At 70.7% G+C, this 55,724-nt stretch carries 56 protein-coding genes, 1 tRNA gene and 7 pseudogenes (1 of these 64 running past the window's edge); 31 read left to right on the top strand and 33 right to left on the bottom strand.

From position 1 onward, the window contains the following. Window positions 1-602, bottom strand: partial view of an energy-coupling factor ABC transporter permease gene (locus T398_RS17650; protein ID WP_496448362.1) — the 5' portion only. Its footprint begins 115 nt before the window's first position; only the first 602 of its 717 coding nucleotides appear in the window; the start codon lies at window positions 600-602; the stop codon falls past the left edge of the window. Window positions 603-830: 228 nt separating this feature from the next. Between T398_RS17650 and bcp the strand changes: the two genes are divergently transcribed. Together bcp and T398_RS17640 are read left to right on the top strand one after the other, a co-directional pair. Further along, window positions 831-1,307, top strand: coding sequence for a thioredoxin-dependent thiol peroxidase (gene bcp / locus T398_RS17645; protein WP_496448291.1), 477 nt, complete (start codon window positions 831-833; stop codon window positions 1,305-1,307). A 113-nt stretch (window positions 1,308-1,420) separates the two neighbouring features. Beyond that, window positions 1,421-1,504, top strand: a tRNA-Leu gene (locus tag T398_RS17640). 4 nt (window positions 1,505-1,508) lie between these two features. On the opposite strand, the gene T398_RS17635 is transcribed toward T398_RS17640, so the two are convergent. Beyond that, entirely contained in the window at window positions 1,509-1,925 is a 417-nt protein-coding gene (locus T398_RS17635) for an ASCH domain-containing protein (RefSeq protein WP_496448290.1), read from the bottom strand. Window positions 1,926-1,998: 73 nt separating this feature from the next. Between T398_RS17635 and T398_RS17630 the strand changes: the two genes are divergently transcribed. Continuing rightward, complete coding sequence (locus T398_RS17630) at window positions 1,999-2,544, top strand: GNAT family N-acetyltransferase (RefSeq protein WP_496448289.1); 546 nt, start codon at window positions 1,999-2,001, stop codon at window positions 2,542-2,544. 4 nt (window positions 2,545-2,548) lie between these two features. On the opposite strand, the gene T398_RS17625 is transcribed toward T398_RS17630, so the two are convergent. Then, window positions 2,549-3,367, bottom strand: a complete 819-nt coding sequence (locus T398_RS17625; protein WP_496448287.1) for an MOSC domain-containing protein — start codon at window positions 3,365-3,367, stop codon at window positions 2,549-2,551. An 86-nt stretch (window positions 3,368-3,453) separates the two neighbouring features. On the opposite strand from T398_RS17625, the gene T398_RS17620 reads away from it, so the two are divergent. From T398_RS17620 to hutH, 6 genes are read left to right on the top strand one after another with little or no spacing between them, the layout of a single operon-like run. Further along, window positions 3,454-4,305: a MurR/RpiR family transcriptional regulator gene (locus tag T398_RS17620; RefSeq protein ID WP_496448286.1), complete on the top strand. Its 852-nt coding sequence runs from the start codon at window positions 3,454-3,456 to the stop codon at window positions 4,303-4,305. Window positions 4,306-4,316: 11 nt separating this feature from the next. Next, window positions 4,317-5,966: a urocanate hydratase gene (hutU, locus tag T398_RS17615; RefSeq protein ID WP_496448285.1), complete on the top strand. Its 1,650-nt coding sequence runs from the start codon at window positions 4,317-4,319 to the stop codon at window positions 5,964-5,966. 10 nt (window positions 5,967-5,976) lie between these two features. Beyond that, window positions 5,977-7,191 (top strand): allantoate amidohydrolase, encoded by a 1,215-nt coding sequence (locus T398_RS17610; protein ID WP_496448284.1) that lies wholly within the window; start codon window positions 5,977-5,979, stop codon window positions 7,189-7,191. Beyond that, window positions 7,188-8,546, top strand: a complete 1,359-nt coding sequence (locus T398_RS17605) for a formimidoylglutamate deiminase (RefSeq protein WP_496448282.1) — start codon at window positions 7,188-7,190, stop codon at window positions 8,544-8,546. The genes T398_RS17610 and T398_RS17605 overlap by 4 nt, the downstream gene beginning before the upstream one ends. Further along, window positions 8,543-9,721 carry an imidazolonepropionase gene (hutI, locus tag T398_RS17600; RefSeq protein ID WP_496448280.1) on the top strand — a complete coding sequence of 393 codons (1,179 nt, stop codon included), beginning with the start codon at window positions 8,543-8,545 and terminating at the stop codon, window positions 9,719-9,721. Before T398_RS17605 ends, hutI begins: the two co-directional genes overlap by 4 nt. After that, a complete protein-coding gene (hutH, locus tag T398_RS17595; RefSeq protein WP_496448278.1) occupies window positions 9,709-11,247 on the top strand; it encodes a histidine ammonia-lyase in 1,539 nt (512 codons plus the stop codon). The genes hutI and hutH overlap by 13 nt, the downstream gene beginning before the upstream one ends. Window positions 11,248-11,345: 98 nt before the next feature. On the opposite strand, the gene rdgB is transcribed toward hutH, so the two are convergent. The 8 genes from rdgB to clpS form a co-directional block, all read right to left on the bottom strand. Then, window positions 11,346-11,960, bottom strand: a complete 615-nt coding sequence (rdgB, locus tag T398_RS17590) for an RdgB/HAM1 family non-canonical purine NTP pyrophosphatase (protein ID WP_496448277.1) — start codon at window positions 11,958-11,960, stop codon at window positions 11,346-11,348. Between the two features lie 49 nt (window positions 11,961-12,009). Further along, window positions 12,010-12,735: a ribonuclease PH gene (gene rph, locus T398_RS17585; protein ID WP_496448276.1), complete on the bottom strand. Its 726-nt coding sequence runs from the start codon at window positions 12,733-12,735 to the stop codon at window positions 12,010-12,012. A gap of 89 nt (window positions 12,736-12,824) precedes the next feature. Next, window positions 12,825-13,571, bottom strand: coding sequence for an MBL fold metallo-hydrolase (locus T398_RS17580; RefSeq protein WP_496448275.1), 747 nt, complete (start codon window positions 13,569-13,571; stop codon window positions 12,825-12,827). 168 nt (window positions 13,572-13,739) lie between these two features. Next, entirely contained in the window at window positions 13,740-14,705 is a 966-nt protein-coding gene (locus tag T398_RS17575; protein ID WP_496448273.1) for a PLP-dependent cysteine synthase family protein, read from the bottom strand. Window positions 14,706-14,717: 12 nt separating this feature from the next. Continuing rightward, window positions 14,718-15,056, bottom strand: a complete 339-nt coding sequence (locus T398_RS17570) for a MoaD/ThiS family protein (protein ID WP_496448272.1) — start codon at window positions 15,054-15,056, stop codon at window positions 14,718-14,720. A 70-nt stretch (window positions 15,057-15,126) separates the two neighbouring features. Then, the gene (locus T398_RS17565; protein WP_496448270.1) at window positions 15,127-15,615 is read right to left on the bottom strand and encodes a M67 family metallopeptidase; all 489 of its coding nucleotides are present in this window, start codon (window positions 15,613-15,615) and stop codon (window positions 15,127-15,129) included. A 55-nt stretch (window positions 15,616-15,670) separates the two neighbouring features. Further along, complete coding sequence (locus tag T398_RS17560) at window positions 15,671-16,165, bottom strand: DUF2017 domain-containing protein (RefSeq protein WP_018812891.1); 495 nt, start codon at window positions 16,163-16,165, stop codon at window positions 15,671-15,673. Between the two features lie 2 nt (window positions 16,166-16,167). Continuing rightward, window positions 16,168-16,458, bottom strand: a complete 291-nt coding sequence (gene clpS / locus T398_RS17555) for an ATP-dependent Clp protease adapter ClpS (protein WP_018218759.1) — start codon at window positions 16,456-16,458, stop codon at window positions 16,168-16,170. A 167-nt stretch (window positions 16,459-16,625) separates the two neighbouring features. Between clpS and T398_RS17550 the strand changes: the two genes are divergently transcribed. The 3 genes from T398_RS17550 to T398_RS17540 are packed head-to-tail and all read left to right on the top strand — an operon-like array spanning window position 16,626 to window position 19,788. Then, window positions 16,626-17,912 carry a nicotinate phosphoribosyltransferase gene (locus T398_RS17550; RefSeq protein ID WP_496448268.1) on the top strand — a complete coding sequence of 429 codons (1,287 nt, stop codon included), beginning with the start codon at window positions 16,626-16,628 and terminating at the stop codon, window positions 17,910-17,912. An 11-nt stretch (window positions 17,913-17,923) separates the two neighbouring features. Beyond that, window positions 17,924-18,505 (top strand): nicotinamidase, encoded by a 582-nt coding sequence (locus tag T398_RS17545; RefSeq protein WP_496448266.1) that lies wholly within the window; start codon window positions 17,924-17,926, stop codon window positions 18,503-18,505. A 41-nt stretch (window positions 18,506-18,546) separates the two neighbouring features. Continuing rightward, complete coding sequence (locus T398_RS17540) at window positions 18,547-19,788, top strand: MFS transporter (RefSeq protein ID WP_496448264.1); 1,242 nt, start codon at window positions 18,547-18,549, stop codon at window positions 19,786-19,788. A 166-nt stretch (window positions 19,789-19,954) separates the two neighbouring features. Here T398_RS17540 and ctaD read toward each other — a convergent pair whose 3' ends face one another. The 6 genes from ctaD to T398_RS17510 all read right to left on the bottom strand — a co-directional run bounded on the left by ctaD (window position 19,955) and on the right by T398_RS17510 (window position 27,280). Then, the gene (ctaD, locus tag T398_RS17535) at window positions 19,955-21,715 is read right to left on the bottom strand and encodes an aa3-type cytochrome oxidase subunit I (RefSeq protein WP_496448262.1); all 1,761 of its coding nucleotides are present in this window, start codon (window positions 21,713-21,715) and stop codon (window positions 19,955-19,957) included. A gap of 175 nt (window positions 21,716-21,890) precedes the next feature. Beyond that, a complete protein-coding gene (locus T398_RS17530) occupies window positions 21,891-23,000 on the bottom strand; it encodes an FAD-dependent monooxygenase (protein ID WP_496448260.1) in 1,110 nt (369 codons plus the stop codon). 264 nt (window positions 23,001-23,264) lie between these two features. Further along, complete coding sequence (locus T398_RS17525; RefSeq protein WP_496448258.1) at window positions 23,265-25,061, bottom strand: glycoside hydrolase family 15 protein; 1,797 nt, start codon at window positions 25,059-25,061, stop codon at window positions 23,265-23,267. A gap of 452 nt (window positions 25,062-25,513) precedes the next feature. Continuing rightward, window positions 25,514-25,795 carry an adhesin gene (locus tag T398_RS17520; protein ID WP_496448257.1) on the bottom strand — a complete coding sequence of 94 codons (282 nt, stop codon included), beginning with the start codon at window positions 25,793-25,795 and terminating at the stop codon, window positions 25,514-25,516. 283 nt (window positions 25,796-26,078) lie between these two features. Beyond that, window positions 26,079-26,510 carry a nitroreductase family deazaflavin-dependent oxidoreductase gene (locus T398_RS17515; protein WP_496448255.1) on the bottom strand — a complete coding sequence of 144 codons (432 nt, stop codon included), beginning with the start codon at window positions 26,508-26,510 and terminating at the stop codon, window positions 26,079-26,081. Window positions 26,511-26,686: 176 nt separating this feature from the next. Further along, entirely contained in the window at window positions 26,687-27,280 is a 594-nt protein-coding gene (locus T398_RS17510; protein WP_496448253.1) for a pentapeptide repeat-containing protein, read from the bottom strand. A 152-nt stretch (window positions 27,281-27,432) separates the two neighbouring features. Between T398_RS17510 and T398_RS17505 the strand changes: the two genes are divergently transcribed. Further along, on the top strand, window positions 27,433-28,077 hold the full coding sequence (locus T398_RS17505) for an NAD(P)-dependent oxidoreductase (protein WP_496448252.1): 645 nt from the start codon (window positions 27,433-27,435) through the stop codon (window positions 28,075-28,077). Here T398_RS17505 and T398_RS17500 read toward each other — a convergent pair. Further along, complete coding sequence (locus tag T398_RS17500; protein WP_496448250.1) at window positions 28,071-28,730, bottom strand: DUF6642 family protein; 660 nt, start codon at window positions 28,728-28,730, stop codon at window positions 28,071-28,073. The two genes, T398_RS17505 and T398_RS17500, sit on opposite strands and share 7 nt — an antisense overlap. A 201-nt stretch (window positions 28,731-28,931) precedes the next feature. Then, window positions 28,932-30,539 (bottom strand): DHA2 family efflux MFS transporter permease subunit, encoded by a 1,608-nt coding sequence (locus tag T398_RS17495; protein WP_496448249.1) that lies wholly within the window; start codon window positions 30,537-30,539, stop codon window positions 28,932-28,934. A 340-nt stretch (window positions 30,540-30,879) separates the two neighbouring features. Between T398_RS17495 and T398_RS17490 the strand changes: the two genes are divergently transcribed. Both T398_RS17490 and T398_RS17485 read left to right on the top strand, forming a co-directional pair. Then, window positions 30,880-31,473: a dihydrofolate reductase family protein gene (locus tag T398_RS17490; protein WP_496448248.1), complete on the top strand. Its 594-nt coding sequence runs from the start codon at window positions 30,880-30,882 to the stop codon at window positions 31,471-31,473. Between the two features lie 177 nt (window positions 31,474-31,650). Beyond that, the gene (locus T398_RS17485) at window positions 31,651-31,974 is read left to right on the top strand and encodes a GYD domain-containing protein (protein WP_496448246.1); all 324 of its coding nucleotides are present in this window, start codon (window positions 31,651-31,653) and stop codon (window positions 31,972-31,974) included. On the opposite strand, the pseudogene T398_RS17480 reads toward T398_RS17485, so the two are convergent. The 6 genes and pseudogenes from T398_RS17480 to T398_RS17455 form a co-directional block, all read right to left on the bottom strand. Continuing rightward, window positions 31,965-32,222 (bottom strand): annotated as a pseudogene (locus T398_RS17480) (YunG family protein); the annotation flags it as partial. The gene T398_RS17485 and the pseudogene T398_RS17480 sit on opposite strands and share 10 nt — an antisense overlap. A gap of 35 nt (window positions 32,223-32,257) precedes the next feature. Continuing rightward, window positions 32,258-33,580 (bottom strand): hypothetical protein, encoded by a 1,323-nt coding sequence (locus T398_RS17475; protein ID WP_496448245.1) that lies wholly within the window; start codon window positions 33,578-33,580, stop codon window positions 32,258-32,260. A gap of 82 nt (window positions 33,581-33,662) precedes the next feature. Continuing rightward, window positions 33,663-34,811 carry a hypothetical protein gene (locus T398_RS17470; protein WP_496448360.1) on the bottom strand — a complete coding sequence of 383 codons (1,149 nt, stop codon included), beginning with the start codon at window positions 34,809-34,811 and terminating at the stop codon, window positions 33,663-33,665. Window positions 34,812-34,955: 144 nt separating this feature from the next. Further along, window positions 34,956-35,258, bottom strand: a complete 303-nt coding sequence (locus tag T398_RS17465; protein WP_496448244.1) for a putative quinol monooxygenase — start codon at window positions 35,256-35,258, stop codon at window positions 34,956-34,958. Between the two features lie 433 nt (window positions 35,259-35,691). Continuing rightward, window positions 35,692-37,035, bottom strand: coding sequence for a class I SAM-dependent methyltransferase (locus T398_RS17460; protein ID WP_496448243.1), 1,344 nt, complete (start codon window positions 37,033-37,035; stop codon window positions 35,692-35,694). Beyond that, a complete protein-coding gene (locus T398_RS17455) occupies window positions 37,032-38,414 on the bottom strand; it encodes an FAD-binding oxidoreductase (RefSeq protein WP_496448241.1) in 1,383 nt (460 codons plus the stop codon). The genes T398_RS17460 and T398_RS17455 overlap by 4 nt, the downstream gene beginning before the upstream one ends. A 102-nt stretch (window positions 38,415-38,516) precedes the next feature. On the opposite strand from T398_RS17455, the gene T398_RS17450 reads away from it, so the two are divergent. Both T398_RS17450 and T398_RS17445 read left to right on the top strand, forming a co-directional pair. Further along, window positions 38,517-38,801 (top strand): DUF427 domain-containing protein, encoded by a 285-nt coding sequence (locus T398_RS17450; protein WP_496448240.1) that lies wholly within the window; start codon window positions 38,517-38,519, stop codon window positions 38,799-38,801. A gap of 58 nt (window positions 38,802-38,859) precedes the next feature. Continuing rightward, a complete protein-coding gene (locus tag T398_RS17445) occupies window positions 38,860-39,594 on the top strand; it encodes an RICIN domain-containing protein (protein WP_496448238.1) in 735 nt (244 codons plus the stop codon). 4 nt (window positions 39,595-39,598) lie between these two features. On the opposite strand, the gene T398_RS17440 is transcribed toward T398_RS17445, so the two are convergent. Together T398_RS17440 and T398_RS17435 are read right to left on the bottom strand one after the other, a co-directional pair. Further along, window positions 39,599-40,066 carry a hypothetical protein gene (locus T398_RS17440; protein WP_496448236.1) on the bottom strand — a complete coding sequence of 156 codons (468 nt, stop codon included), beginning with the start codon at window positions 40,064-40,066 and terminating at the stop codon, window positions 39,599-39,601. A 54-nt stretch (window positions 40,067-40,120) separates the two neighbouring features. Continuing rightward, a complete protein-coding gene (locus T398_RS17435; protein WP_496448235.1) occupies window positions 40,121-40,729 on the bottom strand; it encodes a TetR/AcrR family transcriptional regulator in 609 nt (202 codons plus the stop codon). Window positions 40,730-40,881: 152 nt separating this feature from the next. On the opposite strand from T398_RS17435, the gene T398_RS17430 reads away from it, so the two are divergent. The 5 genes from T398_RS17430 to nshR all read left to right on the top strand — a co-directional run bounded on the left by T398_RS17430 (window position 40,882) and on the right by nshR (window position 45,099). After that, window positions 40,882-41,337, top strand: coding sequence for a GNAT family N-acetyltransferase (locus tag T398_RS17430; RefSeq protein ID WP_496448233.1), 456 nt, complete (start codon window positions 40,882-40,884; stop codon window positions 41,335-41,337). A gap of 20 nt (window positions 41,338-41,357) precedes the next feature. Further along, the gene (gene mgrA, locus T398_RS17425) at window positions 41,358-42,353 is read left to right on the top strand and encodes an L-glyceraldehyde 3-phosphate reductase (RefSeq protein ID WP_496448359.1); all 996 of its coding nucleotides are present in this window, start codon (window positions 41,358-41,360) and stop codon (window positions 42,351-42,353) included. An 87-nt stretch (window positions 42,354-42,440) separates the two neighbouring features. Further along, on the top strand, window positions 42,441-43,583 hold the full coding sequence (locus T398_RS17420; protein ID WP_496448357.1) for an epoxide hydrolase family protein: 1,143 nt from the start codon (window positions 42,441-42,443) through the stop codon (window positions 43,581-43,583). A gap of 198 nt (window positions 43,584-43,781) precedes the next feature. Next, a complete protein-coding gene (locus T398_RS17415; protein ID WP_496448355.1) occupies window positions 43,782-44,186 on the top strand; it encodes an NUDIX hydrolase in 405 nt (134 codons plus the stop codon). A 10-nt stretch (window positions 44,187-44,196) separates the two neighbouring features. Further along, window positions 44,197-45,099, top strand: coding sequence for an NshR/TsnR family 23S rRNA methyltransferase (gene nshR / locus T398_RS17410; protein WP_496448231.1), 903 nt, complete (start codon window positions 44,197-44,199; stop codon window positions 45,097-45,099). A 41-nt stretch (window positions 45,100-45,140) separates the two neighbouring features. Here the strand turns inward: nshR and T398_RS17405 are convergent, their stop codons facing one another. After that, window positions 45,141-46,667, bottom strand: coding sequence for a multicopper oxidase family protein (locus tag T398_RS17405; RefSeq protein ID WP_496448229.1), 1,527 nt, complete (start codon window positions 46,665-46,667; stop codon window positions 45,141-45,143). A 177-nt stretch (window positions 46,668-46,844) separates the two neighbouring features. Continuing rightward, complete coding sequence (locus tag T398_RS17400; protein WP_496448228.1) at window positions 46,845-47,027, bottom strand: hypothetical protein; 183 nt, start codon at window positions 47,025-47,027, stop codon at window positions 46,845-46,847. On the opposite strand from T398_RS17400, the gene T398_RS17395 reads away from it, so the two are divergent. The 4 genes and pseudogenes from T398_RS17395 (at window position 47,014) to T398_RS17380 (ending at window position 50,445) form a co-directional block, all read left to right on the top strand. After that, window positions 47,014-47,814 (top strand): F510_1955 family glycosylhydrolase, encoded by an 801-nt coding sequence (locus T398_RS17395; RefSeq protein ID WP_496448226.1) that lies wholly within the window; start codon window positions 47,014-47,016, stop codon window positions 47,812-47,814. The two genes, T398_RS17400 and T398_RS17395, sit on opposite strands and share 14 nt — an antisense overlap. Before the next feature lie 25 nt (window positions 47,815-47,839). Next, window positions 47,840-48,533: pseudogene (locus tag T398_RS17390) on the top strand (response regulator). Next, window positions 48,530-49,639, top strand: a complete 1,110-nt coding sequence (locus T398_RS17385) for a HAMP domain-containing sensor histidine kinase (RefSeq protein ID WP_496448225.1) — start codon at window positions 48,530-48,532, stop codon at window positions 49,637-49,639. The pseudogene T398_RS17390 and the gene T398_RS17385 overlap by 4 nt, the downstream one beginning before the upstream one ends. A gap of 170 nt (window positions 49,640-49,809) precedes the next feature. After that, window positions 49,810-50,445, top strand: a complete 636-nt coding sequence (locus T398_RS17380) for a hypothetical protein (RefSeq protein ID WP_496448223.1) — start codon at window positions 49,810-49,812, stop codon at window positions 50,443-50,445. A 40-nt stretch (window positions 50,446-50,485) separates the two neighbouring features. On the opposite strand, the gene T398_RS17375 is transcribed toward T398_RS17380, so the two are convergent. Genes T398_RS17375 through T398_RS17365 form a run of 3 tightly spaced genes read right to left on the bottom strand, consistent with a single transcriptional unit; the run spans window position 50,486 to window position 52,242 of the window. Then, window positions 50,486-51,268 carry a hypothetical protein gene (locus T398_RS17375; RefSeq protein WP_496448221.1) on the bottom strand — a complete coding sequence of 261 codons (783 nt, stop codon included), beginning with the start codon at window positions 51,266-51,268 and terminating at the stop codon, window positions 50,486-50,488. Beyond that, window positions 51,261-51,611 (bottom strand): hypothetical protein, encoded by a 351-nt coding sequence (locus tag T398_RS17370; protein ID WP_496448220.1) that lies wholly within the window; start codon window positions 51,609-51,611, stop codon window positions 51,261-51,263. The genes T398_RS17375 and T398_RS17370 overlap by 8 nt, the downstream gene beginning before the upstream one ends. A 16-nt stretch (window positions 51,612-51,627) precedes the next feature. Then, on the bottom strand, window positions 51,628-52,242 hold the full coding sequence (locus T398_RS17365; RefSeq protein ID WP_496448218.1) for a hypothetical protein: 615 nt from the start codon (window positions 52,240-52,242) through the stop codon (window positions 51,628-51,630). A gap of 268 nt (window positions 52,243-52,510) precedes the next feature. On the opposite strand from T398_RS17365, the pseudogene T398_RS17360 reads away from it, so the two are divergent. From T398_RS17360 to T398_RS17350, 3 genes and pseudogenes are all read left to right on the top strand, one after another. After that, window positions 52,511-53,160, top strand: a pseudogene (locus T398_RS17360) (C2 family cysteine protease); the annotation flags it as partial. A gap of 80 nt (window positions 53,161-53,240) precedes the next feature. Continuing rightward, window positions 53,241-54,068: pseudogene (locus T398_RS17355) on the top strand (SMI1/KNR4 family protein); the annotation flags it as partial. Window positions 54,069-54,091: 23 nt separating this feature from the next. After that, window positions 54,092-54,754 carry a hypothetical protein gene (locus T398_RS17350; protein WP_496448217.1) on the top strand — a complete coding sequence of 221 codons (663 nt, stop codon included), beginning with the start codon at window positions 54,092-54,094 and terminating at the stop codon, window positions 54,752-54,754. Here T398_RS17350 and T398_RS17345 read toward each other — a convergent pair. Beyond that, window positions 54,724-55,125: pseudogene (locus tag T398_RS17345) on the bottom strand (hypothetical protein). The gene T398_RS17350 and the pseudogene T398_RS17345 sit on opposite strands and share 31 nt — an antisense overlap. On the opposite strand from T398_RS17345, the pseudogene T398_RS17340 reads away from it, so the two are divergent. Then, a pseudogene (locus tag T398_RS17340) lies at window positions 55,126-55,465 on the top strand (transposase); the annotation flags it as partial. It lies immediately after the preceding pseudogene. Then, a pseudogene (locus tag T398_RS17335) lies at window positions 55,466-55,724 on the top strand (hypothetical protein); the annotation flags it as partial.

Below are 55,724 nucleotides of genomic sequence, written 5' to 3'. Positions count from 1 at the left end.
ATCAGGCCCTCGCCGATGCCGATCAGCAGGTGCGTGACGGTGATCGTGCCGGCCAGGCCGGCGATGTTGTCGCCGAGATCGACGGCGCCACCGAGTTGGTACTGGAGGACGAAGCCCAGCGCCGCTGCCACGACGCTGACCAGCGCCGAGACGAACGCCGTCACGGCGAGCCCGGCCGGCGTGCGCGGCAGCACCCGCAGCAGCGCGACGATCAGCAGGTACGCGGCGGCGGTGCCGATGATCGCCAGGTTGGTGATGTTGAGGCCGAGCATCGCCACGCCGCCGTCGCCGAAGACCAGCGCCTGCACGGTCAGCACGACGGCCACGCAGAGCGCGCCGACCCACGGCCCCACCAGCAGCGCTGCGAGCGCACCACCGAGCAGGTGGCCGCTGATTCCGGCGGTGAAGATCGGGAAGTTGATCATCTGCACGGCGAAGATGAAGGCGGCGACCAGGCCGGCCATCGGCGCCAGCCGATCGTCCAGGTGTTGCCGGCCGCGCTGGACGCAGAGCGCCATCGCCGCCAGTGCGATCACCGCGAAGATCGCGGCGACGGGACCATTGATGATCCCGTTGGAGATGTGCATCGCCAGGTTCTCCACGCGACCTCCCCACGTGTCCGGCGGGTCTGTCCACGCCACCACATCAGGCTATTAGGAGAACTAAGCTATTGCCAATCCTTGGCAACAAGAGATGACGTCGGTCACGTCGCCGCCGCTGCCAGGGGGAACGAGGTCGCCGACCGACGCGCTCCGCGCCGGAGCGCCGAGCGCCACGCCACCGAGTCACCGAAGCGAACCGGGAGCTGGTGCGGCGGTAGGGTCGCAGCCATGACCGCGCCTGCCCGCCTCTCCCCCGGCGACACCGCCCCCGACTTCACCCTCCCCACCGATCGCGGCGACCAGCTCGCGCTGGCCGACCTCCGCGGCCGCAAGGTGCTGCTCTACGCCTACCCGGCCGCGATGACCCCCGGCTGCACCAAGCAGGCCTGCGACTTCCGTGACACCCTCGCCTCGCTCCAGGCCGCCGGCTACGAGGTCGTCGGCATCTCCCCGGACAAGCCGGAGAAGCTGGCAAAGTTCCGCGAGCGGGACGCCATCACGTTCCCGCTCGTCTCCGACACCGACCGGACGGTGCTCGCCGCGTACGGGGCGTACGGCGAGAAGCAGTCGTACGGCAGGACGGTCACCGGAGTCATCCGCTCGACGTTCGTCATCGACGCAGACGGGCGCATTGAACAGGCGTTCTACAACGTCCGGGCGACCGGCCACGTCGCCAAGCTCCGTCGCGATCTCGGCCTGGACTGACGACGGCCACCGGGCCGCGCCCCCACGTCCCTGGCTGGTCGTCGCCGGCGCGCCGAGCTGACCACCGGGCGGGGCGCGGGCCCGCCACCGGAGGCTCTAGACTCTTCCCGCAAGCGGGAGTGGCGTAATTGGCAGCCGCGCAGGTCTTAGGAGCCTGTGTCCGAGAGGACGTGGGGGTTCGAGTCCCCCCTCCCGCACCGCTCAGAGGGTCTCCACCAGCCGGAACCGCTCCAGCACGGCCAGCGTGTCGTCGTCCACGGTGAAGTCCGGATCGCCGATCCACCCGCGGTAGTCCGGCCCGTGCCAGTATTTCTCGTGCCCCGCTCGCCAGGCGGCGACCGAGTCGTCCCCCTCGCCCTCGTCCCGGGCGTGGTCCAGGTCGACGTCGCCGAGCCGGCTGACCCGCACCTCGGTCAGTTCGATCACGGCCACCCGGCGACCCGCAGAATCGATCACCGCCGCCCGGGTACCCGCGACCGGCAACTCTTCCCCTTCGATCTCGTAGTCCTGGCGCAGGCCGGTCGTGGTGGTCTTGGTCCCCGCGAGCACCAGGGCGACCAGTTGGTCCCGCAACGGACCGGGGAAGGCGAACTCGAACGGTGGCAGGTCTGCGGTCATGCGGGGACCCTACCGAGGTGCGACGTGTCGGGCTCCTCACTTTCTCGGGCGGCGGTCCGCTCGGCCGGTCAGGATGAGCGGCGTGGCCCTCCGGTTCGTGCTCGACCCCGACCTGACACCCGAGCTACGCGCGGAGATCGTCGCGCTCTGGATTGACGTCACCAACGCCGGTGGCGCGGTGGGCTTTGTCGCGCCGGTCACCGCCGCCGAGGTGCGGACCATCGCCGACCCGACCCTCGCGGCGATCGCCGACGGGCCGGACCGGCTGCTCCTCGGCTATGCCGGCGACCGGCTCGCCGCGATGGCGATCTTCACCGACAACCGGTTTCACCTGAAGACCCACTATCGGGTCCTGACCCGGGTCATGGTCCACCCGGACTTTCAGGGTGCGGGCTACGGCCTGGAGCTGATGCGGGCGGCGGAGCGGATCGGCCGCCGGTGGGGGCTCGCCGCGCTCCAGATCACCGTCCGGGACGGGTTGGGGTTGGACCGTTTCTACCGGCACCTCGGCTACCGCGAGGTGGGGCGGTTGCCGGGCGCGCTGCGGGTGGCGGCGGGGGATGACCGGGACGAGCTCCAGATGTGGCTCGACCTGAGCACCGACCGCTCCGGGTGCTGACCGGTCAGTCGGCGGGCACCACCTCGTCGCCGATGGCGACCCGGCCGGTCTCAACGGGCACCAGGTGCAGCCCGAAGCGGAGCTTCTGCCGCACGTTGCGGTAGCGGCCGAGGGTAGCCAGCGGCTCCTTCCCCCGGACCCCGGTCTCCTGGTCGGTGGTGGTGACCACGCAGCGACCCGCCGGGCCAGCGCCGCGGAAGGTGACACCGCCGATGCGCACCGGGCGGCCGGCCCAACCGTCCTCCGCCCAGGCCGGCGCTCCGGTGACCACGAGGTTCGGGCGGAAGCGGGTCATCGGTACCGGCGGCTCGCCGGCCTCGGCCAGCCACCCGTTGAGCGCGTCGAGCGAGGCGGTGCTGGCCAGCAGGATCGGGGCCTCGTCGGCGAAGCTGACCTGGTCACCTGGGTCATGCTCGCGATCGGCGGCGGGGATGTGGCGGACCGGCCGGGCCAGCCACACCAGGCGGGCCGGGCGGCCGAGGAAGGCGCTGACCCAGGCGTCCGCAGCGGGGCCGGCGGCGTGCGCCCACACGTCCAGCTTGCGGCTGCGGAAGGTGCGGACGGCGATCGGGGCGCCGTCCACCGGTTCCGCGACGTCGAGGTCGGGGTGGCCGGCGGCGCGCAGGGTGAGACCGCCGGCTCGGGCCACCGCGCGCAGCGCGACGAGGCTGCTGACCTCGCGTTGGGTGATGCCGATGCCCGCCGCGTCGACGAGCATCCAGCGCCGGTCGCCGGCCAGGCCCCAGGGCAGCACCGGGGCAGCATCGTGGTCCCGCCGCCGACACCCTTTGACGGGGTAGGTGTGCACAGCGCTCAGCCGCATCGGCTCACCTTGCCACTCGTACCCCGCCCAGCGCCCGCCGCAGCGGCCCGGTTGCCGATGAAAATTTCTATGCATAAGGTCGAAACATGAATGACGGATCCGTCGTGCCCCCGGGTGACCGGGTGCTGGACCTGTTCCGCGGGGTTCGGCTCACCCCGACGCAGCGACGGATCGCGCACTGCCTCGTCCAGCAGGGCCCGGCGGTGGCGTACCTGTCAGCGGCGGAGGTCGCCGAGTTGGCCGGGGTGAGTCAACCCTCGGTGACCCGCTTCGCGATGGCCCTCGGCCACGACGGCTACCCCGCCCTGCGCCGCCACCTCCGGGAGCTGACCGCGACACCCCGCGGCGAACGGCCGAACTCGGACAACGAACTCCAGCAGGCGGTACGCGCCGAGATCGAGAACCTGGACCGGCTCGCCGACCAGTTCGCCGACCGGGACCAGGTCGCCGCCGCCGGCCGGCTCCTCGCCGCCAGCCACCCGCTGCCGGTGCTCGGCCTCCGCGCCGCCGCGCCGCTGGCCGCCTACTTCGCCTACTTCGCCGCCAAGGTGCTCCCGGACGTACGGGTCCTCGACGACGGCGGCAGCCTGCTCACCGACCGGATCGAGCAGGCCGCCGAGGCCGGCGCGACCGCCCTGCTCGCCCTGGTCCTGCCCCGCTACCCCCGAGAGGCCCTCGACGCCCTGCGGGAGGCCCGGACGGCGGGCCTGACCGTCGTCGCCATCACCGACTCGCCGGTCAGCCCGGCCCGCGAGCACGCCGACGTGGTGCTACCCGCCGCCGTCGGCGCACAGCTCGTGTTCGACCTACACACCGCACCGATGACCCTGGCCATGGTGCTACTCCAGGCGATCTGCGACGCCGCACCCGTACAAACCCAACGGCGGTTGGAGGCGTTCGAAGCCTCCGCCGCCCGTCGACAGTTGTTCCTCGGTTAGGAGGTTCCTCTATGACCCAGCCGATCCGCGCCGCGCGCGGCACCACCCTCACCGCCCGGGGCTGGCCCCAGGAAGCCGCACAGCGGATGCTGATGAACAACCTGGACCCGGAGGTGGCCGAACGCCCCGAAGACCTGGTCGTCTACGGCGGGACCGGGAAGGCCGCGCGGGACTGGCCGTCGTACCGCGCCCTGTTGAACACCCTCACCGAACTGCGCGACGACGAGACGATGCTGGTGCAGTCCGGCCGGCCGGTCGCGGTGATGCAGACCCACGAGTGGGCACCGCGGGTGCTGCTGGCCAACTCCAACCTGGTCGGCGACTGGGCGACCTGGCCGGAGTTCCGCCGGCTGGAGCAGCTCGGCCTGACCATGTACGGGCAGATGACCGCCGGGTCGTGGATCTACATCGGCACCCAGGGCATCCTCCAGGGCACCTACGAGACGTTCGCCGCCGTCGCCGCGAAGCGGTTCGGCGGGTCACTGGCCGGCACGCTGACGCTGACCGCCGGCTGCGGCGGGATGGGTGGGGCCCAGCCGCTCGCCGTGACCATGAACGACGGCGCCTGCCTGATCGTGGACGTCGACCGCTCCCGCCTCGAACGCCGGGTACGCGAGCGCTACCTGGACGAGGTCGCCGACTCACTCGACGACGCGGTACAGCGGGCCACCGCCGCCCGCGACGAGCGGCGGGCGCGCAGCATCGGCGTGGTCGGCAACGCGGCCACCATCTTCCCCGAGCTGCTGCGCCGCGGCGTCCCGGTGGACGTGGTCACCGACCAGACCAGCGCGCACGACCCGCTGTCGTACCTGCCGGAGGGGGTTGAGCTGGCCGACGCCCGCGACTACGCGGCGGCCAAGCCGACCGAGTTCACCGACCGGGCCCGCGCGTCGATGGCCCGACACGTCGAGGCGATGGTCGGCTTCCTCGACGCGGGCGCCGAGGTCTTCGACTACGGCAACTCGATCCGCGGCGAGGCGCAGCTCGGCGGCTACGCGCGCGCCTTCGACTTCCCGGGTTTCGTGCCCGCCTACATCCGGCCGCTGTTCTGCGAGGGCAAGGGCCCGTTCCGGTGGGCGGCGCTCTCCGGCGACCCGGCCGACATCGCCGCCACCGACCGGGCCATCCTCGAACTCTTCCCGGAGAACGAGCAGCTGGCCCGCTGGATCCGGATGGCCGGCGACCGGGTGGCGTTCCAGGGGCTGCCGGCTCGGATCTGCTGGCTCGGCTACGGCGAACGGGACCGGGCCGGGGTACGGTTCAACGAGATGGTCGCCGCCGGAGAGCTCTCCGCGCCGGTGGTCATCGGCCGGGATCACCTCGACTGCGGTAGCGTCGCCAGCCCGTACCGGGAGACCGAGGCGATGGCCGACGGCTCCGACGCGATCGCCGACTGGCCGCTGCTCAACGCCCTGGTAAACACCGCCAGCGGGGCCTCCTGGGTCTCCCTCCACCACGGTGGCGGGGTCGGGATCGGCCGCTCCATCCACGCCGGCCAGGTCTGCGTCGCCGACGGCAGCGCCCTCGCCGGGCAGAAGATCGAACGAGTCCTCACCAACGACCCGGCGATGGGCGTCGTACGGCACGTTGACGCCGGCTACGACGACGCCCGGCAGGTCGCCGAGCGGACCGGCCTGCAGATCCCGATGGCGACGGCGTAAGGAGAGCTCCGTGTTGACGCATCCGGTGGTGGAAAACTCCCTTCCGCGCAGGTTCCGGCGACTCTGGGACGAGATCGCGCCGATCGGCCGGGACGACCGTAGCGGCGGGTACCTGCGGTACGCGCTGACCGATCCGGAGCTGCGGCTGCGGGAGTGGTTCCGGGCCCAGGCCGACCAGCGCGACATGCCGGTGACCGACGACGGCAACGGCAACCTCTTCGCCTGGTGGGGCACCCCGGAAGCGGGCAACGCGGTGCTCACCGGCAGCCACTTCGACTCGGTACCGCACGGCGGGGCGTACGACGGGCCGCTCGGCATCGTCAGCGCCTTCCTCGCCGTGGACGAGCTCCGCGCCGCCGGCGCCACCCCCACCCGGCCGATCGCGGTCGCGGCCTTCGTGGAGGAGGAGGGCGCCCGATTCGGCGTACCGTGCCTGGGGTCTCGGCTGTTCACCGGGGCGCTGCCGGTCGAGCAGGCGGCCGAGCTGCGCGACCCGGCCGGGGTGAGCTTCGCCGAGGCGTTGGGCGGCCCGCCGGCCGGCGCCCGGCCGGAGCTGCTCGGCCGCTTCGCCGCCTTCGTCGAGCTCCACGTCGAGCAGGGCCGGGCCCTGGTCGAGCAGGCCGCGCCGGTCGCTGTCGCCAGCGCGATCTGGCCGCACGGCCGGTGGCGTTTCGACTTCACCGGCGAGGGAAACCACGCGGGTACGACCCGGATGGTGGACCGCCGCGACCCGATGCTCACGTACGCGTTCACGGTGCTCGCCGCCAACAAGGAGGCCCGGCGACTCGGCGCCCACGCCACGGTCGGCCGGGTACGGGTGGAGCCGAACGCCACCAACGCCATCCCGTCCGCGGTGACCGGCTGGCTGGACGCCCGCGCGGCCGAGCCGGAGACCCTCGCCGGGCTGGTCGAGGCGGTCCACGACCGGGCCGCCGAGCGGGCCCGACGCGACGGCACCGGGTTGCGCCTGACCGAGGAGTCGGCCACGCCCCTGGTCGCGTTCGACGGTGGGCTGGCCGACCGGCTCGCCCGGCTGCTGGCCGCGCCGGTGCTGCCGACCGGGGCCGGGCACGACGCCGGCGTGCTGGCCGGGCACCTGCCCACCGCGATGCTCTTCGTCCGCAACCCCACCGGGGTGTCGCACTCCCCCGCTGAGTCGGCGAACGACGACGACTGCGCGGCCGGGGTGCAAGCCCTCGCCGCCGCGCTGGAGGAGCTGACATGACCCGCTGGCTGGCCGAGTACGCGTGGCTACCCGAGCAGCCCGAGCCGACCCCGGACGTGCTGATCGAGACCGCTGCCGGCCGGATCACCGGGGTCACCCCGTTGACCACCGGGGGCCGGCCGACCACCGGGGTCGAGGTCCTCGCCGACGCGGTCCGCCTGCCCGGGCTGACCCTGCCGGGGCTGGCCAACGCGCACTCGCACGCCTTCCACCGCGCGTTGCGCGGCCGCACCCACGGCGGTCGCGGCGACTTCTGGACCTGGCGGGACCGGATGTACGAGGTGGCCGCCCGGCTGGACCCGGAGAGCTACCTCGCGCTCGCCCGCGCCGGGTACGCGGAGATGGCGCTGGCCGGAATCACCTGCGTCGGCGAGTTCCACTACCTGCACCACGGCCCGGACGGCACCCCGTACGCCGACCCGAACGCGATGGGGGCCGCCCTGGTCGAGGCGGCGGCGCACGCCGGGATCCGGCTGACCCTGCTGGACGCCTGCTACCTGACCGCCAGCGTGGCCGGTGAGCCGCTGGCCGGGCCGCAGCGACGCTTCGGCGACGGTGACGCCCTGCGCTGGGCGAAGCGGGCGGCGGCGTTCACCCCCACCGACGCGCACGTACGGGTGGGCGCGGCGATCCACTCGGTGCGCGCCGTGCCCGCCGACCAGTTGGCGACGGTGGCCGGCGCGGCGCGGGAGCGAGCCGTCCCGCTGCACCTGCACCTCTCCGAGCAGCCGGCCGAGAACGATGCCTGCCGGGCCGCGCACGGCTGCACCCCGACCCGGCTGCTGGCCGACCGGGGAGTCCTAGACCAGCACACCACCGCCGTGCACGCCACCCACCCCACCAGCTCGGACGTGGTCCTGATCGGGGAGAGCGGCACCGGGGTCTGCCTCTGCCCCACCACCGAGCGGGACCTCGCCGACGGGATCGGACCGGCCCGCCGGCTGGCCAACGCCGGCAGCCCGTTGAGTCTCGGCAGCGACAGCCACGCGGTGGTGGACCTCTTCGAGGAGGCGCGCGCGGTGGAGCTGGACGAGCGCCTGCGTACCCGGCAGCGCGGCCACTTCACCGTCGGCGAGCTGGTCACCGCGGCCACCTCGGCCGGGCACGCCGCCCTCGGCTGGGGTGACGCCGGCCGGCTGGCGGTGGGGGACCGGGCCGACCTGGTCACCCTCCGGCTGGACAGCCCGCGGACCGCGGGCGTACCGGCGGCTGGTGCGTTCTTCGCCGCCACCGCGGGGGATGTGCACCAGGTGGTGGTGGATGGCCAGGTGGTGGTGCAGGACGGACGGCACCGCACCGTTGACGTCCCCACCGAGCTGGCCACGTCGATCGCGGAGGTGACCGGAGCGCCATGAGTAGCCTGCTGCTGGACAACATCGGAGAGCTGGTGACCAACACGGCCGCCGGGGAGGGGCCGCTGGGCATCCGCCGCGACGCCGCCGTGCTCGTCGAGGACGGCGTGGTGGCCTGGGTCGGGCCGAGCGGGGACGCGCCCGCCGCCGACCAACGCCTGGACGCCGAGTCGGCGGCCGTGCTGCCCGGCTTCGTGGACAGTCACGCCCACCTGGTCTTCGCCGGGGACCGGGCGGTCGAGTTCGCCGCCCGGATGGCCGGCGAGCCGTACACCGGCGGCGGTATCCGCACCACGGTCGGCGCGACCCGGGCCGCCACCGACGACGAGCTACGCGCCACGGCCCGCCGGCTGCACGCGGAGGCGCTGCGGCAGGGCACCACCACCATCGAGATCAAGAGCGGGTACGGCCTCACCGTCGCCGACGAGGCCCGCTCGCTGCGGATCGCCGCCGAGGTGAGCGCGGAGACCACCTTCCTCGGGGCGCACCTCGTCCCCGCCGAGTACGCCGACCGGCCGGACGACTACGTCGACCTGGTCTGCGGCCCGATGCTCGCCGCCGCCGCGCCGTACGCCCGCTGGGTGGATGTCTTCTGTGAGCGGGGCGCCTTCGACGCCGACCACACCCGCGCGATCCTGACCCGTGGCCGGGCCGCCGGGCTGGACACCCGGCTGCACGCCAACCAGCTTGGTCCGGGCCCGGGGGTCCAGCTCGGGGTGGAGCTGGGGGTGGCCAGCGTTGACCACTGCACCCACCTCACCGACGCCGACGTTGACGCGCTCGTCGGGGCCGACGGAACGACCGTGGCCACCCTGTTGCCCGGGGCGGAGTTCTCCACCCGCTCGCCCTACCCGGACGCCCGGCGGCTGCTCGACGCGGGCGTGACCGTGGCGCTGGCCACCGACTGCAACCCCGGGTCGTCGTACACCTCGTCGGTGCCGTTCTGCATCGCGCTGGCCGTCCGGGAGATGCGGATGAGCCCCTCCGAGGCGGTCTGGGCGGCGACCGCCGGCGGCGCTGCGGCACTGCGCCGCACCGACGTTGGTCGGCTGGCGCCCGGCGTCCGGGCCGACCTGATGATCCTCGACGCCCCGTCCCACCTGCACCTGGCCTACCGGCCAGGGGTTCCACTGATCCGCCAGGTCCTGCACAACGGAGTACCGCAATGTCGACCGTAGTCATTCAGCCAACCGGGGTCACCCCCGCCGACGTGCTCGCCGTCGCCCGCGGCAACGCCAAGGTCGTCCTCGACCCGACAGCGATCGACGCGATGGCCAACAGCCGGTCCGTCGTGGACGGGATCGAGGCCGCCGGCCAGCCGGTGTACGGCGTGAGCACCGGCTTCGGGGCGCTCGCCAACACCTTCGTCGCCCCGCAGCGGCGGGCGGAGCTACAGCACGCGCTGATCCGTTCGCACGCCGCCGGGGTGGGGACCGCCATGCCCCGCGAGGTGGTGCGGGCGATGATGCTGCTGCGCGTCCGTTCCCTCGCGTTCGGCCGCTCCGGGGTCCGGCCGCTGGTCGCCACCGCCCTGGTGGACCTGCTCAACCACGATGTCACCCCCTGGGTGCCCGAGCACGGTTCACTGGGGGCCTCCGGGGACCTGGCGCCGCTGGCGCACTGCGCGCTGGCGCTACTCGGCGAGGGCTGGGTGCTGGGCGCGGCCGGTGACCGGATCCCGGCCGGCGAGGCGCTGCGCCGGGCCGGCATCACGCCGATCGAGCTGGCCGCCAAGGAAGGGCTGGCGCTGATCAACGGCACCGACGGCATGCTCGGCATGCTGCTGATGGCCAACCACGACGCCGCGCACCTGTTCACCCTGGCCGACGTGACGGCCGCCCTGGCCATCGAGGCGATGCTCGGCACGGACCGACCGTTCCAGCCCGAGCTACACACCATCCGGCCGCACCCCGGGCAGGCCACCTCGGCGGCGAACATTCACCGCCTGCTCCAGGACTCGGCGGTGATGGCGTCGCACCGCGACGACGTGGTGCACGCGGTGCAGGACGCGTACTCGATGCGGTGTGCCCCGCAGGTCGCCGGCGCGGCGCGGGACACCCTGGACTTCGCCCGGCAGGTGGCGGGCCGGGAACTGGTCTCGGTGGTGGACAACCCGGTGGTCCTGCCGGACGGCCGGGTCGAGTCCACCGGGAACTTCCACGGCGCGCCGCTCGGTTTCGCCGCGGACTTCCTCGCCGTCGCCGCCGCCGAGGTCGGCGCGATCGCCGAGCGGCGGGTGGACCGGCTGCTCGACGTGACCCGCTCCCGGGACCTGCCGGCGTTCCTCTCCCCCGACGCCGGAGTCAACTCCGGGCTGATGATCGCCCAGTACACGGCGGCCGGCATCGTCGCGGAGAACCGCCGACTCGCCGCCCCCGCCTCGGTGGACTCCCTGCCCACCAGCGGTATGCAGGAGGACCACGTGTCGATGGGCTGGGCGGCGACCAAGAAGCTGCGGACCGTCCTGGACAACCTGACCAGTCTGCTCGCGGTCGAGCTCCTCGCCGCGGTCCGCGGGCTCCAGCTCCGGGCGCCGCTCCAGCCGTCGCCGGCTGGACGGGCCGCCATCGCCGCGTTGGCCGGGGCCGCCGGTGAGCCCGGCCCGGACATCTTCCTCGCCCCGGTGCTGGAGGCCGCCCGTACGGTGATCGCCGGCCCGGAGCTTCGGGCGGCGATCGAACGTGAGGTCGGGACGCTGGCCTGACCCTCCTGCGCGGCCGGGCAGCGGCTGCCGAGTCCGGTAGCCGCTGCCCGAGTAGGGCAGCGGCTTGAGTCCGGATGGCCGCTCGGCAGGGTGGCCGGTCAGGCCGGCGGCAACACCTTGGCGACCAGCTTCGCCAGTTCGCGCAGCGCCTTGCCGCGGTGGCTGACCGCGTCCTTCTCCGCCGGCGTCAGCTCGGCGTTCGTCCGGTCCTGCCCGTCGCCACGAAAGATCGGGTCGTAGCCGAAGCCACCGTCGCCGTGCGGCTCCCGCAGCAGGCGACCGGGCTGCCGGCCGTCCACCAGGTGCTCCTTGCCGCCGGGCAGCGCCAGGGCCACCGTGCAGACGAAGGACGCGCCCCGATGCTCGTCCGGCACGTCGGCGAGCTGGTTCAGCACCAGCTGCAGGTTGGCATGGTCATCACCGTGCTGGCCGGCCCAGCGGGCACTGAAGACACCGGGCATGCCATTGAGCGCCTCCACCGCCAAGCCGGAGTCGTCGGCGATGGTGGGCAACCCGGTGCGCCGGCACCCCTCCCGGGCCTTGATCAGCGCGTTCTCACCGAAGGTCAGGCCGGTCTCCGGCAGCTCCGGGTATGCCTCGACGTCGTCGAGACCGATCAGGGCGATCCGGTGCGCGCCCAGGGCCCCGTCGAGGATGCGTTGCAGCTCGATGAGCTTCTTCCGGTTACGGGTGGCGAGCAGGACCTTGTTCATGCGGTCTCACCTTCGTTCACGACCACGGGAGCCAGCAGCGGAGCCGCCCTCACGAGAGCGCCTTCCGCTGCGCTTCGGCCAACTCCACACAGCCGGCGACGGCCAGGTCGAGCAGGGCGTCGAGCTGTCCCCGGCTGAAGACGCCCGCCTCACCGGTGCCCTGCACCTCCACGAAGTCACCGGCGCCGGTGCAGACCGCGTTCAGGTCGACCTCGGCGGTCGCGTCCTCGGCGTAGTTGAGGTCCAGCCGCGGCTCACCGGCGACGACGCCGACGCTCACCGCCGCCACCGAGCGGTGCATCACCGTCTCCGGCCGACCGGCGAGGGAACGCCGGGTGGCGAGCCAGGTCACCGCGTCGTGCAGCGCCACGTACGCGCCGGTGATCGCGGCGGTACGGGTGCCGCCGTCGGCCTGGAGCACGTCGCAGTCCAGCACGACGGTGTTCTCGCCCAGCGCCTTCAGGTCGATCGACGCGCGCAGGCTGCGGCCGATCAGCCGGGAAATCTCGTGGGTTCGCCCGCCGACCCGCCCTTTGACGCTCTCCCGGTCGGAGCGGGTGTTGGTGGCGCGGGGCAGCATGGCGTACTCGGCGGTGACCCAGCCGAGCCCGGAGCCCTTGCGCCAGCGGGGCACCCCCTCGGTGACGCTGGCGGTGCAGAGTACCCGGGTGGCGCCGAACTCCACCAGCACCGAGCCCTCGGGATGGGTGCTCCAGCCGCGGGTCAGGGTCACCGGTCGGAGGTGGTCGGGCAGCCGCCCGTCAGGTCGCGCCATGTCTGCACCCTATGTGGTGGCGAGGGCGGCCCGCCCCGGGGTGCCCCCCGTCGGCTCGGCCCGCCGAAACGCGGGCCGGCCCGCGCCGGTCAGACCTCGTAGCGTGCGCCCGGCCGGACCACCTCGAGCGGGCCGGCGTAGGCGGTGGCGGCGGACGTGACGGTCTGCGCCTCGCTGCCCCAGGCCGCCACGAGGTGGGTCAGCAGCAGCCGCCCGACGCCGGCCTTGGTGGCGACCTCGCCGGCCTCCCCGCCGGTCAGGTGCAGATCCGGCGGGTTGTCCACCCCGTCGAGGTAGCTCGCCTCGCAGAGGAACACGTCGGCTCCCTGGGCCAGCTGCAGCAGCGCCTCACAGGGGGCGGTGTCGGAGGAGTAGCAGAGCACCCGACCGTTGTGTTCCAGCCGGACCCCGTACGTCTCGATCGGATGGTTGACCCGGTCGACGGTGACGGTCAGCGGGCCGATCGGGAAGGTACCCGGGGTCAGGGCGGAGAACTGGTACACATCCTCGACGGTGTCGTCCGGCGCTCCGCCGAGGGCGACGAGCCGCTCCGGTGTGCCCGCCGGGCCGTAGACCGGCAGCGGCGGGTAGGGGCCGTCCGGGGCGTACCGGCGAACCACCACGTAGAGCGCGGCGTCGAGGAAGTGGTCACCGTGCAGGTGGGTGAGGAGGACGGCGTCGGGGGCGTGGAGCCCCACGTAGCGCTGGAGGGTCGACAGCGACCCGGAGCCGAAGTCGACCAGAAGCCGGAAGCCCGCGGCCTCGACCAGGTAGGCCGAGCAGGGCGAGTCCGGGCCGGGGAAGGTCCCGGCGCAACCCAACACCGTCAGTCGCATTGAGTCGTCTCGCTGTCACGTTCTGCAGTGTCCGGGCCGGTTGCCTCTCCACAGAGCATTGTCCCAACCGCCGTGTACGCCACGGTGCGCAGCCTACGCTCGGCTACCCGAACGCATGAATCATCCCCGGAAAGGTGTCATGAACGTGACACCGTCCCAATTGGTGGTTCAGGCCCAGAGCTGCCCCTCCAGCGCCTCCTCCGCCTCGGCCAGAGTGCCGTCGTACGCTCCGGTCGAGAGGTACTTCCAGCCGGCGTCGGCGACCACGAAGGCCACGTCGGCGCGGCACCCCTCCCGAACCGCCTCGTGCGCCACCGCCAGCGCCGCGTGCAGGATCGCACCGGTGGAGAGCCCGGCGAAGAGCCCCTCCACCTCGACCAGCTGGCGGGTCCGCAGCACGGCGTCCCGGGTACCGACCGAGAAGCGCCGGGTGAGCACCGAGGCGTCGTACAGCTCCGGTACGTACCCCTCGTCGATATTGCGCAACCCGTACACCAGCTCGCCGTAGCGCGGCTCGGCGGCCACAACCTGGACTCCCGCCACCTTTTTGCGCAGGTAGCGGCCGGTGCCCATCAGCGTGCCCGTGGTACCGAGTCCGGCCACGAAATGGGTGATCGTGGGTAGGTCCTGGAGCAGCTCCGGGCCGGTGGTCTGGTAGTGGGCCTTCGCGTTGGCCTCGTTTCCGTACTGGTACAGCAGGACCCAGTCGGGGTGCTCGGCAGCGATCTGCTTGGCGGTGGCGACGGCCTGGTTCGAGCCACCCGCCGCCGGCGAGAAGATGATCTCCGCCCCGTACATCCGCAGCAGCTGCACCCGTTCGGTGGAGACATTCTCCGGCATCACACACACCAGCCGGTACCCGCGCAGCTTCGCCACCATGGCCAGTGCGATACCGGTGTTCCCGCTGGTGGGCTCGAAGATCGTGGCGCCCGGCCGGAGCTGGCCCGCCTCCTCGGCCGCGCGGACCATGAACAGCGCGGCCCGGTCCTTGACGCTGCCGGTCGGGTTGCGGTCCTCCAGCTTCGCCCACAGCCGCACCGGCGGCGCCCCAGCAGGCACCGCCGGCGCGAGCCGGGGCAGCCCGACCAGGGGCGTTCCGCCACCGGCGTCCAGCAGACTGTCGTAGCGCGCCACGGGGCCGCGCCCTCAGCGGGCGGCTGGCGACCCGGCGCGCAGGCCGCGGGGAACGGCCACCGCGGCGGAGCCGAGGGCCCCACCCGCGACGGCCGGCAGGATGGTCACGCTGTCGCCGTCGTTGAGTTTGGCCTCCAGCGCACCCAGGAAGCGGACATCCTCGTCGTTGATGTAGACGTTCACGAACCGGTGCAGCGCGCCGGTGTCGGTCACCAGGCGGCCCTTCAGCCCGTCGTGCCGGCTGTCCAGGTCGGCGAAGAGGTCGCCCAGCGTGTCGCCGGCCCCCTCGACGATCTTCGCACCGCCGGTGTGGCTGCGCAGGATGGTGGGGATACGAACTTCGATGGCCATGATGCAGTGCTCCTCGGTCGGGAAATGCCGAAATGGTGACGGGACGTAGTGGGGTGTTACCGCGCTGGAGTCAGCGGCCAGAACACTCGTAGTCGACCGTCGCCGGGCTCTGCCCGAACATGTAGGACTGCACGGCGTGCTGGTTCACCCCGGCGTCCAGGATGCGGACCTTCTCCTCAGTCACCACGCCAGCCACGATCCGGAAGGAGCGAATCTCCTCGGAGTCGGGTTCACGGGTGGAGACGAGCAGGTAGTGCGCGTCGGGCTCACCGGCGAAGGAGACGTCGGTGCGCGATGGGTACGCCTCGGTCGCAGTGTGCGAGTGGTAGATGACGACGGGCGCCTCGTCCCGGTCGTCCATCTCCCGCCACACCCGCAGCTGCTCCATCGAGTCGAACTCGTAGAACGTCATGGAACGGGCGGCGTTCTCCATCGGGATGTGCCGAGTGGCAAGGTCGCTACCGGCGGGACCGGCGACCACACCACACGCCTCGTCCGGGTGGTCCCGACGGGCGTGGGCGACGATCGCGTCCACGATCGCCCGGTCAATGCTCAGCACGCCGACCAGCGTAGCGTCTGCCGGTGCTGGCCGGCGAGGTGGCAGCGGTCACCGATCAGTCGATCAATGCGCTCAGCAGGGACTCCTGCAAGTAGCCCAGGTACGCGTAAACCGACAGTTGGAACATCCGGCTGGACCCCGGGTCCGTGGCGACCGCGTCATCGAGCTCCGCGCCGAGATCGGTGCTGTCCCGAATCTCCAGCCGGACGCCCATCGCCAGCCGGGCGTCGTTGAGCGCCCGCAGCCACGCCTCGGCCGCCTCGCTGTCGAGCCGGACCTCGCCACCGGCGTCGTCGGGGAGGGCCGCGAGAATCGCGCCGGCCTGGTCGATCTTCGCCGTCTTCAGGTCACCCTCGGTGTACTGACGAAACTCGGCGGCGTCCGCCGCGTCGTCCGGGTAGACCTCTGGGAAGAGCCGCACGACCACCGGGTCGGCGTGGTCGAACGCGTCGGTGAGCAGGCCGACCACCTCGGTGGCGACCTTGCGCAGAACCCGGACCTCGTCTACCGCGAAGGTGGCCACGTAGTGACCACTGCAGCGCTGGAACATACTCACGCCCGATCCACCGTCGCCCACAGCCCGTACGCGTGCAGCTGCGACGCGTCGTGCTCCATCCGTTCCCGGGTGCCGCTGGAGACGACCGCCTTGCCCTTGTGGTGAACGTCCAGCATGAGCTGCTCGGCCCGCCCCCGGCTGTAGCCGAACAACTTCTGAAAGACCCAGGTCACGTACGCCATCAGGTTGACCGGGTCATCCCAAACGATCGTCACCCACGGCCGGTCGGGCGCCGGCACCTGGTCGGTGTCCGGCGTCTCGAGTGGTGCAACCTGTGGAGCCGCCATGCCCCCATCGTGCCACCGGATCCGCCGAATCGAGGAACCGGAACCCCGACCGGTCACCGAGCGGCGCCATCGCGGGCGCCCCCGCCCGCGAGCGGGTGACGGCCGGCACTGCGGATGTTCCTGGACTGGGACGCCGTGGACCGCGCGCGAACTCTAGGCTGAGCCGGGTGAGCACCCTGGGCCCCGCGCTGCTGACCGACCACTACGAGCTGACCATGGTTCGCGCCGCGCTGCGGGACGGCACCGCCGACCGCCGCTGCGTGTTCGAGGTGTTCAGCCGGCGGCTACCGACCGGTCGCCGCTACGGTGTGGTGGCGGGTAGCGGCCGATTGGTGGAGCTGATCCGGAATTTCCGCTTTGACGCGGACCAGGTGGACTTCCTGCGGCGAACCGGGGTCGTGGACGACGCCACCGCGCAGTGGCTCACCGCCTACCACTTCACCGGCGACATCGACGGTTACGCCGAAGGGGAGCTCTTCTTCCCCGGATCGCCGATCCTCACCGTCTCGGGCACGTTCGCCGAGTGCGTCGTGCTGGAGACACTGGTGCTGTCGGTGCTCAACCACGACTGCGCCACCGCGGCCGCAGCCACCCGGATGGTCACCGCCGCCCGCGGACGCACCCTGATCGAGATGGGCTCCCGACGCACCCACGAGGAGGCGGCGGTGTCGGCGGCCCGCGCGGCCTACCTGGCCGGCTTCCGGTTCACCTCCAACCTGGCCGCCGGCGAGCGCTACGGCATCCCCACCGCCGGCACCGCCGCGCACGCGTTCACCCTGCTGCACGAGGATGAGCGGACAGCGTTCGCCTCCCAGGTGGCGACGCTGGGCAAGGACACCACCCTGCTGGTCGACACGTACGACATCGGCCAGGGGATCCGCAACGCCATCGCGGTGGTCGGGCCGGACCTGCGGGCCGTCCGGATCGACTCCGGCGACCTGGCGGTCATGGCGCAGCAGTCCCGGGACCTGCTCGACTCGCTCGGCGCCACCGAAACGAAGATCATCGTCTCCGGCGACCTCGACGAGTACGCCATCGCCGCGCTCGCCGCCGAGCCGGTGGACATGTACGGCGCGGGTACCGCCGTCGTCACCGGCTCCGGCGCACCGACCGCCAGCCTGGTGTACAAGCTGGTCGAGGTCGAGGGGCGCCCGGTGGTCAAGCGCTCCGAGCGGAAGGCCACCATCGGCGGCCGCAAGGTGGCGGTCCGCCGGCACAAGCCGACCGGCACCGCCACCGAGGAGGTGATCGTGCCGCAGGGCATGCCGGAGCGGCAGCCCAACGACCGGCTGCTGCAACGCACATACCTGGCGGGGGGTGCGGTGGCGACGCAGCCGACGCTGGACGAGTCGCGGGAGCACCTGCGGCAGTGCCTGATCTCGATCCCCTGGGAAGGGTTGAAGCTCTCCGCCGGCGATCCGGCCATTCCGGTCACGGTCATCCCGGCCGACTGAAGGAGCAGCACATGGGCAACGCGCTAATCATCGTGGATGTGCAGAACGACTTCTGCGAGGGCGGCTCGCTCGCGGTCGGCGGCGGCGCCACCGTCGCGGCCGGGGTCAGCCGGCTCCTCGCCACCGCGCCGGACCGTTGGGACCACGTGGTCGCGACGAAGGACTACCACATCGATCCCGGGGCGCACTTCGGCGATCCGCCGGACTTCGTCGACTCGTGGCCCCCACACTGCGTGGTGGGCACGCCCGGCTCGGAATTCCACCCCGACCTGGTCACCGACCGAATCGAGGTGATCTTCCACAAGGGCGAGCACGCCGCGGCGTACTCCGGTTTCGAGGGGCACACCGGCCAGGGCGAGTGCCTGGCCGACTGGCTCCGGCGACACGGGGTCGACCAGGTGGAGATCGTCGGGCTCGCCACCGACTTCTGTGTCCGGGCCACCGCCCTGGACGCCGCCGCGGAGGGGTTCCGGACCACCGTCCAACTGGACCTGACCGCCGCCATCGGGCCCGAGACGGCCGACTCGGCACTACGGGCCTTCGCCGAGGCCGGGATCAACACCGAGGGAACGCCTGTGATCAGGGCCGCATGAGCCCAAAAACACGTTGGTGAACGCCGGACCCACGGGCCAGGATGTCCCCGGAGGTACGGACCGACGTGAACCTGAAGCCTTACCGGGCGGCGCTCGCCCTGCCCGGTCTCCGGGCCCTACTGATCGTGGCGGTGCTCGCCCGGATCCCGCTCACCACGATCGGTCTGACCCTGACGTTCTACGTCGTCCAGGACCTCGACCGGGGGTACGCCGCCGCCGGGCTGGCCGGCGCCGCGATCACCGTCGGCGCGGCCCTCGGCGGCCCCCTGCTGGGTCGCCTGATCGACCGGCGCGGCCTGCGGCCGGTGCTGGTGTTGACCGCCGTCGCCGAGGCGGTGTTCTGGTCCACCGCGCCGCTGTTGCCGTACGCGCTGCTGCTGCCCGCCGCCTTCCTCGCCGGTTCGCTGGCACTGCCGATCTTCGCGGTGGTCCGCCAGTCCATCGCGGCCATCGTGCCGGCGGAGGAGCGCCGGCCCGCGTACGCGCTGGACTCGGTCTCGGTGGAGTTGGCCTTCATGATCGGGCCGGCCCTGGCCACCCTCGCGGTCACCACCATCTCCGCCCGGACCACGCTGTATCTGGTGGGCGCCGCCATCGTCACCGCCGGCACCGGGCTCTTCCTGCTCAACCCGCCGGTCCGGGGCGCCAGCGAGGCGGCCGGCCCGCGACGTAAGGTGCCGCGCCGGGAGTGGCTCACCGCCCGGATGGTCGCCGTGCTGGCGGTCAGCGCCGCCGCCACCGTGGTGCTGGGCGGCACGGACGTGGCCGTGATCGCGGCCCTGCGCGACAACGGCGATGTGGGCTTCACCGGCGTCGTACTGGGCATCTGGGCGCTCGCCTCGCTGATCGGCGGCTTCGCGTACGGGGCGATCACCCGGTCCCCGTCGCCGCTGGTGTTGCTGGCGGCGCTGGGCGTCGCCACGATCCCGGTCGGGCTGGCCGGAGCGAACTGGTGGCTGCTGAGCCTGGTGCTGATCCCCGCCGGCCTCCTCTGCGCCCCCACCATCGCCGCCACCTCGGACGCGGCCAGTCGACTGGCCCCCGCGGACGCCCGGGGTGAGGCGATGGGGCTACACGGCTCCGCCATCACCGTCGGTGTCGCGGTCGGCGCCCCGCTGGCCGGAGCCGTCATCGACGCGTCCGCGCCGGCCTGGGGCTTCGCCGTGACCGGCGCGGTTGGCGCCCTGGTCGCCCTGGCGGTGCTCCCGGTGCAGCTGCGCCGCCGCCGGGAAGCCGAGGCACTGGCCCCCGTTCCCACGCCCAAGCTGACCCACGCTGCGTGAGCCGTTGCCGCACCGGTGGGACTCCGGGGGCGGGTGGTGGGGTTCTACCCGGCCGGCGCCCGCCCTGCCCTGCCCCGCCCTGCCGCCCGGTCCAAGACCGACGACGGGCGCCGGCCCGGGGATTCCCCGGAGCGGCGCCCGTCGTCGGTGCGCGTACGGCGAGGCGTCAGTGGCGGTCCTGGTCGCTCGCCACGTCCTGCTGGTGGCTGGCGCCACCGTCGGCTTCCCTGGTCAGTAGCTTGACCCCACCCTCCGCCGGGCCGGCCGGCAGGGTCTGCCCGGCGGCCAGCTCGGGGAACTTGTGGTCGAACGCGGGCCGCTCGGAACGGATCCGTGGCATCCGGTCGAAGTTCCGCAACGGCGGCGGCGAGCTGGTCGCCCACTCCAACGAGTTGCCGTGCCCCCACGGGTCCTCGACCTCGACCACCGGACCCGACTTGTACGACTTCCAGCAGTTGTAGATGAACGGCAACGTCGAGATGCCGGTGATGAACGCGCCGACCGTGGAGATCATGTTCAGCGTCGTGAAGCCGTCAATGGCCTGGTAGTCGGCGTACCGCCGGGGGAAGCCCTCGTTGCCGAGCCAGTGCTGCACCAGGAACGTGGTGTGGAAGCCGACCATGGTCAGCCAGAAGTGCACCCGGGCCAGCCGCTCGTCGAGCATCCGGCCGAACATCTTCGGGAACCAGAAGTAGATGCCGGCGAAGACGGCGAAGACGATCGTGCCGAAGAGCACGTAGTGGAAGTGGGCCACCACGAAGTACGAGTCGGAGACGTGGAAGTCCAGCGGCGGGCTGGCCAGCAGCACCCCGGTGAGGCCACCGAAGAGGAAGGTGACCAGGAAGCCGATCGCGAAGAGCATCGGCGACTCGAAGCTGACCTGCCCCCGCCACATGGTGCCGATCCAGTTGAAGAACTTCATGCCGGTGGGGACGGCGATGAGGAAGCTCAGGAAGCTGAAGAAGGGCAGCAGCACCTGGCCGGTGGCGAACATGTGGTGCGCCCAGACGCTCATCGACAGGGCGGCGATAGCGACGGTCGCGGCGACCAGGCCCTTGTAGCCGAAGATCGGCTTGCGGGAGAAGACCGGAATGATCTCGGAGACGATGCCGAAGAACGGCAGCGCGATGATGTACACCTCGGGGTGCCCGAAGAACCAGAAGAGGTGCTGCCAGAGCAGCGGCCCGCCGGTCGCCGGGTCGTACACGTGGGCACCGAGGATGCGGTCGGCGGCGAGCGCGAAGAGCGCGGCGGCCAGCAACGGGAAGATCAGCAGCGCCAGCAGGCTGGTGACCAGCATGTTCCAGGTGAAGATCGGCATCCGGAACATGGTCATGCCGGGCGCGCGAAGGGTCAGGATCGTGGTGATCATGTTGACCGAGCCGAGGATCGTGCCCAGACCGGAGATCGCCAGACCGACGACCCACATGTTGGCGCCCACGCCCGGCGAGTGCTCCACGCTACTCAGCGGGGTGTAGGCGAACCAGCCGAAGTCAGCAGCGCCACCCGGCGTGATGAAGCCAGCGGTGGTCAGGGTGCCGCCGAAGAGGAAGAGCCAGTAGGCGAAGCTGTTCAGCCGCGGGAAGGAGACATCCGGGGCGCCGATCTGGATCGGCACCAGGTAGTTGCCGAAGGCGAAGACGATCGGCGTCGCGAAGAACAAGAGCATGATCGTGCCATGCATCGTGAACAGCTGGTTGAACTGCTCGGGCGACAGGAACTGCAGCCCGGGCCGCGCCAGCTCCGCCCGCATGATCAGGGCCATCAGCCCGCCGATCATGAAGAACGCGAACGCGGTGACCATATACATGATCCCGATCTGCTTCGCGTCCGTGGTGCGCAGCAGCCGCGCGAGGGCCGACCCCTGAACCGGCTCTCGGACCGGCCAGGGCCGGGTCTCGACCGGCTTGGGTGCGACGGTGGTCACGAGTGGCCTCCGGTTCTCGGTTGTCCCGCTCGGCGCGCTGTGCGGTAAGCGGCCGTCATCCGCTAGGAGGATAGTCCCCGACAGGTCACCCGGCTGCGTGGGGTGGCCGGGTACTCTGCCCGGCCCCGGGGCACGGGTCCGCTATCCGCCTCGGGGGGAGCGCACCCGAATGGACTCACAGTGGTCCCAGGAGCAGTCGGTAGTGCTCGCCGAAAATACGCCCACCCCGCCCACGCAACAACGGGTCCCGCAGCGCCGGTGCGACGTCCCGGGTCCGGTTGCGGTCCCGGGTCCGGTCCCGCACCCAGCGGGTCCGCGGGCGGCGGCGGCTCTCGTACGCCGTCAGGGCCGCGTCGATGTCACCGGTCGACCTCCGCAGCGACTCGGCGAGTACGACGGCGTCCTCGAGCGCCATCGCGGCCCCCTGCGAAAGGGTCGGCGCGGTGGCGTGCGCGGCGTCCCCGACCAGCAGCACCCGACCCCGGTGCCAACGGCCCAGCTCGACCTCCTCGGTCACGGTGGCATGCACCTGGTCCAGACAGTCCAGCACCTCGGGGATCGGTCCACCGTAGTCGCCGAACAACTCGTCGAGCCGGGCCATCGGGTCAGCCGGCGCGACGGCGCCGGTCTCGTCGGCATAGCAGTACAGCCGACCGGGACCGACCGGAACGATCAGGAATCCGGCCCGATGGCCGAGCAACGCGGTCCACTCCGCCACCGGTGGTCCGTCGCGCACCACGGCCCGGTAGACCACCTGACCGGTGGGGCAGGGCGGGCCGCCCAGCGCGGCGAGGGCCCGGACCTCGGATCGCGGACCGTCGGCGCCGATCACCAGGTCGTATTCGGCGGTGCCACCGTCGGTGAAGGTGATGCCGACAGTCGTCGGGAAGAGGTCAACGGCGTCGAGCCCAACTCCGTGCCGCACAGCGCCGCCGGCGGCGCTGAGCAGGACCCGATGCAGTTCGCTGCGGAGCAACGCCCGGCACCGGCCGACGCCGGACCAGAGCGCGTCGAGGTCGACCTCGCAGAGCGGCGCGCTGGTGGCGTCGCGGAAATACTGCCGGTGGATCACCTGGCCAAGGGGGCGGACCGGGCCGTCCAGGTCGAGCTGGCGCAGCGCCCGGTCCGCGTTACCCGGCAGGTACAGGCCGCTGTCCACCAGGTCATCGGGGCTGAGCTTGTCGATCAGATCCGGCCGAAAGCCCGCCATCCGCAGCGCCCGGGCCACCGCAAGACCGGCGAGACCCGCACCGACGACAAGAATGCGCAGGGGGAAGCCACCCATGGTGGTGTACGCCTCCGGGAGGGGTCGGGGGCACGCGTTGGAGGCAAGACATTACTTGGAGCGATCGACCCGCACCAGGGTTCGGCCGTCACCGCCACTCGACGGAAGCCCGGCAACTCGGCGGGTGCCCGGCAACTCGGCGGGTGCCCGGCAACTCGACGGGAGCCCGGCAACTCGACGGAAGCCCGGCAACTCGACGGAAGCCCGGCAACTCGACGGAAGCCCGGCAACTCGACGGAAGCCCGGCAACTCGCCCGGGCCGCCCTAGTCGGTAGTCGGGTCGGTCAGCCGCCAGGCGGCATTGATCAAACCGATGTGGGACAGGGCCTGCGGGGTGTTGCCGAGCTGCGCGCCGGTATCCGGGGCGATCTGCTCACTGAGCAGCCCGACATCGTTGGCGTACCCCGCCGCCCGCTCGAACAGCGCCGCAGCACGCTCCCGCTCCCCGGCCAGCACCAGACACTCAACCAGGAGGAAGGTGCAGAGCAGGAAGCCGGCCGGGTCGGTCTCCCAGCGTCGAATCAGCCCACCCCCGGCACCCAGGACCCGCTCCACCGCGTCGATCGTGGCCCGCATCCGCGGATCGGTGGCCGGGAGGAAGCCCACCACTGGCAGGAACAACACGGAGGCGTCCAGCTCGTCGGAGCCGAACGCACCGGTGTACGCGCCGGCCCGCGCACTCCATCCGGACCGCAGCACGGTATCCCGGATCTCGTCCCGGACCGTCGCCCAACGACGGGGGTCCGCGCGTTCACCGAGCCGGGGCGCCAACGCCACCGCCCGGTCCAACGCGACCCAGCAGAGCACCTTCGACGACAGGTGGTGCCGGTCGACGTCCCGGGTCTCCCACATACCCCGGTCCGGCAACCGCCAGGTCTCGGCGACCTGCTCGGTCAGCCCGCACACCATCTCGCGCACCTCATGGTCGAGCGGGTCGCCGAGTAGGTGGTGCAGGCGCCACACCGCCGCCACCACCTCACCGGGTACGTCGAGCTGCCGCTGCCGCCAGGCGTCGTTGCCGAACCGCACCGGGCGGCTGTCCGCGTACCCGCGCAGGTGCTCCGCGACCCGCTCGGAGACGTCCCGCTCCCCCGCCAGCCCAAACAGCACCGGCACCGGCTCGGCACCGACCTGGCCGATCGAATGCGCCGCCCAGGTGAACAGCCGGGACGCCTCCGCCGGGCAGGCCGCCACCCAGAGGGCGCGCAGCGTCATCGAGAAGTCACGCAGCCAGGCGTACCGGTAGTCGTAGTTGCGGTCTCCGCCGAGTTGCTCCGGCAGCGAGGTGGTGAGCGCCGCGGCGACCGCCCCACTGCGGGCATAGGTGAGCCCGGTGAGTACGACCGCGCTGTGCCGTACCAGCTCCGGGTAGCACCCCTGGTACCGGTGGGTCTCCCGGAATGCCTCCCACGCCTGCACCGTCTCGGCCAGCATGGCCGACGGGTCCAGCCGCACCGACGGCGCACCGTACGCCGCCCGGTAGCCAGCCGCGAAGCTGACCGTCTCGCCGGCGGCGACCTCGAACTCGGTATGCACCCGGTCCGTCCCGGCGCACAGCGTCAGCGTGTCCGCGCAGAGCTCCACCACCGTCGCTCCGGCCACGGCCAGCACCGACCCGCCTGGTTGGTCGTGCAGGTACGGGGTGAGCAGTCCGTGGTCCGGACGGGGCGCGAAGTCCGACGCCAGCCGTACCCGCCCGGAGAGCCCTTCGACGCACCGCAGCAGCACTGCGGGCGAGTTCAGGCCAAGCTGGTGCCCCCGCGCCCCACGTTCGGCGGCGAGCGCGTCGGTGACCGCGACGCTCCCCTGCGGCGTGTGGTGGACGGTGCGCAGCACCAGGGTCTCCGGTCGGTACGCGCGTTCCACTCGGCACTCCGGACGGTCCGCGCCGACCGGAGCCAGCTGCCAGTGGCCCGCCGCGGGATCGAGGAGCCGCCCGAAGACCGCCGGCGAGTCGAACCGGTCCGGGCACCACCAGTCGATGGAGCCGTTCCGGCCGACCAGCGCACCGGAGCGACAGTCGGACAGAAACCCGTAGTCGGAGATCGCCGGCTGGTCCACCCACCGCGGATACCCCGAACCCGCCCGGTCAGGCCGGCACGACGCTGCCCGCGCTCCGAACGGTCGGACCGGGCTCGACGCTGCCCGCGCTCCGAACGGTCGGACCGGGCTCGACGCTGCCCGCGCTCCGAACGGTCAGACGGCTCGATGCCGCCCCGCAATTCGCCGCTGTCCCGCCGTTTGCGCCCAGGCTGGGCGGGAAGAGTCTGCCGACCGGCCCTTCGGCCTTCCAACCCGGCCGCATCGATCCGGTCTCGCCAAGTCCCCGCTGGTGTACCGCCGTACGGCTGCGCTGGTGGGAGACGGCCAGAGTGCGGCAACGTACCGATCCGGGTCTGGCGCCGTACGCTCGTTGCCCCACCGTCGCCTGCGCAGCGGTGGGGCGCTCGGGTGCGAGGGACCGGCTGCCAGCCGCGCCGGCCCGGACAGGCGCGCACCGAGGGCAGCTCGGGTCACGGCTGCTCGGTAAAGCCGAACTGCACGATGCCCTCCTCGTCCACAGTCACGTCCACGGCGGCGTCCCCGAGCAACTCGGCCGCGTCCGAGTCGAGGAAGATCCGGGCGCCCTGGTGGTCCACCACCTGGTCGCCGGCGGCGGGGCCCTCGACCAGTTGCACCGTGAGCGAGCCCTCCTCCGGATCGGCGGCGATCCGGACCCCGCCGTCATTCGCGACGTCCTGCTGATTGGCGAGGTCTCGGATCACCAACACGGCGTTGTCGGTCATGGTCAGCATGGCGGAGCTCCTCGTGGTCCTGGGATTCGCCACCGGCCGCAGATGGGACCGGGGAACCGGCGGCGATCGCCGCCGTGGCCCGGGACCGCGATGGGTCCCGCACGCCAACGGTGCCCCCTGGCGAGGTCTGCGTCACCCCCGGCCGCCAGCTTCGTACCTGATCGGGTGAAAACCAGTGCTCCGGCCCACTGGTCCTGGCCACCCTGCTACCGCGGGGAGCGGACGCCGGGCTGCTCGGGCCCGACGACGCCCCGCTCTCCGCAGTGGGCGGCAAGCTGACCGGTCAGCTCCGCTCGAGGACCACCACCGGGATCTCCCGGTCGGTCCGGGCCTGGTAGTCGTCGTAATCCGGCCAGATCTCCGCCATCGTGGCCCACATTCGCGGCTTCTCCGCCGGGCTCGCCAGCCGCGCCCGGGCGGTGAATCGTTCCGCACCGACCTGCACCTCGACCTGTGGATTGTCGCGCAGGTTGAGGTACCAGAAAGGATGCTTCGGCGCGCCCCCCTGAGAGGCGACCAGCAGGTACGCGTCGCCGTCGCGGCCGTAAATGAGCGGGGTACGCCGCAGCGAACCGCTCCGTCGCCCCCGGGTGGTCAGCAGCAGCGTGAACACGCCGGGACGAAATTCGTGCCCGTCCGCGCCGTCGGTTCGTTCGTACCGGGCGATGTGGTCGGCCACCCAGTCCGTGGGGCTGTCCTGCACCTGCTCGACCATCAGCAACTCCCATCCTCTGTGATCGATCTACCGCTCTCACGCTACCTCGGTCCGCGGCCACCCGACCGGTTCGCCCGGTCCACGCAACGGCAGCCGACACGCTCCGGTCAGCGCCGGCACGACCACCGGGCGGCCCCGGTCGGGGGCGGCGCGGTGCGGCTACCGGGCGGCCCGGGTCAGCCGATCTGAAAGCCGAGCGCCTGGGCAAGCACCACCGCCTGCTCAGTGCTGACGATCGCCCCGGTCCGCTCGACCTCGATCGGATCAAGGTCGGTGAGGTCGCTGCCGCGCAGGTCGGCGCGGGACAGCTTCGCCTGCTGCAACTGCGCCCCGGACAGGTCGACTCCGGTGACGGTCGCACCGCGCAGATCCGCTCGGATCAGGTCGGCCTCGCGCATTCGGACGTCAACGATGCGCGCACCACGCAGATCCGCGCCCGGAAGCGCGACGAATGACCAGTCGCCGCCAACGATCGTCAACGGCCGCAGGTCACACTGGTCGAAGGTGCTACCGACCAGCTTGCAGCCGGTGAACTCGGCGGCGAAGAAGTTGCAGCGGCGAAAGACGCAGCGCGTGAAGGCTGTGTTCACGTGTCGGGAGGCGTTGAAGCTGACGTTGCCGAACGTGCACCCGGTGAAGAGCGTTCCTCGGGTGTTCGCCTCAGTGAGGTCGACCTGCTCGAAATGGCAGCCGATATAGTGCCGGTCGGCGATCTCCTCGCCATACCAGTCCTCGTCGCGGAGGGTTAGCCCATCATGCTGATCCGCCATCGCGCCAGGCTACTGACCGGCACCGACAACAACGCCAACCGAAGCGGCACAGCGACAACGACGACAGCGACGAAGGCGAGGAGGAGGCCGTCGGCGCGGCCGGGATAGGCATTCCCCGGCGGCGGGCCGGCCGGCATCCCTAGCCTGGGTTCGTGGGCAACATCGTCGTCTTCGGAGCGGGCGGAACCGCGGGCTCCCAGATCGCCCAGGAGGCGTTCCACCGCGGGCACCGGGTCACCGCTGCGGTACGTCGGCCGGAGGCCACCACCTCGTACCTACCGGCCGGGGTGCAGGTGGTGACCGGGGACGCGACCAGCGAGCGGAGCGTACGAGAGTTGGCCCCGGAGGCGGACGCGCTGGTGGTGGCGATCGGTGGCGGGGAACGCGGCCTCTGGCTCGACGCGGCGCGGACGCTGGTCAGCGCCCTACGCGAGACACCGAACCCGCCGCGGATCATCCACCTGGGTGGCGGGGCCACGCTCTGCACCCCGCGCGGCGACCGGCTCCTGGACGAGCCCGACTTTCCCCAGGAGTACCGGGACGCGGCGCTGGGCCAGGCCGATGCCCTGGCGTACTACCGCTCCGCGGCCGACGGGGTGCGCTGGACGTACGTGTCGCCTCCGCCGCTGGAGTTCCACCCCGGCGCCCGGACCGGGCACTACCGTACCGGCGGGGACCATCCGGTAACCGATCACGAGGGCCGGTCGGTCCTCAGCTACCAGGACATGGCCGTCGCGATCGTTGACGAGATCGAGAACCCACGACACGAGAACACCCGCTTCACCGCCGCCTACTGACCCGGTACCGCCGGCCTGGTGTTCGGCGGGCGCGGCGGCCGGGCGGGCTGAACCGGCACCCGGGGGCGGACCGACGGGCGCCAGGCACGGCCGTTGGCGTAGATCACCCGGAAGCCGAGGTACGAGGCGAGCGGCGCCCAGTGCGCCGAGCCCATGCGCAGTTCGGCCGCGTTGTGCCGCTGCCCGTTGGCGAGCACGTCGAGCAGGACGGTCTCGAAGGCGGCGGACTCCACCCAGTCGACCTCCCGGGTGAAGCCGCAGATCAGGGCCGCACCGGTGGAGTCCAGGAAGGCTCGCAGCACGGCGTCGTTGGCGCGCAGCACCGAGCAACTGCCGAAGTAGAGACGCCGCCCCTCGCAGCGACCGGCCATCAGCTCGGCCACGTCGGCGAGGGGGACCGACTCCCAGTCGGTCAGGCGCAGCCGGCTGGGCTCCCCATGGGTGGCGAAGAAGCCGACCCGGTAGTCGGCGTACTGCTTGAGCAGCCACCGGTCAACGAAGTAGAACAGTTCATCCCGGGTCGCCGCATCCTTGTGGATGAACCGGATCCGACTCAGTCGCTCCAGCAGTTCCAGGGTGGGTAGGACGGAACCGCGCTCGTTGAGGTCACGGTGCCACTGGCCCTCGACACAGAAGACACCACCGCGCGCCACCTGGCACCTCCCCTCGTCGGCGGCGCCGACGTTACCGGCTGGCCGCCGGTGGGCCGGGTTAGCACCGCCTGGTGTGGCGTGCTGGACCATGGCCCACGCGGGCGGATGTGGTGATCAGGCCCCGTGGACCCGGGCGATGTCCTGGTGTCGGGGTCGCCGCGGCGACCCCGACACAGAGGTGGCGACCCCGACACCAGAGGTTCAGTGGACAACCACCGGCGTGCTCGGCTCGCCCGGCTGGCTGCCCGGCTGGTCGTCGCGGGACCGCGACCGTTCCCGCCGCCGAGGCAGGAACGCGGCCGGGACGAAGGTGAGCAGCACCAGCGCGAAGGCCACCCAGAACGTGGTGGCGAAGGAGTCGGCGGCGAAGGCGAGGCCACGCTCGATGAGCGTCGGGTCGGGGACCTGCTGGGCCAGTTCCGGCTGCCGCTGGGCGGCGATCGCCAGGCCCGCCTCGGTGACCGGCTCACCGTTCGGACCGGTCACGCCGGGGATCGGCCGGGATCCGTTCAACTCGTTGGTGAGGATCACCGACATCACCGCCGCGCCGACCGAACCACCGATCTGCTGGATGATGTTCAACAGGGTGGAACCGCGGGCAACCTCCGGCCCGGCCAGCGTCTGCAGCGCGGAGGTCATGATCGGCATCATCGTGCCGCCCATGCCCAGGCCCATGACGAACAACGAGCCACAAATCAACAGGTACGAGGTCTCCGGGCCGACCTGCGTGAAGGTGAAGAACCCGGCGGCGATCAGCACCAACGCGAACGGCACCGTTCGTCCCACCGGCACCCGGTCGGCGAGCGTCCCGGCGATCGGCATCGTCACCATCGCACCGATGCCCTGCGGCGCGATGAGGAGGCCGGCGTGCAGGGTCGACTCCCCGCGTACCTGCAGGAAGTAGCTCGGGAAGAGCAGCCCGGCGCCCATGAACGCAACAATGAACACGAACATGGTCACCGACGCGACGGTCAACCTGCGGTTCCGGAACAGCCGCAGGTCGAGAAGCGGGTGCCGGGGCTTGAACGAGTAGCAGACGAAGGAGACCACCAGCGCGGCGCCGAGCAGCATCGGCACCCACACCTCGGGGTCGGTGAAGGTGCCCGCCTCGGGCAGCGTGGAGACGCCGTAGAGGAAGAGCGCCAGCCCCGGGGAGAGCATCAGCATGCCGAGGAAGTCGAACGACTCGGACGGCTCCGGGGCGTCCTTCGGCAGGGCCAGCTGCGCGTAGGCCAGGGCGAGCAGCCCGATCGGCAGGTTGATCAGGAAGATCCAGTGCCAGCTCGCCACGTCGATCAGCCAGCCGCCGAGGATCGGACCACCGATCGGTCCGAGCAGCATCGGGATGCCCAGGACCGCCATCAACCGGCCGATCCGGTGCGGACCGGCCGCCCGGGTCATGATCGTCATGCCGATCGGCATCAGCATGCCACCGCCGAGACCCTGCAGCACCCGGTACGCGATCAGCTCGCCGATCGTGTCGGCGGTGGCGCAGAGACCAGACCCGATCGTGAACAGGGCCAGGGCGATCATGTAGAGGCGTTTGGTGCCGAACCGGTTGGCCGCCCACCCACTCAGCGGGATCACCGTGGCCAGGGCGAGGGTGTAACCGGTCATCGTCCACGCGACCCGGGCGTAGGACGCGTCGAACTCGCTCTGGAAGGTCGGTAGCGCGACGCTGACCACCGTCACGTCGAGGATCGACATGATCGCGCCAAGCACGACCACACCGGCCACCTTGAACACCGCGGCGTCAAGCTTGTCCGATGTCGCGCCCGGCTGGGGGGACGCGACCGAAGGTTGTGTCACGAATTCTCCTAATGTCGGATTGACCGGAGGAAGGCGGTGCAGGCACGCCACGGCGCCCGCCATCGGCAGCGGGTGGCTAGGAAAGAGCGGAACCGCAGGAAGGAACGGAACCGCAGGAATACTAGACCTCCCCACCGACAGCCCGCCGTCGAATTTGACACTCCCCGAAGCCCGCCGGAAGGTGTTCCTCGTCACGGCGTGGCCGCCCCGGGTGGCGATGTCGAAATCGCCGCCCCCGCTCCGTCCCACCCACGAAACCAGGACGACCGAGCGGAGGGTGAGGGCCCAGCTGCGCTCCTCCCTCCCGGCCACCGCAGAACGAGCACCGAGAGGAAACGGAATGCGAAAACTCATCGTGGTCAGTGCCGTGTCGATGGACGGCTTCTACGACGGCCCCGGAAACGGCGGGACAGTGCCGATGGAGAACTGTTTCGGCACCTACAACCTCGAACGGCTCCAGGCGGCCGACACCGTACTGCTCGGTGCGAACTCCTACACGACTTTCTCCAGCTACTGGCCCGGTGTTGCCGACGACAACTCCGCCTTCGAGGCCGACCGCGAATTCTCCAAGATCTACAACGTGGTCGACAAGGTGGTCGTCTCCGACCACGCCTCCCCGCCGCCGGCCGACCACCCCTGGGCCGACAACACCCGCATCATCAGCCGCGCCGACGCCCCCACCGAGATCGCCAAGCTCAAGGGACAGGACGGCAGGGAGATCGTCACCTGGGGCAGCCGGGCCACCTGGAACGGGCTCCTCCAGCACGGCCTGATCGACGAAATCCACGTACTCCTCGGCCCAGCCGCCCTCGCCGGCGGCACCCCGCTGTTCGAACACCCGGTCTCGCTCCGACGCCTCGGCGTACGCACCTTCGACAACTTCGACACCGTCCTACTCCGATACGGCGTACAGCAGCCATCCGCACAGCGGTGACCCACCCGGCGTACGACGACTCGCACCCACGGTTGCCCGGGACCGCGGACCCGGCCGTGAGTTCCGCGGCCCGCCGCCGCCACCCGGTCCACGAACAGCCAGGTGGCCGGGGCGTATCCGGGTGGCAAGCGGGTACCAGAGGACCGGGCCGCGGGAGCCCGGGAAGGTGGTGCCGGCGTGGCGAAATATCTCTTCCAGGCAACCTATACCGCCCAGGGAATGGCGGGGCTGAGTGAACAGGGTGGAACGGCACGGGCCGAGGTGGTCCGGGCGCTGATCGAGAACGCTGGCGGGCAGGTGGAGGCGTTGTACTTCGCGATCGGCAAACACGACCTCTTCGTCTCCTGCGAGGTGCCGGACAACATGACCACCGCCGCGCTCGGCATCGCCGCCCAGGCGACAGGGGGAGTAAGAGCAGAGGTCATCCCGCTGATCACGCCAGAGGAGATAGACGAAGCGGCGCAGACGCCGGTCACCTACCAGCCACCGGGTCAGGGGTAAGCCACCCCGTCGGTCGGTAGGCCGAGCAGGCTGCGCACCCGGTACCGGAGTAGCGCGTGCTGCTGGACGCAGCGGCGTACCGGCCCCAGCGGCAGCACGGTCGGCTCCTGCACGATCTCGTCCACCGTGAACTGCTCCCGGGTCAGGTCGATCTCCACCCCGCCGGGGAGGCGATTCCACAGGTGCATGCCCTGCGGGGACCCATCCCGCCGCAGCACCGCCGCGCACAGCAGCTCGCCGCCGGTCAGCTAAGTCAACAGCATGCTCGGACCCTGCCAGCGGGCTACGACAGATTCTTCGCCCGGTCCGGGCGACCGTCGCCCCGGTCTACCGTCGCGTCCCACCCGGTGCGATCGCGACCGGGCTCCCACCGGCTGGAACGACCGTCTGGACCGGCCGACGGAGACCAGCCGTGCGAGCGTTTCGGGCCGCAGTGCCACCCGCAGCTGGCGTCCCGCCCGTCCCCGGCGCGCTGCGGCCGCTCGACGCGGCGCTGCGGATCGACGCGGTGCTGCGGATCGACGCGGTGCTGCGGATCGACGCGGCGCGGTGCCGGTGGATCGACGCGGCGCGGTGCCGGTGGATCAACGCGGTGCGGTGCCGGTGGATCAACGCGGTGCGGTGCCGGTGGATCAACGGAGTGCGGCCCGGGCAACGCCGCGACGGCGGTCGGCACCGCCCCAGCCGGCGGCGGCACCGCGGTGGGTGGATCGGGCTGCGGCGACGCGGGGGGCACCGGGCGGCTGCGCGGTCCGGGGCTGGTTGGGCCGGAGGCGTCGCTGGGGTGGGACCGGTCGAGCCCCGCCATCGGTACCGGCGGCAGCGTCACCCCAGCGGTGACGACGAAAGCAGCCGCCACCGAGGCGGCGACCGCCCCAACGGCGCTGACGCACTGGCCATTGCTCAGCCGGGCCCGCACCGGGGCCTGCTCCGGCCGGGCGACCGGGGGCGCCGACGGCCGGGCACGCTGGTGCCGGGCGACCAGCTCATCCAGGCAGGCGGCGACCGCATCCCGGTTGCCGAGCCCGTCGGCGAAGGCGAGGGTGAGGTGAAACCGGAAGGTCAGGGTCACCGGACGCGACACCAGCAGTCCAGCCACCGGGGGCCCGTGGACGGTGGGCAGCAGGGTCAGCGGCGACCGGCGATGGTGGGCCGGCGCGACCAACTCCGTAAACCACCAGTCCCGTTGTCGGTCCCGGCCAAGGAAGACCACCCGCCGGTCGGTCACCACGCCACTGCCAACCTCCACCGCCCGGATCCCCGGTGGCAGCGGACGCGGCTGCTCATCGATGCCGGCCAGCTCCATCGCCAGCCCGGGCACGGGTAGTCGGCCGACGTTCCCGGTAGCGGCCTCGACCAGCTCCACGACCGGGAACACGCGGTGGACCACCTCACCGGGAACCAGTTGCACCGGTGCGTCCCTCGGCGGGCCCGAGCCATGCAGGCCGAGCTCGACCCGCAGCCGGGTCAGCTCGTCGGCACGGCGGCGCCAAGCATCAGCCTCGGCCATGTGAAGGCGCTGTCGCCGGTCGTTCTCCTGGTCGGCCCAGCGGGAACGCCAGGACGGTCGGGGCCCACGCACGCAGCGGGGTGAGGTCGCCATCACATAAAGAACAACGTTTCACATCCTGATGGGATACGGCCTTGCCTACTGGACGGTAAGCAACGCCTCGGCGGGGTAAACCGAATCAGGTCCCAGGCGGGCTCATCCCGGCTGCGGGCCCGGTCGCACGGAAGGCACGCTGGACTCCGCCGTGCTGGCCGCAGGCGCGCGGGCTGCCGCCAGCGAGACTGACCGAGCTGTTCCCACACTGCACCAGATACCCGCGGCCGGCCCAGAATCCGGGCACGCAGTCGAACCAGTCACACACCTCGGCGGCGGGCTTCCGGACCGGGTCACCGGCGCAGAAGCCGTACCCCAGCGGGTTGGTCGGGGCGCCACACAGGTTGGGTGCCGCGATCGGCGTCGGTGCTGGCGACCCCGCCATGGCGGCAGCCGCCCTGGTGGCCGCGGCAGAGGTAGCAGAAATGGCAGAGGTGGCAGAGGTGGCCGCCGCCACCTCCGTCCGGATCGAATCGGACGGGGCCGACGGGGCAGCGAGGATCAACGCCGCCGGGACCAGCAGTGCGACCCCGGCGGCGACCGCCACCGCCCGCGCACCACCGCGGACGAACCCGGTGAGCCGCGCCTGCGCGGGCGTGCGGACAGCCGGGCGAAGCGGCTTACGCTGGGCGTGCTCGGCGAGGGCCTCGTCGAGTTGGGCGAGCACCGCCTCCCGCTGCTCGATCGCGTCCGCGAACGCCACGCTCAGCTTGAACCGGAAGTCGGCCGCTGCCTCCGCCGGCAGCAGCAGGCCGGAGGCGCGCCGCCGGTCAAGCACCTGGATCAGCGTCACCGGCGCGCGGGAGTCGTGCGCCAGACCGGTCATCTTCCCGTAGGACCAGTCGCGCCGGCCGCGTCCACCGAGCAGCACCAGTCGACGGTTGGTGATCACGGCGATGCCGGTTTCGGCGATCCGGATGCCGTCCGGACGCCGGTTGCGGAGCGGACCGGGTCGCAGGGCAACCGTGAGCTCGGGTGCGGGGAGCACCACCGCCCGCCGGACCTCGACCAGTTGGGCGGCGGGCAGCACCCAACAGACCGTCTCTCCCGGGGCGAGTTCGATCGGCAGACCGGCACCCGCATCGGCCGAGCCACCGAACTCCTCGGCGAGGGTCCGCAGCCGCCGCAGTTCCTCGTCCTGCCGCCGCCACGCCCCGTCGGCCGCACGGAACACCCGCTGTCGCCGTTCGTTCTGCCGGTACGCCCACCGGTACCGCCACGTCGAGCCAGTCATCGCCACGCCGACCCCTCCGCCGCGTAGGCCACCATTCGGGGGTGTCACCAGGAACAACTCTGGGGCAACCCCGCGGGGGACGGCTTACGGCGAGCAATGTGTCCGATCGACGGAGTGATTCAGACGATAGGCGGACCGGCCGCGTCAGGGCGTCTCGACGGCAGCGATCTCGTATCGGAAGATCTTCGCGTCCCGGATCGCCACCTGCTGCTCCTCGGTCGGGCCGGCACCGCGAAAGGTCAGCAGCTGCTCCTCGGTCTCCCAACGCTCGTAGACGTTGATCCGGCCGGGCTCGACCAGGTCCCCGCTGATCATGAAGTCAAGGCAGCCGGACGCCCCCCGGGCAGCCGTCACGACCTCAAGGCACCCGGCGAGATAGGTTTCTCGATCCTCCGGGTCGACGTACATGCTTCCGGCGACGATGAGCACCTGCCGGACCTCCCGCACTCGTAATCCACTGGTGACATCCCACCCGCCGGTCCTCGACGGCCCTGGGCTGGCGCGAATCTCACCAGCCCAGCCTACGACCGGCGGAGCCGGTGTCCCGCCTCCTCGCCCAAGCCCGGCTGATCACGTTGGCGTGAGCGGCGCTGGACCGCGACGACGGTGGCCGCCGCCAGGCAGATGCCGACGAAGCGCGGACTGGCCAAGAGGGCCAGGCAACGCCACCGAGGCCCCGGTCAGCGACAGCGGCAGCGCGTAGGTTGCCACCAGCACGGCGACCAGCACCACGACGCGTCGATTCTGCACAACTCCCCGTTCCGTTCGAGCCGCTCCAGGCTAGCCGCGGTCCGGGCAGCCTTCAGGCCGGGTAGAGCGCCGGGCGGGTACGGGGAGGCTGCCGACGGTCACCTTTCGGCGACCGCCGGCAGCACCGGCGTCAGGGCAGCCAGTCCGGCCGCAGCGGGTAGCTCGTCACCCCCGCGGCGCTGGTCCGCGTCGCCAGCACCTGGTGGAGCTGGATGGCGTTACGCTCGAACGACATCCGGGATCCGGCCATGTACAGACCCCACACCCGAGCAGTTCCCGTGCCCACCTCGCCGACGCAGAAGTCCCAGTTCGCCACGAGGTTGCGACACCAGGCCGCGAGCGTCAGCGCGTAGTGGCGACGCAGGTTCTCCTCGTGCTGCACCTCCAGGCCCACATCGTGGATCTCGGAGAGCACCCGGCCCGGCCCGGCCAACTCGCCGTCCGGAAAGACGTACCGGTCGATGAACACGCCGGAGCGGTGCGGCGCGCGGTTGTCGGCGCGGGTGATGCAGTGGTTGAGCAGCCGGCCGTCGGGCCGCAGCCGGTCCCGGAGTGAGCCGAAGTATTCCGGATAGTTGCGTACCCCGATATGTTCGGTCAATCCGATCGAGGAGACCACGTCGAACTGCTCCGGCGGCGTGTCCCGGTAGTCGAGGTACCGCACCTCGGCCAGCGCGGTCAGCCCCTCCCGCTCGATCGCGGCCTGCGCCCACTCGGCCTGCGATCGGGAGAGGGTCACCCCGAGCGCCTGCACGCCGTACTCGCGGGCCACGTGCCGGACCATTCCGCCCCACCCGCAGCCCACATCCAGCAGCCGCATCCCGGACTTGACCGCCAGCTTCTGCGCCACCAGGTCGTACTTGGCCGTCTGCGCCGTCTCCAACGAGTCCTGCGGCGAGCGGAACAGCGCGCAGGTGTACGTCATCGACTCCCCGAGCACCTTCTCGTAGAAGGCGTTCGAGACGTCGTAGTGGTGCGAGATGACACTGCTGTCCCGGATCCGGGAGTGGCGCAGCCCGCCCAACACCCGCTTCCACCGGGGCACCGCCTCCTGGGGCGGCGGTGGCGGCGGCAGCAGCCGCTCCCAGCCCAGGCCCCGGACCAAGGCCAGGGCCTCGGGCACCGGCGGGATCCGCAACCGCACCTCGTCCTTGAGGACCCGCAGCGCCTCGTACGGATCACCCGGATGCACCCCGGACAGGCCGAGGTCGCCGCTGACGTACGCCCGGGCCATCCCCAGGTCACCCGGGGCGGTCAACAGGTAGGACAGGCCGCGCGGGGAGCGGATGGCGAGGGTGATGCCGGCGTCGGCCGGGCCGACGGAACTGCCGTCGTACCCGGTGATCCGTACTGGCAGGGGCTCGGTGGTCAGGGCTCGAATGACGTCGGCCAGGGTGCGGCCCCGGTTGCCGGCCGCCTTCGGCGCGGCCGCGGAGACGCTCGCCGAATCCTGCTGTCGATCAATCAGACTCATGCTCGTGCTACCGCCTTCTCGTACAGTCCGGTTAGCCGGTGGGCCGGGTCGTAGCGGTCCTTGACCGCCCGCCAAATGTCGCCGCCGTAGAGCCGGTCAAACACCTCCCGGTCGTAGTACGCGTCGGAGTAGAGCGACTTGTGCCCGCCAAGCTCCGACACCCTGCGTTCGATCGTCCGGTTCATGTCACCGTCGGCAGCGCCCCCGGCGATCGGCACGCTTCCCCAGAACCCAATGTTCACGTAGTCCTGCCCGGGCCGCAGCGGATACAGCGGCCAGGACCGCGCCGATCCCGGCCCGGTCGGTTCCCGCAGCCGCAACGGGCAGAGCCAGACCGGGGTCATTCGCACGGCGCCGGCGAACCAGCGCAGGAACTCGGCGGTACGCCCCAGCGGGATCTCCACGTCCTGCACCACCCGTTCCCGCGCCGGCTGGCCGCGCCACCGGTCGATCCGCGCGGCCACCTGATGCCGGTGCTCCAACCGGACCAGCCGGTGGTAGAAATCGCTGCGCCGCCAGCGCGCCGGCCAGACCCGGCGCAGCACCCGATGCTGCGCCCCGAAGGCCGCGGAGCACCAGAACCAGTCGGTGTCCCAGCGCCACAGGTAGTCGTGCCCGGTCAGCGCATCCTGGGTACGTTGCTGCAACGACCGGTAGTAGATCTCCTGACCGGTGTAGTCGCTGACCGGCCCGGCGTCGTCGGTGAAGGTGGCGAGCACCAGGTACGCCTCATCCGGGCTGAACATCACCCCGTCCATCGCGTCCACCGTCGCGCCGGCCCACGAGCGGGTGACGATGACCTCGCCGATCGCCTCGACGAGCTCCTCCAGCCGGTTGAACCGCACGTTGTGCAGCGCGACCCGCCGGCCGATCGGTTGCAGCTCGATCCGCAGCCGGGTCGCATAGCCGAGGCTGCCCAACGAGTTGGGGAAGGCGGCGAACAGGTCGGCGTGCTCTCCCTCCGGCCGGGCGGTGATGACCTCCCCGGCCCCGGTGAGCACGTCCAGCTCAAGCACCGACTCGTGCGGCAGCCCGTTGCGGAACGACGTGGACTCGATCCCCAGGCCGGTCACCGCCCCACCGAGGGTGATGGTGCGCAGTTGCGGCACCACCAGCGGCATCAGGCCATGTGGCAGGGTCGCGTCAACCAGATCCTCGTATGTGCACATGCCCTGCACGTCGGCGGTGCGGGCCGCCGGGTCAACGTGGAGGACACCGCCGAGGCCACTGACGTCAAGGCCGGGCGCGCGCGGTGCCGCGCGCGGGCGGAACAGGTTGGAGGTGCGCTTGGCGAGCCGAACCGGCTTTCCCGGCCGCACGGCCGCATACGAGCGCCGAAGCTGGACCACGGCCTGATCATGATCACGCACGGCATTCATCAGCTAACCCTACGCCCAACCGGGGTCGCAACGCTGGACGTCCATGGTGGTCGATGGTGAAAATGTCAACCTGACCAGCGGACGACGGCCTAGCGTAGGGGCATGCCGAAGGCCGTTTGGAACGACCTGGTGGTCGCGGAGAGCAACGACACCGTGCTGGTCGAGGGACATCACTACTTCCCGCGTTCGACGCTGCGCGACGACCTGATCCGGGAGTCCGACACGCAGTCGGTCTGCCCGTGGAAGGGAACCGCGTCCTACTACACGTTAGAACACGACGGCAAGATCAGCCCGGACGCGGTCTGGTACTACCCGAATCCGGGGCCGGAGGCGGGGATGGTCCGCCACCGGATCGCGTTCTCGGATGACGTCCAAGTCATCGACTGAACGGCGGCGCGGCCGGGGAGGCTAGCCGTGACCCCCACTGGTGGGTCAGGATGCCGGCATGTCCACCTCCACCCAACGCCCCGACCCGGCCGGCACCGTCTACCGCCGCCCCGGCGCCGCCCGCCCTCGACTGCCCCGCGATCCGCTGACGTGGGTGGCGGTGTTCATCGGTGCGGCCGGCCTCCTACTCGGGGGCTTCTTCGTCCTCGGCGGCCCGGGTGGTGACGGCACGCCCGCCGTCCCGGTGGTGGCCGCGACTCCGTCCACCGGCGCATCGACCCCGGCGGGGCAGGAGCCGCCCGCCCCGCCCACCGTGACCGTCAGCTCCCCGACGTCCGCTCCACCCACCGAGGGAGCCAGTTCCCGGCCGGTCGTCCCCACCGGCCCGACAGCGTTTCGCCAGGTGGCCTCGGGCCGGTGTCTGGGCGTTGACGGAGACGGCGCACAGGCGCCCGCGAGGCTCCTCGACTGCCGCGGCGACGACCCGCGGCAGCGGTGGTTGCCCAACGCCATCGGCTCGGGCCTGGTGAGCCTGGTCAACCAGGCCTCGAACATGTGCCTCGACGTGGAGGGCTCCAACGCCGCCGACGGGGCGCGGCTGCAGCAGTATCCGTGCCACGGCGAGGCCAACCAGCAGTGGCAGCTCGTACCCAGCACCGGCGGGCAGGTGCTGATCGCGGCGCTACACAGTGGCCGGTGCGCGTACCCGGACGGGGGCCGGCACGACGCCGGCACCGAAGTCCGGCAGATCACCTGCGTTGACGCCCCCGACCAGCAGTGGCAGTTCGGCTGACCGGCTACTCGGCCCCCCGGAGCATGCTGAGCTGCGCCCGGTGTTTGGGAAGGTGGACCCGGGCGTGCAGGTCCAGCACCCGCCCCCAGGGCAGCGGGCCGTCCACGACGAGGTCGTAGCCCTCTCGCAGGTGGGTGTCGACCGGGGTGCCGGCCGCCGGGCCGAGCCGGTCGACCAGGGCCACCAGCCGGCTACTGGTGGTGCGCAACCGGGCGTCCAACGCGTCGAGATCACCGAACTCGGCGACCAGCGCATCGACCTGGGGCCGGTGCATCGTCTCCAGGTCGTAGTAGGCGTACGGCGAGCCGGCGAGGACCGCCTCGGTCGCCTCGATCATCAGCTCGTCGTTCGCGACGAGATGGGCAACGATCTGCTCGGCGTCGAGCCGCCCCTGGGGTGCCGGGCCGAAACCACCGGCGGCCACCTCCGCGAGCAGCTCCTCGTAGGCCCGCCCCAGCCCTGCGCTGTCCACGCCTGCCAGTCAAACCCGCGACGCGCCGGTCCGCGTCGCGTTCCGGCGCGGTCTTCACCCAGACGGGTGGTCGGCGGCAGCCGGGTCGAGCCGGGCGAGCGCGGCGTCGAGGGCGACGCGCTGCGCCGCCCCGGAGTAGGTGGCCGGGTCGACGGCGGTCAGCGTGTTCAGCCCCTCGACCAGGGCCACCAGCCCGGTGGCGGTGGACGAGCAGTCGGCCGCGGGCCAGTCGGGCCGGACCGCGGCGACCAGCCCCCGAACCCGATCAACAAACCGGCGGTTGTAGCCGCGGTGCAGCTCGGCCAGGACCGGGTCGGCCAGCGCGGCGGCCAGGAAACCCACCCATACCCGCGCCTCCTCCTGACGCTCCGTGGTCGGGGCGGCGGCCTGGAGCAGCACGGCGCGCAGCGCCGTCCCGGGTGTTTCGGCGGCGGCCTGCAGGGCGTCGGCCCGCTGGCCGGTGCGCTGGTGCAGCAGCTCGCGCGCGTGCACCAGCAGGGCCTGCTTGTCGGCGAAGGTGTGCAGCACCATCCCGGTGGTGCAACCGGCCCGCTCCGCGACGGCGCGCAGGGTGAGACCGGGCAGGCCACGTTCGGCGAGCACCGACCAGGTGGCCGCCGACAGGCGTTGCCGCTGGTCAACCCGGTCACGTCGACTGGCCATCCACCCTCCCCGGTCCGGCTCCATCCGGCAGGCCCGCGCCCACCGCGCCGACCCCTCATTCGTAACGTACGTTACGGTAACGCTTGTTACGAGCGCTCCCCCACCGGGGCGCGACCGGCACGAACCAAGCCGGCACGAACCAAGGAGGACACGTGATCTCCGTCCGCCCCGAGCCGTGGGAGACCACCGACAGCACCCGACTGCGCGCCGCACAACGCGCCGAGTTGGACGCGCGCTACCGCAGCGACGACCACGAGCCGGGCGCCCCGCCCACCGCCGACAGCGTCCCCGTCTTCCTCGTCGCCCGCGACCACGGGGGCGCCGCGCTCGGCTGCGGTGGCCTCCGCTTCCTCTCCACCGAATCCGCCGAGATCAAACGGATGTACGTCGAGCCGGGCGCCCGCGGTACCGGCGTGGCGACCGCCATCCTGCAGGCCCTGGAGGATGCCGCCCGCGCCGCCGGCGTACGGACCCTGCTGTTGGAGACCGGCCCCGCCCAGCCCGACGCGATCCGCTTCTACGAACGCGAGGGCTATCACCGCATCGCCAACTTCGGCCCGTACCAGGACGAATCACTCTCCGTCTGCTACGCCCGCGAACTGGCCTGACCTGATCGACGGCTACTCTCCTGATCGTGACCTACCAGGCCGCCGACACCCGCTACGACCAGATGGCCTACCGACGCAGCGGGACCAGTGGGCTCCGCCTACCGGCGATCTCGCTCGGCCTGTGGCACAACTTCGGGCCCGACCGCCCCTTCGAACGGCAGCGGGACATCGTCCGCCGAGCCTTCGACCTCGGGGTCGCCCACTTCGACCTCGCCAACAACTACGGCCCACCGCCGGGCGCCGCCGAGGAGAACTTCGGCCGGATGCTCGCCACCGACCTGATGCCGTACCGGGATGAACTGGTCATCTCCAGCAAAGCCGGCTACCTGATGTGGCCCGGCCCGTACGGCGAGTGGGGATCCCGCAAGCACCTCGTCGCCTCGCTGGACGCCTCGCTCCGCCGCCTGGGGCTGGACTACGTCGACATCTTCTACAGCCACCGGTACGACCCGGACACCCCGCTGGAAGAGACGATGGGCGCCCTCGACGCCGTCGTCCGGGCCGGCAAGGCGCTCTACGTCGGCGTCTCCAACTACACCGCCGAACAGACCCGGCGGGCCGCGGCGATCCTGCGCGACCTGGGCACCCCGCTGCTGATCAACCAGCCGTCGTACTCGATGCTGAACCGCTGGACCGAGGAGGACGGCCTGCTCGACACGCTCGCGGAGGTCGGCGCGGGCTGCATCTCCTTCAGCCCCCTGGCCCAGGGCCTGCTCAGCGACCGCTACCTCGACGGCATCCCGGCCGACTCCCGGGTCCGCACCAGCGTCCACCTCTCCGAACGGGACGTGAGCCCCGAACGGCTGGGCACCATCCGCGGCCTCGCCGCCATCGCCCAACGTCGCCACCAGTCCCTCGCGCAGCTCGCACTCGCCTGGGCCCTACGCGACCCCCGGATGACCAGCCTGATCATCGGCGCCAGCAGCGTCGCCCAACTCGAGGCCAACCTCGCCACGTTGGACAACCTCGAGCTGACCACCGCGGAACTGGCCGAAATCGACCGCCAGCTCGACTGACGCCCGGACCGAGGTCTCCAACATCTTCCCGACTCTCCCCGCGATCGCGGAAGCTAACCTGCCGCATTGCCTGAGACCGTCGGTGTCATGCACGAGAACAACGCGCTCACCCCGTTCCGCATCGACATCCCGCCGGCCGACCTCGACGACCTACGTAACCGGCTGGCCCACACCCGCTGGCCCAACCCGGTGCCCGGCCGCGACGACCGCACCGACTTCAGCCGCGGTATCCCGCTGGTGTACCTGAAGGAACTCGCCGAGTACTGGCACGACGGGTTCGACTGGCGGGCACAGGAGGCGAAACTCAACGAGTACGAACAGGTCACCACGGTCGTCAACGGCCAGATGTTCCACGTTGTCCACGTACGATCGACGAACCCGCAGGCCACCCCGCTGATGCTGAACCACGGCTGGCCCGGCTCGTTCGTCGAGTACCAGCACCTCATCCCGCTGCTGACCGACGAGTTCCACATCGTCATCCCGTCGCTGCCCGGCTTCGGCTTCTCCACCCCGCTGTCCGGGACCGGCTGGGAGTTGGCGCGGACCGCGGCCGCCTACGCCGAGATCATGACGCGTCTCGGCTACGAGAGGTTCGCCGCCCACGGCACCGACATCGGTTCGGGCACCACCGGCCGGCTCGCCGCCGAATACCCGGAGCGGATCATCGGCACGCACCTCGGCATCGACCCCCACCTGCTCGGGCTGGTCGGCGACAAGTTCCCCTACCCCGACAGCCTATCCGCGGACGAAATCGCTCAGATCGAAGCGGTACGCAACGAGGACGCGGCCGATCGCGGGTACCTGCTGATGCACAACCACCGCCCCGACACCATCGGCGCGGCCCTCACCGACTCGCCGGTCGGTCAGCTCGCATGGATCGCCGAAAAGTTCAAGACCAGAACCAACGGCACCTACCAGACCCCGGACGAGTCGGTCGACCGCGACCAGCTCCTCACCAACATCAGCCTCTACTGGTTCACCCGCAGCGGCGCGTCCAGCGCACAGTTCTACTACGAGGCCGAACACTCCGGCCTCGACCTGGTCATGGCCGCCCACGTACCCACCGGGTGGGCCGTGTTCAACACCCACCCCCTCGTACGCCGCGCAATGGACCCGGGGAAAGCGATCAGCCACTGGAGCGAGTTCCCCGAAGGCGGGCACTTCCCCGCGATGGATGCCACCAAACTACTGGCGAACGACATCCGCACCTTCTTCCGCAGCATCACCTAAGCCCGCGGACCGTCAACAGCCGCGAGGATGGTCCGGCGCCAGCCGGGCCATCCCACTGCCCTGACGAGGCTGCTTGCGGTCACGTTCGGCTTCCGGTCACCTTCGGCCAGGCCCCAGCGTCGGCACCACTTCCATCGATATCATGATGCCAACCGACCGCGGAAGGACACTCACTTGTATCGACCACACGCCTATCCGGTGTCCATCAAAGGCGTCTGCCTCCGCGACAACCGTGTTCTGCTGCTCCGCAACGAGCGCGAAGAATGGGAACTGCCCGGCGGCAAGCTCGAACCCGGCGAGGACCCGGCCGCCTGTGTCGGCCGAGAGATCAGCGAGGAGACGGGCTGGACGGTACGGGTCGGCCCGATCCTCGACTCCTGGCAGTACCAGATCCGCGACGGCCTCAACGTGCTGATCGTGACCTACGGCTGCTTCACCGACAACGACTCACCGATCACCGTGAGCTCCGAGCACAAGGAAGGCCGCCTGTTCGCCGCCGACGAGATCGCGGACCTGCCCATGCCCGACGGGTACCGGCGCTCGATCGACGACTGGTTCACCCGGATCGAGTCAGACAGAGGAAGCGAAAGGGGCTTGTGCTAGGGTCGCGCCCGTGGTAAGCCTCGATGTCATCACCGAACGGTCGGATCCGGCCGTGCAGCGGATCAGCGACGTCGTCAAGCATTCGCGATCCGCCGTCCGCACCGTTCTCATCGAGGATGCCGAGCCGCTCGTGGAGTGCATCCGCGCGGGGTTGGACTTCATCGAGGTCTACGGAGTCGAGAGCAGTCCCTTCCCCGACGAGGTGCTCGCCGCGTGCCGGCAGCGGAACATTTCCGTTCGCCTGGTGGCGGTCCCGATCATGAGCAGCCTGTTCAAGGCCGACAAGAAGCCCAAGGTGTTCGGCGTGGCACGCACGCCGAGGCCGTGGAGCTTCACCGACCTGTCGCGTACGACCGGTGACATCATCGTCCTGGACGGCGTGAAGATCGTCGGCAATATCGGCGCCATCGTGCGCACCTCCTTTGCGCTCGGCGCCGCCGGCATCGTGCTCGTGGACAGCGACCTGGCCACCGTCGCTGACCGACGCCTCGTCCGGGCCAGCCGAGGCTACGTCTTCTCACTGCCGATCGTGCTCGCGTCCCGGGCCGAGGCGATCGACCACTTCCGGCGCAGCAGAGTCCCGCTGATCGCCTTCGACACGGACGGCGATCTGGCGGTCAGCGATCTGCGCGACGCCGACGAGCCGCTCGCCCTCCTGCTCGGTGCGGAGAAGACGGGCACGTCGCAGTCATTCGAGAGCATCGCCAGCAGCACCGTGTCGATCCCCCTCAATCCGGACGCGGAGTCGCTGAACGTCTCGGTCTGCGCCGGGATCGCCCTGTACGAGCGGTCCTCCTGGAATCTCCCCGCACGAAGCCCTTCGCCGCGCCCCGCGGGAAACGGCCGGCAGGGCGCTCCCCGGCGCAGCGGCAGACCCGTACGGTCGGGACACCGAGGCCGCCCCGGCCGGTAACGGGGAGCGGCCTCGCGCGGAGCGGGAGAACCAGGGGCCGCTCACAGCTGGTAGGCCAGGTTGATCATCATGCCGGTCTCGGCGTGGTAGATGTTGTGGCAGTGGGTCATCCACTGTCCGGGGTTATCCGCGTCGAGGTCGACGGTGACAGTCTGGTGCGGGGTCACGATGACGGTGTCCTTGCGGGCGCCGCCGTCGCCGAGGGCGAAGGTGTGCCCGTGCACGTGCATGGGGTGGAACATCATCGTTCGGTTGATCATCCGTAGCCGTACCCGTTCGCCCTCCCCGACCAGGAGCGGCTCGGCGTCGGTGAAGGTCTTGCCGTTGATGGTCCAGCGGTAGGGCACCATGCCGCCGCCGAGGACCAGATCATGGGTCCGGTCCGGCCCACGCTGGGGCAGCCGCACGTTGTCCGCGGCCCGCAGCTGGTTGGTGAGAATGGCGCGGCGGTCGAGTTCGGCCGGGCGTACCTCGGCTGACGGTGCACTGCCGCCTCCGGTCCGGACCACGGCGAGCGCCTGGCCCGTCTTGCCCTCGGCGACCGCGACCAGGGGGAACACCCCGTCGGCGACGACGACCTCGACGTCGACCCGCTCGCCCATGCCGACGACCAGTGCGTCGGTGACGTCCGGAACAACCGGAAACCCGTCACTGTGCGTGACGGTAAGCTGGTGCTCGCCCAGCGCCACCCGGAAGGCGGTGTCGGAGGCCGCGTTGACCAGCCGGATGCGTACCCGCTGGCGGGGCCGGGCGGTGAGCGTGACGGGGGCGGCCGGCACCCGACCGTTGATCAGGTAGTGCGGGTAGTCGACGTCACCCGCGCCGCCGAGCAACGGCGAGGTCATGGCTTCCATGCCGCCGCCGTCCATCGGCATCCCAGCGCCGTGGTCCATGCCGGGCATGTCGTGCCCGCCGTGCGTCCCGTCGGTGCCGTCGCCGAGCGCCGCCAGCACATCCTCCGGGGTGCGCCCCGTGCCGTCGACCCAGTCGTCCAGGACGACGATCCACTCCTGGTCGTAGCGGCCCGCGTCGTTCGGGTCGTCCACGATCAGGACGCCGTGGAGCGCTCGGTCGAGTTGCACCCCGGAGTGCGGGTGGTAGAAGTAGGTTCCCGGATGGGGCGCGGTGAAGTCGTAGGTGAAACGCCCGCCCGCGCCGATCGGGTCCTGGGTGACCCCGGGGACGCCGTCCATGTCGTTACGCAACGCGATCCCGTGCCAGTGCACGCTGGTGTCCACAGGCAACTCGTTGACCACGTCGACGCGGAGCCGGTCACCGGCCTTAGCCCTGATCAGCGGAGCGGAGGCGTCCTCGGTGTACCCCCAGGTGTCGACCATCACGCCGCCAAGATCCAGGGTCACCGGGCGGGGGGTGAGGGTGGCGCGGACGGTGGCGGCGCCTTGGCGTCGCCGGGCCAGTTCAGCGCGGTGGATGGCCTCGGCGTGGGGGTCGACCAGTTTCGGGGTGTTGCGGTCGGCGGCGACGGCGACGACTCCGGCAGTGCCGGCGAGACCGGCAGCCCCGGCGATCCCGGCGATCACGCGCCGGCGGGTGAGCAGCGATGACATAGAGGCTCCTTCGTGTGCACCACCAGCGTCATCGACCGCCGGCCCGGCGAGTAGGAATCGGGCCGCTTCTTCAGAGAATCTTCATGGCCCCGAAGGGGTCTTTCCGCTGGCTTCGGGCCATGGTTGACGGGGACGAGAGGTCACCCTGATCCCGCACCGGGGGCCACCCGGACCGGGTCAGTCACGGATAAAGAAGTGAAAGTAGCCAATGAGTAGGACGTCGCAGCCGATGCGACCACGCAGCAGGTCCGGATCCAGTCGAAAGTCGGAGGGTCGCAGTGCGCTGGCCGCACCGACGCGGACGATCATCATCGCGGCGCTGGCCACGCTCGCCACGCTCACCGCCGTGGTGGTGTTCACCCTGCGCAGTCAGGGATCTCCGAACGGCGACACCACAGGTGGTGCCGGACACCAGGCATTCGGGCACGTCCACGGGATCGCAGTCGACCCGGGTAGCGGCGCACTGCATGTCGCCACGCACATCGGGCTGTTCCGCATCGACGGCCCGCGGAACGCCGTACGCGTATCAACGGACTACCTGGACCTGATGGGCTTCACCGTGGTCGGCCCCGGGCACTACCTGGCCTCGGGCCACTCCGCGCAGGGCCCGGCCAACGTGGGTCTGATCGAGTCAACCGACGGCGGCGTGACCTGGCGGGAGAAGTCGCTATCCGGTACGGCGGACTTCCACGGGCTCCAGGTCGCCCACGGCTCGGTCTACGGCTACAACTCGGTCGACGGCGAGTTCATGGTCAGCGCCGACCAGCGAGACTGGGAGCACCGTTCCCGTACGACAATCGGCGCGTTCGCGGTCAGCCCGACCGACGGCGGGACAGTCCTCGCCGTCGGACGCGACGACCTGCAGCGCTCCACCGATGGCGGCCGCAGCTGGCAGCCGGTACCGGAGGCTCCGGCTGTCGGCCTGCTGACCTGGGACCACACTGGCGTGTGGGCGGTCGCCCCGGACGGAGCGGTCTGGTCGTCGTCCGACGGCGGGGGGCAGTGGCAGCGGCGCGGAGCAGTGCCGGGTGAGCCGCACAGCGTCGCGGTGCAGGACGGCACCCTCTTCACCGCGCTCGCCGGTGACCGGATCGCAGCCAGCACCGACGGCGGTGCTACCTGGACTGATCGGTACGCGCCGGAGTGAGGAACACGGCCCGAGGGATCAGGACATGAGTGGACGGGTGCTGGTCGTCGACGACGAACGGAGCCTCGCCAAGGTCGTGGCGAGCTATCTCGAGCGCGACGGCTACCAGGTGCGCTGCGCCTTTGACGGCCCGACGGCGCTCGATGCCGCACGGGAGGACGAGCCCGACGTCGTCGTCCTGGACCTGATGCTGCCCGGCCTCGACGGGGTGGAGGTATGCCGGCGGTTGCGGTTGTTCAGCGACTGCTACATCGTCATGCTGACCGCCCGCACCGAGGAGGCCGACAAGCTGACCGGGCTCGGTGTTGGAGCGGACGACTACCTCACCAAGCCGTTCAGCCCCAGAGAACTCGTCGCCCGGGTCGCAGCGATGCGGCGTCGCCCACGCCAGCTCCACGACCGGCCGGAGCCAGCACCACGTCGGTTCGGTCCGCTGGCGGTGGACGTGCCAGCCCGCGAAGCCCGCCTCGACGAGGTACCCGTGCCGCTCACCCGCACCGAATTCGACCTGCTGGCAGTTCTGTCCAGCCGACCGAATGTCGCGCTGAGCCGCGCTGAGCTGATCACCGCAGTGTGGGGTGAAGGGTGGGTGGGCGACGAGCACCTGGTCGACGTGCACATCGGCCATCTGCGACGCAAGCTCGGCGACGCCCCCCGCCCGCCCCCGGTTCATCCGCACCGTCCGGGGCATCGGCTACCGGATGGGACCGCAGTCGTGAACTCTTGGCGCGTCAGCCTCGCCGTACGGCTCTTCGCCGCGCAGGTGCTCGCGCTCGCCGTCGGCGGGCTGACCCTGGCGCTGGTCGCCGGCGCGGTGGGACCACGGATCTTCCACGAGCACCTCGGGCAGGTCGGCGAGGAGGTCAGCGCCGAGGCGCGCTGGCACGTCGAGCGGGCGTACGCCTCGGCGAACGCGCTCGCGCTCGGTGTCGGTCTCCTCGCCGCGCTGGTCGCGGCGCTGGCCGCCAGCGCGTACGCGACACGGCGGATCGCCAGCCCGGTTACTCACTTCGCGCACGCGTCGGCCAGCCTCGCCGACGGACACTACGACGTCCGCATGGCCGACCCCGGCCTCGGCAACGAGCTCAAGACCCTCACCGACTCGTTCAACACCATGGCGGAAGGCCTGGAAACCGTCGAAACGACCCGGCGACGGCTGCTCGCCGACCTCGGTCACGAACTGCGCACCCCGCTCGCCACCATCGAGGCATACCTCGAAGCAGCTGAGGACGGCGTCGCCGTTGACGACGAGGACCTTCAGTCGGTGCTGCGGGCCCAGACCGCGCGGCTGCACCGCCTCGCCGACGACATCGCCGCGGTCTCCCGCGCCGAGACCCATCAGCTCGACCTGCACCCGGTACAGACGGCCCCGGCGGACTTGGTCCGGGACGCCGTGGCCGCGGTGCGGCCCCGCTTCGCTGGCAAGGGCGTTACGCTGCGCAGCGATCTTCTCCCTTCCCCGCAGGTCAACGTCGACCCGGAGCGGATGGGGCAGGTGCTCGGCAACCTCCTGGACAACGCGCTACGGCACACACCCGAGGGCGGAACCGTCACGGTACACGTGATCAGCGGTGCCAGAAGTGTGGAACTGACGGTTACCGACACCGGTCCCGGCATCCCGGCGCAGCATCTCCCGCATGTCTTCGAACGCTTCTACCGGGTCGATACGGCCCGGGACCGGGACAACGGCGGGTCGGGGATCGGGCTCGCCATCGTGCGGGCCGTAGTCAGCGCGCACGGGGGGCGAGTATGGGCGGAGAACGTCCCGGGCGGTGGCGCAACCGTCCGGGTGGTCCTGCCGTCAGCTGGACAGGCGCAGGTCTGACCGGACGTCCATCCAGTAGGCAATGTTTGGAGGCAGCAGCAGTCAGGTGGAACTCGCACCCCACACAGCATCGGACCGATGCTGCAGACCGGGTCAACACCTGGCTGGAGCACTGACCGCCGAGAGCGCACGGTCATCGCCGGCCGGCGACAGCGAATATATTCGAGCTCATGCCCAACTCGTCCGTCAGTTCCCGCCTGGCCGCCGTCTTCATTGTTCTCGCCGTCAGCGGCTGCGCCGGGAGCAGACCCGAGCTCACGCCCGTGGCCACGCCTCCCAGCCCGCCGCAGACCTCCACCGATGTCATGGACAGCGACCCTTCCCCTACCGGCCCTTCCTACGATGCGGCGAAGCTGGACCTCTGCGTACGTACGGACCTGAACCACATCGCTGACCTGGCGGTGACGGTGACACGCACCGACCCGGAGCCACCTATCGGGCGGCCTGGGGCGGCGTGTCTGTTCGAGATGCGCACCGAGAAGGGGCACCAACTAACCCTGCGTGTTGAGGCGTCAACACCCGCGGACGTCGACGAAGCCCGCATACTATACAAAAATACCCGGCGAATGACCGTTATGACACCGGTCGGAGTCATTGCCGGCGTAGGTGAAGAGGCGGAGGCATTCCACCGACAGTCCACACCGGGCTTCAAATACACCGAATACAAGGTGCGTTCCCGTACCGAAAACCTGGTGGTAGACGTGTGGCTCGCCGTCGGCGATGATTCATTCCTTCCGATATCAACCCTGGCCCCGAAAGCCTTGGCCATCCTCACAGACACCCAGGCGGCAATACCTAAGGTGTGAATCACGCGACAACACTATGCCCCCTCCGTGGCGGGCCCTCTCATCCGCGGACGGTCTGCGGCCACTTCCCTCCGGGGAAATTCGTGTGGTCTCCAACCTCGGCGACAATATCCCGCACATTACCCAACGCCTCCACGAAACGCACCCCAATGTCAAGCAGGTTATCAAGACCGGCAGTCACAAGATCACCTATTGTTCCGGCGAGGGTGGAGAGGGCCCAAGGCAAGTCAATCACTGTGACCGCCTCGCTTGCGGCCTGCGCCAAGTCGCCCGCAATGCCAGTCACGATCTTAGCAAGTCCGACGGCGTAATCGAGATTCCCCTGGCCGACCTTAAACAGCCACTGGCTGATAAAATCCGATTTCTCCACGATATCTTTGGCGGCGGACACCTGTTTTGTCACCTCGGCTTTGTAAGCATTCGCCGCAACGCCGGTCCACCTCCAGAAGTTGTCGCTTATCGGGTCAGTGATACCGGAGGGAAGCTCGGAAGCGGGTGTATAAACATCGTGTAGCCAGCGGAAGCTAGCAATAATGAGAGACACTACAGGCAGCTGCCTCTCGACGGCATGATTCACCCGCTCGATAACAGAATTCAAAGCATCGCGGATGTCGTCGAGATTGCTTTTCATCCACCATTGTGCAGCCCAGCCCGTCCCGCCAGCTAGTCCCCACTTCCAGTCCATTGCAATATTGACAATCTTTTCGAAAGCCTCGACTGCCTTGTCGATGCCCTCGCGAATTTGATCGAATGCCTTATTGAAAGGCTCAATTAACTCCGATTCGACAAGTACTCCCTGCACCCGCTCGCGCCCTTCACTCAAATCTGTAAGTTCCGGCCTCAGGTTCAGTCACCGTGTAAATCTGGTCGAGGTTGAGGGAAATCACCTCGTCAGCCCGATCGTACTCGTCGGCCATGCGCCGCAGAGCCTCCCCGATCTGCTCGAACTCAGTCGCCGCGCCACCGAGGACTCCCATCAAAAAAGACTGAAAGTTCCGGTAGGCGTCGGAGTGGAGAAGGACGTTCGCGTCCCCGATAAAGAAAGCCGAGTCGTCGAGCTCAAGGCCTGCCACCTGTCTCTGGATATCCGCAGCCCGATCTGCCAGCTTGAACCACTTGCCGCCTTCTTCATAGACGGCCTCGGTAATGACCTCTAATTCCTGCATACGAGACACCTCACATTCAGCGTCGGGGGCGGGCCTCAGCGAAAGCCTTAAAGAGCGCGTGTGCCTCAAACCGCAGCTGGCTGGCGTCGAGCAGGGTAACCCGCCGGACATCGCCGACAATTGCCGCGATGCTACCTCCGTGCAGCCGAAGCGTCAGACTCCCCGAAGGGCTCAGGATCTCCTGATAGGACACGGTGTCTGGCAGGCGACGCAGCTGCTCCAGACGAGAATCAATATCGTTCAAAGTAAGCCACGTCCGACGCAACCATTCCCGATCATCGACGTCATCGACGTTCAAGTCACTCGGCGGCGCTGCCCGAGCGGGCACGGCGGAAGAGCCTCGACGCAGCTGCTGCAGAGCTACCGATTCAACTACCGCATTCGAAGCTGCCGTGTACGCCTCGAACAACGCATCCCCGACCCCACCAACACCCACTTGGCTGCGCCACTCCCGGGCAATGGTCACGTCCTGAACGTCACCGCTGTGGTCAACGACAACAGTGACCGATCCTGCACGGTCCTGGCCGGCAAACGTCCTGGGTTGCCGCACGGCGTCTGCCTCAGCAAGGGCATCCTCCGCCCGCCTCTTCATCTCGGCCTCATCACCAAAGAAATCCAGACTGGCCAGCAACGGACGCACCGTCGGTCTATCTGCTTGCATCTGCCCCAGATCCACTACATCGGGTCATCGGTTGAACTTCCGCGACTAGACAGTCACCGTACGGCAAACCACCCGACTCATGGGGCCCGGCACCCGACACGGCTACCCCCGGAAGCCGCGCGGCCAACGAGACACGCCCCCGCTCCAGCAGGGCAGTGGTATGACCGCTGTGAGCGGATAATTCGGGAAGCTTAAGACCACATTTGAGCTTCCCAGGAGGAATGCGACCTTACTCTCCCTCCCAGGGCTCACCGGAGTACCGAGCCGCGCTGCATGGTTCGACCGGGCACCCGGGCGGGAAGCCGCCGTCGAAGCCGAGTTGGCCGCGCTGTTGGCCGCCGGCAGCCCGGTGATCACCGCTACCTGGGGCGAGGACCAATATCCGGCGGCGATCCGCTATCAGCTTCCGCACGGGCTCGACCCCCGGACACGCCTACGAGGTGGTGGCGGTCGGCAACGGCCTGGTGCAGTTGCATAATCCCTGGAACACGAAGCACCCGACGCCGATGACGGTGCGGGAGTTCCTGGACCTGATGAGCGAGGACCACGCTACCTGGAGCCGCCGCCGATCCCGCCGATCCCGCCGACCGCGTCGGCTGTGTCGGTCCAGTCATCCAACCCGAACACCCTCGGGCGGACCTGGTGGAGGAACTGGGGTATGCCATCGCCTACTACGCCCTGGTCGCCGCCGACGGTACGGTGATTGGCTCGGCGGTGTCGGAGTCGCCCGCGGGGGGAGAACGCACCCGGCGCTGGACAGCCGCCGGGGCGCAAGCCGCTGCGGGAAGCGCACTGCCGATCAGCCGGGCCGAGGCCGAGCGGATCGCGTCGGAGGTGCTCGGCTTCACGCTGCCCGACGAGGCGGCACTGCACGACATGCTGGAGGGGGGACCGTGCCGGCACAACAACGGGGAGGAGAGCCGTTGCGCTCCTTTACGGACAGGACATTCATTCGAAACAACACGCCATCGGACACCGGGCCGGCGCGGCTCGCCGTTCGGTGGCTTGAAGGAGATTCTCCGATCCGGGCGGCGGCGCAGTCGCCGTGGGCCATCGGCCCGGAGGACTATCCCCCGCCGGTGACCCTCCGCCCGGAACCGCCGTCGGCGATTCCGCCGCAGGAGCACCCGCCGTTGGCTGTCCTGCCGGACAGCCCACCGCAGGCCACGGAGACTCCGCCCGGGCCGGCCCAGCTACTGCCGGTGGGCCAGTTCTTCGGCACCTTCTACCCGACGGTCGGTTCGCCCGAGCGCATCCACCGGGTCCGCCTCGGCGCGGAGGTGTGGGAGTTGGGCAACGAGCGCTTCACGCTCTGGGCGCTGGCGCACGGGGCCGGTGCCAATCCGGCCGAGCAACCCTGGACCGTCTCGGCGGTGCGCGGTGCGGCCGCCGGCCAACTGCCCGGCGTCGACACCGGGCCGTTGTTGGGCGGGCTGCTAGCCGAAGGGCTCCTCGTCGAGGTCGCGCAGGCGGAGGCGGTGGAGTTCGCGCGCCGGCACCGGGTCGGCGCTCGCCTACTCGGGCTGGGCAACAGTTCCGAAGAGCCCTGGCTCTGGTCAGTCGGTTTCTTCGAGCACCCGATGGTGAAGGTGACGCGCACCGTCTACAACCTGTGGGAGCGGGCCCCGTCCGGGGAGAGCCTCTGGGTGATGTGCCAGGCGCTCGCCGCCGAAGAACGGGAGGCCAACGCCACCGACCCAGAGCTGTTCGACCCGGAACGAATGCTTACGGCGTTCCTGCGGGAAATTCACCAGCTGCTCGTGGCCAGCGTCATCTACCTGGAGCCGCTGCCGTGACCGACACGACGAGGAACCTCGCGATGGTAGAGCCGTTGATCCTGCCGGTGGGGCGCTACACCGGGGAGTTCTTCCCGAGCGTCGGCGCCCCGATGAAGTACAACGCGTTGAGCATCGGCCGGTTCTCGATAACCATGCCCGACCCGGAAGCCTTCGGGGTGTGGGCCGCGGCGCACTGCCCGGTGGACCGGCCCGGCGAGACCTGGAACCGGGCCGCGGTGACCGAGGCCGCCGCGAAGATCGGCGTGGTCGACCCGAATCGATTCATCGCGGAGTTCCTGGAGGAGGGCCTCCTGCTGGAGATCGACCTGGACGCGCCGGACCTGGAGGACTTCGCTCGCGCGTACCGGGTGCTGCCGCTCATGGTGTCGCTGGGTAACACCCCGGACGATCCGCTGCACTACGGCATCGGAATCTTCGGTGCCGCTCCGGTGCTGCGGCTACCGGCGCTGGCCCACGACGTGTGGCAGTGGAGCAGCACCGGCGCCAACCTCTGGGAGGTCTGCACGGCGTTCGCCGACGCCGGCGCTCGAGCTGAGGCGGCGGATGCCCGCGAGCACAACCCCCGGCATGTGCTGCGTGAGTTCCTGACCACCCTGCCCCTGTTGGTCGGGGCGTTCGCCGCCTGCCTGGACGAGGCCCGCTCCGAGCCGGCTCAGCCGACCGGCGGCAGCATCCCGGTGTAGGCGTCACGTACCGCGGCCAACCGGTCGCGCCGGAAGCGGCCCGGGTCCCGCCGGTGTAGCTCTTGTCCCCGTTCGCTGGTGAAAGCGTTGGCCGGCACGGTCTCCGCCCCAGGTGGGACGAACTTGAGCACCTCGTCGAGGGCCGCGACGGCCCGGAGCAGCGTCGCCCGGGCCCGCTGCCCCGCCTCTGCGGTCGCCCTGCCCGCCGGCGCCGACCTGACGTACGCGTCGGCCGCCCAGAGCCACTCGCCCGGGTCGAGGAGCTACGACGGCCCGCTTGCTCCATAGTGGAATCCGGTGGACGGGGGCAAGGTGAGCTCCGCCGGCAGTCGGAAGGTGAACTCCCCACAGGCGCAGGGCCGTAGGTCCATGGGCTGCTGCAGCAGCTGACCAAGCGGGTCCTCGAATCGGCCCTGGACGGGGAGATCACCGACCACGTCGGCTACGACAAGCACGACCCGGCGGGTCGGGGCGGCGAGAACACGCGTAACGGCAGCCGGACCAAGACCGTGCTCACCGATGTCGGGCCGGTCGAGGTGCGGGTGCCCCGCGACGCGGCCGGGACGTTTGAGCCGCAGATCGTAGGCAAGCGGGCAGCGGCGCCCGTCCGGAGTCGATGACATGGTGCCGTCGTTGTCGGCCAAGGGGTTGACTCACGGCGAGATCGCCGCGCACCTGGCTGAGGTGTACGGCGCCGAGGTGTCCAAGCAGGAGTTTCTGCCGCAGGCCCGGGACGTCGGTCTGCACCTGATCGTCGCCCGGCGCACCGGTGGCGCGAGCCGGGCTCTCTACGAGCCGGTGCTGATGCGGCTGCGGGAGATCAGTACCCCGGGGATCGTGATGTCCGGTAACCGGGACGAAGGGGTGCTACTCGGCAACGTCCGTCCCGGGCCGCTGCCGCCCGGTCGGGGCTGGCTGGTCACTCGGCGGGAGGGCACCCGCCTGGTGCAGTTGGTGAACCTTCCGTCCC

It is taken from the genome of Salinispora goodfellowii, assembly GCF_059570675.1.
Note: the sequence above shows the minus strand (reverse complement) of the source record. Positions and strands in the feature narration are given on the sequence as shown.

What these genes read in the sequence shown, in the direction of transcription:
- T398_RS17625 (WP_496448287.1), bottom strand. Translation starts at nt 3,367, where the DNA reads ATGCGGCTGAGCGCTGTGCACACCTACCCCGTCAAAGGGTGTCGGCGG.
- T398_RS17420 (WP_496448357.1), top strand. Translation starts at nt 42,441, where the DNA reads ATGCACGAGAACAACGCGCTCACCCCGTTCCGCATCGACATCCCGCCG.
- T398_RS17570 (WP_496448272.1), bottom strand. Translation starts at nt 15,056, where the DNA reads ATGGCCATCGAAGTTCGTATCCCCACCATCCTGCGCAGCCACACCGGC.
- T398_RS17405 (WP_496448229.1), bottom strand. Translation starts at nt 46,667, where the DNA reads ATGTCATCGCTGCTCACCCGCCGGCGCGTGATCGCCGGGATCGCCGGG.
- T398_RS17470 (WP_496448360.1), bottom strand. Translation starts at nt 34,811, where the DNA reads ATGACTGGCTCGACGTGGCGGTACCGGTGGGCGTACCGGCAGAACGAA.
- T398_RS17455 (WP_496448241.1), bottom strand. Translation starts at nt 38,414, where the DNA reads ATGAATGCCGTGCGTGATCATGATCAGGCCGTGGTCCAGCTTCGGCGC.
- T398_RS17460 (WP_496448243.1), bottom strand. Translation starts at nt 37,035, where the DNA reads ATGAGTCTGATTGATCGACAGCAGGATTCGGCGAGCGTCTCCGCGGCC.
- T398_RS17350 (WP_496448217.1), top strand. Translation starts at nt 54,092, where the DNA reads ATGGTAGAGCCGTTGATCCTGCCGGTGGGGCGCTACACCGGGGAGTTC.
- T398_RS17490 (WP_496448248.1), top strand. Translation starts at nt 30,880, where the DNA reads ATGCGAAAACTCATCGTGGTCAGTGCCGTGTCGATGGACGGCTTCTAC.
- T398_RS17370 (WP_496448220.1), bottom strand. Translation starts at nt 51,611, where the DNA reads ATGCAGGAATTAGAGGTCATTACCGAGGCCGTCTATGAAGAAGGCGGC.
- T398_RS17530 (WP_496448260.1), bottom strand. Translation starts at nt 23,000, where the DNA reads ATGGGTGGCTTCCCCCTGCGCATTCTTGTCGTCGGTGCGGGTCTCGCC.
- rdgB (WP_496448277.1), bottom strand. Translation starts at nt 11,960, where the DNA reads ATGAACAAGGTCCTGCTCGCCACCCGTAACCGGAAGAAGCTCATCGAG.
- T398_RS17445 (WP_496448238.1), top strand. Translation starts at nt 38,860, where the DNA reads ATGTCCACCTCCACCCAACGCCCCGACCCGGCCGGCACCGTCTACCGC.
- bcp (WP_496448291.1), top strand. Translation starts at nt 831, where the DNA reads ATGACCGCGCCTGCCCGCCTCTCCCCCGGCGACACCGCCCCCGACTTC.
- T398_RS17450 (WP_496448240.1), top strand. Translation starts at nt 38,517, where the DNA reads ATGCCGAAGGCCGTTTGGAACGACCTGGTGGTCGCGGAGAGCAACGAC.
- hutH (WP_496448278.1), top strand. Translation starts at nt 9,709, where the DNA reads ATGTCGACCGTAGTCATTCAGCCAACCGGGGTCACCCCCGCCGACGTG.
- rph (WP_496448276.1), bottom strand. Translation starts at nt 12,735, where the DNA reads ATGGCGCGACCTGACGGGCGGCTGCCCGACCACCTCCGACCGGTGACC.
- T398_RS17605 (WP_496448282.1), top strand. Translation starts at nt 7,188, where the DNA reads ATGACCCGCTGGCTGGCCGAGTACGCGTGGCTACCCGAGCAGCCCGAG.
- T398_RS17540 (WP_496448264.1), top strand. Translation starts at nt 18,547, where the DNA reads ATGTCCCCGGAGGTACGGACCGACGTGAACCTGAAGCCTTACCGGGCG.
- T398_RS17630 (WP_496448289.1), top strand. Translation starts at nt 1,999, where the DNA reads ATGAGCGGCGTGGCCCTCCGGTTCGTGCTCGACCCCGACCTGACACCC.
- hutU (WP_496448285.1), top strand. Translation starts at nt 4,317, where the DNA reads ATGACCCAGCCGATCCGCGCCGCGCGCGGCACCACCCTCACCGCCCGG.
- T398_RS17580 (WP_496448275.1), bottom strand. Translation starts at nt 13,571, where the DNA reads ATGCGACTGACGGTGTTGGGTTGCGCCGGGACCTTCCCCGGCCCGGAC.
- clpS (WP_018218759.1), bottom strand. Translation starts at nt 16,458, where the DNA reads ATGGCGGCTCCACAGGTTGCACCACTCGAGACGCCGGACACCGACCAG.
- T398_RS17545 (WP_496448266.1), top strand. Translation starts at nt 17,924, where the DNA reads ATGGGCAACGCGCTAATCATCGTGGATGTGCAGAACGACTTCTGCGAG.
- T398_RS17635 (WP_496448290.1), bottom strand. Translation starts at nt 1,925, where the DNA reads ATGACCGCAGACCTGCCACCGTTCGAGTTCGCCTTCCCCGGTCCGTTG.
- T398_RS17520 (WP_496448257.1), bottom strand. Translation starts at nt 25,795, where the DNA reads ATGCTGACCATGACCGACAACGCCGTGTTGGTGATCCGAGACCTCGCC.
- T398_RS17620 (WP_496448286.1), top strand. Translation starts at nt 3,454, where the DNA reads ATGAATGACGGATCCGTCGTGCCCCCGGGTGACCGGGTGCTGGACCTG.
- T398_RS17560 (WP_018812891.1), bottom strand. Translation starts at nt 16,165, where the DNA reads ATGTTCCAGCGCTGCAGTGGTCACTACGTGGCCACCTTCGCGGTAGAC.
- T398_RS17510 (WP_496448253.1), bottom strand. Translation starts at nt 27,280, where the DNA reads ATGGCGGATCAGCATGATGGGCTAACCCTCCGCGACGAGGACTGGTAT.
- T398_RS17380 (WP_496448223.1), top strand. Translation starts at nt 49,810, where the DNA reads ATGCCCAACTCGTCCGTCAGTTCCCGCCTGGCCGCCGTCTTCATTGTT.
- hutI (WP_496448280.1), top strand. Translation starts at nt 8,543, where the DNA reads ATGAGTAGCCTGCTGCTGGACAACATCGGAGAGCTGGTGACCAACACG.
- T398_RS17435 (WP_496448235.1), bottom strand. Translation starts at nt 40,729, where the DNA reads ATGGCCAGTCGACGTGACCGGGTTGACCAGCGGCAACGCCTGTCGGCG.
- T398_RS17515 (WP_496448255.1), bottom strand. Translation starts at nt 26,510, where the DNA reads ATGGTCGAGCAGGTGCAGGACAGCCCCACGGACTGGGTGGCCGACCAC.